Origin of the sequence: Mycetocola reblochoni REB411, assembly GCF_900163835.1 — a bacterium.
GTDB lineage: Bacteria > Actinomycetota > Actinomycetes > Actinomycetales > Microbacteriaceae > Mycetocola_B > Mycetocola_B reblochoni.
On sequence record NZ_FUKR01000073.1, the window covers coordinates 1 to 45956 of the forward strand.

Below are 45956 nucleotides of genomic sequence, written 5' to 3' on the forward strand. Positions count from 1 at the left end.
GTCCCCGCCCCGAGCAGACGCCCCGCCGATGCGGAGGCCCGACGGTGATCGGCGCCCTCCTGCTCCTGCTCGTCGGCGTCCTGCTGACCCTGGCGATCATCGCCGTCGGCGGGTTCTTCGTGGCCCAGGAGTTCGCCTACATGTCGGTGGACCGTTCGCGGCTCCGCGCGCTCGCCGAGGCGGGCGACACCGCCGCGGCCAACGCCCTCCGGGTGACCGCACGCACCTCCTTCATGCTCTCCGGCGCGCAGCTGGGCATCACGGTCACCGGCCTGATGGTCGGCTACGTCGCCGAGCCGCTCATCGGTGAGTCGCTGGGCACGCTCCTCGGCGGCGTCGGCGTCCCGGCCGCCGTCAGCGTCTCGGTCGGCACCGTCCTCGCCCTGGCGCTGGCGACGGTCGTGCAGATGATCTTCGGCGAGCTCTACCCGAAGAACCTGGCGATCGCGACGCCGGGGCCGCTGGCGCGACGGCTCGCCCGTCCCACGCTGGTGTACCTGTCCGTGTTCGGCTGGCTGATCTGGGTGTTCGACCAGGCGGCCGCCGGGCTGCTGAAGCTCATCGGGGTCGAGCCGGTGCACGACATCGAGTCGAGCGCCTCCAGGGAGGAGCTGCGTCGCGCGGTGTCCGATTCGAGGGCGAGCGGCGACATCCCCGCCGAGCTCTCGCTCCTCATCGACCGGGTGATCGACTTCCCCGACAGGGACGTCGAGCACGCCATGGTCCCGCGGTCGCGCGTCGACGTGGTCGACGCCGACCTCCCCGTCGCCGAGCTCAGGGCACTCATGGTCTCGGGGCACTCCCGCTACCCCGTCGTCGACGAGCGCGGCATGCCGGTCGGCGTGGTCGAGCTGGCCGCCGTGCTGGCCGGAGGGGACCCGGCCGCCCCGGCCAGCACCCTCATGGGCGACTCCATGATCGTTCCCACGGTCATGGCCCTGCCTGACGCCCTGGCCCGGCTGGAGTCGTCGCGCCGACGCATGGCCTGCGTCCTCGACGAGTACGGCGGCTTCGTCGGGATCCTCACCGTCGAGGACATGGCGGAGGAGATCGTCGGCGCCCTGGCGGACGAGCACGACGCCGAACGCCACGAGGAGGCCAGAGCCGTGTCCGAGAACGAGTGGCACATGGACGGCGACGTCCACATCGACGAGGTCACCCGCGTCATCGGGTACCCCCTGCCCGAGAGCGACGTCGAGACCCTGGCCGGTCTGGTCATCGCCGCGAGGGGTGAGCTCCCGGCCGTGGCCGAGTCGGTCGTCGTCGAGCTGCCCGTGCAGCCGTCCGACCTGATCTCGGGCGACGATGTCACCCGCGCGCTCGCCGTCGAGGTCCTCGCGATCGAGCACCACGTGCCGAGCCGGCTCCGCGTACGTCTGGTGACGACGGACCACGCCGCCGACCGTGGGGAGGACCGCGCATGAGCACACCGGTCGTGATCGCCGTGACGGTGCTGCTCATCGTCGCGAGCGCGTTCTTCGTGATCATCGAGTTCGCCCTGCTCGGCGCGCGGAGGCAGCGCCTCGAGGCCGACGCCGAGCGCAGTGCCGCCGCCCGCGCCGCGCTGCGCGGGATGAACGAGCTCACCATGATGCTCGCCGTGGCTCAGCTGGGCATCACGGTGTGCACCTTCGCGCTCGGCGCCGTCACCAAGCCGGCGGTGGACGCGTGGCTGCTCGTGCCGCTGAGCGCGATCGGGCTGCCGGAGTGGCTGGCCGACGTCGCCTCCTTCGCCCTCGCGCTCATCATCGTGACCTTCCTGCACCTGGTCATCGGCGAGATGATGCCCAAGTCCTGGGCGATCGCCCACCCGGAGCGTGCGGCGAAGCTGATCGCGCTGCCCGCCAGGGGGATCGAGACCGCTCTCCGTCCCCTGCTGGTGTGGATCAACCGGATCGCGAACCGGCTGGTCGCGGCCAGCGGCGTGACCCCCGTGGAACGCGCCGCCGTCGGCGGCCAGGACATCGACACGATCCGCCAGCTGGTCGAGCAGTCGGCGCACGCCGGCACGATCGACACCGGCTTCCACCGCCAGCTGACCGAGATCCTCGACCTGCAGAGCGTGCCGCTCAGCGCGGTGGCGCACGCCGTGACCCCGACGAGTGTGCCCCGGCGGGCGACGGCCGCCGAGCTCTGGGACGTCGTCGCGGCGAGCGGCCATATGCGCATCCTGGTCGGCGCAACGGACCTGGTCGACCTCGGCGTGGTGCATGTGAGGGACACCCTCGCGCTCGAGCCGGGGGAGCGCATCGACGCGGCCGTCCGGCCCGCCCTCATCCTCCCCGCCGAGATCGCCGCGGGCGACGCGTTCCGCATCATGCGCGACCGGGGCGAGCAGCTGGTCGTCCTCGCCGAGGACGGCGCCGTCGTCGGGGTGGCGACCGTCGCCGACGTGCTCAACTCGATCCTTCCCCGCACCGGGACGGCCCGCTGAGCCTCGCGTCGTCTCGAGCCGATCTTTCCGTGCGGTTTCGGGGCGGCGTGCGCTAGCGTCGCAACCACAGAACCCGTTCGCACGTCCGGACACCGTGGTGCGTGCAGCGGCCGTACCGACGGGAGCGCACGATGGTTTCGACACACACGACCGGCCGGCTGGGGCCGGCGGAACGCGACGCGGCGATCGCCGCGCTCGAGGACACCGAGCTCGACGTGCTCGTCATCGGGGGCGGGATCGTCGGAACGGGCAGCGCCCTCGACGCGGTCACGCGTGGCCTGAGCACGGGCCTGGTCGAGGCGAGGGACTGGGCATCGGGCACGTCGAGCCGGTCCTCGAAGCTCGTGCACGGCGGCATCCGCTACCTCGAGCAGCTCGACTTCCGCCTGGTCAGGGAGGCGCTGATCGAGCGAGGGCTGCTGCTGCAGCGCCTCGCCCCCCACCTGGTCAAGCCGGTCCGCTTCATCTACCCGCTGTCGAAGCGCGTGTTCGAGCGGTTATACATCGGCGCGGGCATGCTGCTGTACGACCTGTTCTCCTACAGCGGCGGACGTCCGCCCGGCGTGCCGCACCACCGGCACTGGTCCAGGCGGAAGCTGCTGCAGGCCCACCCGGGGATCGCGAAGGACGCCTTCGTCGGAGGGCTCAGCTACTACGACGCCCAGGTCGACGACGCCAGGTACGTGGCCACGCTCGCCCGCACGGCGTCCGCGTACGGCGCCCACGTCGCCAGCCGGGTGCGCGTCGAGGGCTTCATCAAGGTGGGCCGCCGCGTCGTGGGCGTGCGGGCGCACGACCTCGAGTCGGGGCACCGCTTCGAGATCAGGGCCAAGCAGGTCGTGAACGCCACCGGCGTGTGGACGGACGAGACGCAGGCGATGGTGGCCGAGCGGGGCCAGTTCAAGGTCCGCGCGTCCAAGGGCATCCACCTCGTCGTCCCGCGCGACCGCTTCCAGTCGGCCTCGGGGCTGCTGCTGCGCACGGAGAAGAGCGTGCTGTTCGTTATCCCGTGGGGCAGGCACTGGCTGATCGGCACGACCGACACCGACTGGGACCTCGACAAGGCGCACCCCGCGGCGACGGCCGCCGACATCGACTACCTGCTCGAGCACGTGAACCGGGTCCTCGCCGTCCCGCTCGGGCGCGAGGACGTCGAGGGCGTCTACGCGGGCCTGCGGCCGCTGCTGGCGGGCGAGAGCGAGCAGACCTCCAAGCTGTCGCGGGAGCACCTCGTCGCCCACTCCGTGCCGGGGCTCGTCGTCGTCGCCGGCGGCAAGTGGACGACCTACCGCGTGATGGCGAGGGACGCGATCGATGCTGCGGCCGACGCCCTGGACGGCCGCGTGCCGGCGAGCACCACGGAGGACATCGCGCTGCTCGGCGCCGAGGGCTACCCGGCGGCGTGGAACCGCAGGGCGATGATCGCGAAGGAGCACGGTCTGCACCCGGTCCGGATCGAGCACCTGCTCAACCGCTACGGCACCGAGGCCCAGCTCGTGCTCGACCTCATCGACGCCGACCCGTCCCTCGCCGAGCCGCTGCCGGGGGCCGACGACTACCTCAGGGCCGAGGTCGTCTTCGCCGTGACCGCGGAGGGGGCGCTGCACGTCGACGACGTCCTCGCCCGTCGCACCCGCGTGTCGATCGAGGCCTGGGACCGGGGCGCCTCCGCGTCGCCCGTCGTGGCGGAGATCATGGGAGGACTGCTCGGCTGGGACGAGAGCAGGACCAGGAGCGAGGACGAGCTGTACCAGCAGAGGGTGCTCGCCGAGATCGCCTCCCAGGAGCAGCCGGACGACCTCTCGGCCGACCGGGTACGCCTGGCCGCGCCGGAGATCCCCGGGGTCACCGCCGACTGACGTCCGCGAGGGACGTGCCGTTCGCGGCGTCGCTGCCGCCCCGCGCCCGGCGCCGACCCGTGACGCCGAGCGGGGCGGCGTTCCGCCGCTGGCGAAGCGGGGCGGCGGCGTTCGCGCCGGCCTCCGGCGGCGATAGACTTGTCGGGTTGGTAGGGCGAGCCGAGGAGAGTGTCCATGGTCGACGTACGTCGGGTGAAGCTCCCGGGCGTGGGGGTGCTGCACACCTTCGTGACCGATGACGGCGGCAAGGTCGGCGTCATCGCGCACCGCTCAGGACACAGCGATCTGGTGACCTTCTCCGACGAGCTCGACGGCGCCGACGTGACCAAGGTCTCGCTCCGGCTCAACGAGGACGAGGCGCACACGCTCGCCGAGCTGCTCGGCGGAACACAGATCACCGAGTCGCTGTCGGCGCTCGAGCAGATCCCCGGGCTCTCGATCGACTGGTTCACCGTCGACTACGACGACCACATCGCCGGCCAGCCCCTCGGCAACCCGGCCGACCGCGGCATCGCCGGCCTCACGGTCGTCGCCGTCGTGCGGGGGGAGTCGGCCAACCCCGCGCCCTCGCCCGACTTCCGCGTCTTCCCCGGCGACACGCTCGTCGTCGCCGGCAGCCCCGAGAAGGTGGCGAAGGCGTTCGCGTTCTTCCGCGGCGGTGTGCCGCCGCGTCCCGTCTCCGACGAGTCGCCGGGGGACTGATGGCGCACGGTGAAGAACTCATCGTCCTCGGCGCCCTCTTCGTCTTCGCGTACATCCTGGGTCGGCTCGGCAAGCTGATCGGTCTGCCCGCCATCCCGATCTACATGCTGGTCGGCCTGATGGTGAGCCCGCACTCGGGCTGGTTCCCCTTCTCGGTTGAGTCGAGCCACATCGAGCTGATGGCGGTGATCGGGCTCATCCTGCTGCTGTTCTCGCTGGGGCTGGAGTTCGATCAGGACGAGTTCTTCGGCAACGCCGGACGGCTGCTGCTCTCCGGCGGCAGCTACATCCTGCTCAACATGGCGGTCGGTCTCGGCTTCGGCTTCGCCCTCGGCTGGGGCTCCAAGGAGGCGCTCATCGTCGCGGGCATCACCGCGACCTCGTCGAGCGCGATCGTGACCAAGCTGCTCATCGAGCTGAAGCGCCTGACCAACCCCGAGACGCCGATGATCCTCGGGATCACCGTCGTCGAGGACGTGTTCATCGCGATCTACCTCGCGATCGTCGGCGTCGTGCTCAGCGGCGAGACGGAGCCGTGGCCCGTCGTGCTCAAGCTGGTCGTCGCCTTCGCCTTCATCGTCGCGATGTTCGCCATCGCGCGCGTCGGCGGCCGGGTGGTGTCCCGGCTGCTGCGCACGAGGGACGACGAGCTGTTCACGATCCTGTTCTTCGGACTCGCGGTGCTGTTCGGGGGCATCGGCGAGCAGCTGGGCGTGACCGACGCGATCGGCGCGTTCCTCATCGGGCTGGTCATCGGGGCGACCCGCTACCGCAACCGGATCGAGACGATCGCGGTGCCGTTGCGCGACGTGTTCGGTGCGTTCTTCTTCCTCAACTTCGGTCTCGGGCTGGACGTGTCGACCTTCGGATCCGTCCTGGTGCCCGTGATCCTCGCCGTCCTCATGACGGTGGTGCTCAACGTCGTCGCCGGTCAGTTCGTGGCCTGGCTCAACGGCTTCGACCCCGTCGCGGGCATCAACACGACGGTGATCCTGCAGAACAGGGGCGAGTTCGCGCTCATCCTCGCCACGATCGCCGCGACGGCGGGGCTGGACGAGCGCATTCAGCCGTTCGCGGGCCTGTACGTGCTGATCATGGCGATCGCCGGGCCGATCGTCGCGGCGCAGTCGGAGCGGATCTCGGCGGTGCTGCTGCGGCGGCCGCGGGGGGCGCCGACGGGGAGCGTGCGCGTCGCGGTGGCGACGTCCTCGATTCCGGTGACGCCGGCGCCCGGCGGCGGTGTGGGCGGCGACGGCGTCGACGAGGAACGTCCCGGCGGCGTGAGCGAGCCGCGCGCCCCCGGCGCCGGTCCCGCGGTGCACGGCGTCGTACCGGACGACGACGCCACCAGGCCGACGCCGATCCTCTCGTCGCGTCGCGGTGCGCCGGCGACGCCGGACGAGCCCGGACAGGGGGCGGCGGACGGCTCAGGCGGGGCGACAGAGGCAGACGACCCCGCGGAGGCCACGCGGCCGCCCCGGCCGATCCGAGACGCGGCGGCCTCGTCGCCCGGCGCCGCCGCTGCGGCACCCGCGGCAGACGGCTCGGCCCCCGATGGCCGTGCCGCGGACCGAGCGGCCGGCCGCGACTCCGGGGGCGACTCCGTCGGAGGGAGCAGGACCGGGGACGACGCCGCCGAGGAGCGTCGGCGCCGCAGTGAGGCCGTCGAGCGCGCGATGCGCGAGGCGTTCGACGACGAGACGGGACGATGAGAATGACCGACGACCCCCGCGAGGAGACCGCCGTGACCGACGACGCACGTCGAGAGGCGACCGAGGCCAGGCCGAAGGCCTGGTCGGCCGACGAGCCGCGGCTGCTCAGGGTCATGCTCCGGCCGCGCTGGATCCTGCTGCTCGTGGTGGCCATCGCCATCGCCGGGGCCTTCGCCGCGCTCGGGCACTGGCAGCTCAGCCGCTCCGTGATCGAGGCGGAGGTCGCCGAGTCCGGCACGGAGACGATCGTCCCCGTCTCCGAGGTGGCCACGCCGACGGAGCCGACCCGCGAGAGCACCATCGGCCAGCGTGCCGAGGCCTCGGGCACGCTCATCGCGGCGAACACCACCGTCATCACCACCCGGCTCAACGACGGCGTGCTCGGCTACTGGGTGATCGGCTCCCTCATCGAGGGGGCGCACGAGCCGGCCCGCGTCCTGCCCGTCGCGCTGGGGTGGACCGAGGACAGGGAGCAGGCCGACGCCGTCGCCGCCCGGATCACCGCCGAGGGCGCGCGGGCGATGAGCCTGACCGGCCGACTGGCCGCCAGCGAGGCCCCGGCCGTCGACGAGGACGCCGCCGACCCCTTCGAGCTGAACAGCATGTCGGTCCCCGCCCTGATCAACCAGTGGCAGGGCCTCGACGACATGGACGTCTACAGCGTCTACCTCATCTCGGCGGAGGCCCCGGACGGTCTCACCGCGATCACCGCGGGCCCGCCGGTCGCCGAGACGACGGTCAACTGGCTGAACATCTTCTACGCGGCCGAGTGGATTGTTTTCGCCGGCTTCGCGGTGTTCCTCTGGTTCCGGCTGGTCAGGGACGCGAGGGAGCGCGAGATCGACGAGCGGGCCGAGGCGGACAGGACGGCCTCCGGCACGCCGTAGACTGTTCGCATGGCCCTGGAACCCCGTGAACGTGACCTCCCGCGGATCAGGCGGGCACTGACCTTCTACAAGGTCTCCTCCATCATCACCGGCGTCCTGCTGCTCGGCCTGTGCGCCGAGATGATCATCAAGTACGGCTTCAACGTCGTGCTCGAGGTCGGCGGAGCCAGCGGCGGCTTCGGCCTGGTGCACGAGGACGCGGTGACCGGCTTCAACCTGTTCACCGCCCTGCTCGTCGCGCACGGCTGGTTCTACGTCGTCTACCTCTTCGCCGACTTCCACCTCTGGAGCCTGATGCGCTGGCCGTTCCAGCGGTTCCTGCTCATCGCCCTCGGCGGGATCATCCCGCTGCTCTCCTTCTTCCTCGAGGCCCGCATCGGCCGCGAGGTGTCCGACTACCTGGCGAAGCGCCAGGCCGCATCACACACACTGGAGGACTCCCATTAGCGAGATCGCCCCGGCTGGACCCCGACCGGTCCTCGTCGTCGACTTCGGCGCGCAGTACGCCCAGCTCATCGCCCGACGGGTGCGTGAGGCGGGGGTGTACTCCGAGATCGTGCCGCACACCATCAGCGCCGCGGAGGTCCGCGAGAAGAACCCGGTCGGGGTCATCCTCTCCGGCGGGCCCTCCAGCGTGTACGAGCCCGGTGCGCCGAGCATCGATGCGGGGATCTTCGAGCTCGGTGTTCCCACCTTCGGCATCTGCTACGGCTTCCAGGTCATGGCGCAGGCGCTCGGAGGCGAGGTCGCGCACAGCGGCCTGCGCGAGTACGGCTCCACCCCCATCACGCTGAGCGGGGAGAGCGTCCTCGTCGACGGCCAGCCGGTCGGCCAGACCGTGTGGATGAGCCACGGCGACCAGGTGTCCCGCGCCCCGGAGGGCTTCGACGTGATCGCCTCGACGCCCTCGACAGCCGTCGCGGCGTTCGCGAACCCCGAGCGGGGACTCTACGGCGTGCAGTGGCACCCCGAGGTGAAGCACTCCGAGTACGGGCAGCGCGTGCTCGAGAGCTTCCTGCACCGCGCCGCCGGCATCGCCGACGACTGGAACGCCGACAACGTCATCGCCGACCAGGTGCAGCGCATCCGCGCCCAGGTCGGCACCGGCCGGGTCATCTGCGGCCTGTCCGGCGGGGTCGACTCCGCCGTCGCCGCCGCGCTCGTGCACAAGGCCGTCGGCGACCAGCTCGTCGCCGTCTTCGTCGACCACGGCCTGCTCCGCCAGGACGAGCGGCGCCAGGTCGAGGTCGACTACGTCGCCGCGACGGGCATCCGCCTGGTCACGGTCGACGCGCGCGAGCGGTTCCTCACCGCCCTCGCCGGTGTCAGCGACCCCGAGACCAAGCGCAAGATCATCGGTCGCGAGTTCATCCGCACCTTCGAGGCGGCGCAGGCCGAGCTCATCGCCGAGGCCGCGGACGACGGCGACCCGATCCGGTTCCTCGTTCAGGGCACGCTCTACCCCGACGTCGTCGAGTCCGGCGGTGGCAGCGGCACGGCCAACATCAAGAGCCACCACAACGTCGGCGGGCTGCCGGAGGACCTCACCTTCGAGCTCGTCGAGCCGCTGCGCACCCTGTTCAAGGACGAGGTCCGTGAGATCGGCAGCGAGCTGGGCCTGCCGGACGAGATCGTCCAGCGCCAGCCCTTCCCCGGCCCCGGCCTCGGCATCCGCATCGTCGGCGAGGTGACGGAGGAGCGCCTGGAGCTGCTGCGCCACGCGGACGCGATCGTGCGCGAGGAGCTCACCGCGGCCGGCCTGGACCGCGAGATCTGGCAGTGCCCCGTCGTTCTGCTCGCGGACGTCCGCTCCGTCGGCGTGCAGGGCGACGGCCGCAGCTACGGGCACCCGATCGTACTGCGCCCGGTCTCCAGCGAGGACGCCATGACCGCGGACTGGACACGGCTGCCCTACGACCTGCTCGCCCGGATCTCGAACCGGATCACCAACGAGGTCGCCGACGTCAACCGCGTCGTGCTCGACGTGACGAGCAAGCCGCCGGGCACCATCGAGTGGGAGTGACCGCTCCCTGACGCCGCACGGCGCCGTCCCCGCGGGGACGGCGCCGTCTGCGTGTGCGGCCGGGGTTCGGCCGGCCCGATCAGGTGCCGAACAGCACTCCGGATGAGCTCACCGTCAGACCGGCCGCCGAGGCGCCCCCGGCCCCGGCGTCGACGGTGCGCTGCAGTGCCTGACCGGTCAGCACGGCGATGTTCTTCTGGGCGGCGATGTCGGCGTCCAGGTAGCGCACCTCGGCGGGACCGCCGACCACCGGGGTCTCCGCCTCGGGGATGAGCGCGTCCGTGGTCACCCAGCGGCGCACGCCGGTGTGGTCCACGTATGCGGTGACGACGCGGCGCAGGGGCACGTTGTTGATGCGCAGCCCGGTCTCGCCGACCTCGGACACCGTCCCCGGGACGGCGCGGCCCTCGGCCAGGATGCGGGCGAGCAGTCGTCCGCGGCCGTCCTCGTGCCTGACCCTCCAGATGCGTGCGGCCAGGCTGAGCACGAGCAGCACGGCTGCCCCGACGGCGAGGACCGTCGGCAGGGCGTAAAACACCCACGCCAGCGGGCCCCACTCCTCGTCGCGGCCGAAGCTCGGATCGACGGCGACCCCCACCGCGCTCGGGGCGCGCCACCAGTTCACCGACGGCTGAAGAGCAACCACCGCCGCTGCGGTGAAGCCGAGTGCCTGCAGGGTGAACGGGCGCACCGCGGGCGTGCGTCCGCCGGTGAAGCGCCCCGCCAGCCTCGTGTACGCGCCCGCGACGATCACGGCGGCGAACACGGACAGCACCAGGAGCCACACCATGACGGTGTCCGGCGTCTCGTCCCAGGCGAAGACCGAGTTGAGCTGCATGATGCGGAACACGTCGAGGACGCTGATCAGGCCGCGGGCGAACGCGGCTCCGACGACCACGAGGACGGCGGCGACGGCGATCGCGAGGACGAGGGTCCCGGGGCGTCCGGCGGCGGCGCGCCCGGCGTCGAGCCGCTGCTGCTGGGGGTTCACGGTGCTCACGTCGATCAAGGGTAGCGGCGGGCTCGGCCGCTTCGCATGTCGTGGTGGGGCACCGGGGCGGGACGTCGGCGCAGGACGAGGGGGCGGGGCGATGACCGGGTGGCACGACGACGACGGGGACGCGCGATGACGGGTGACACGACGACGGGGCGGGGCGAGAAGCCCCGCCCCGTCGGACGATGTGTCGCCGAGGGCGACCGTGCGTGCGCTACTCGCGCAGGATCGCGAGCAGGCGCAGGATCTCGACGTACAGCCAGACGACCGTTAGCATGATGCCGAAGACGCCGGTCCAGCCGAACTTGCGCGGGGCGCCGTTCTTGACGCCCTGCTGGACGAAGTCGAAGTCGAGCACGAGCGAGTACGCGCCGAGGACGATCGCCAGCACACCGAGGATCGCGCCGAGCGGCACGGTGCCGAGGATTGGCAGGGTGATCTCGGTGCTGCGCAGGCCGAACTCGCCGCCGACGACGCCGAAGGCGCTGAGGAAGAAGTTGACCAGAGAGAACACGGCGTACGCGACGATCGCGATCATGAAGATCTTCGTCGCGCGCTTGCTGGCCCGCACCTTGCCGCTGGCGAACAGCGCGAGAGTCACACCGACGACGACGAGGGTGGCGAGCACGGCCTGGCTCACGACGCCGGGGTAGCGCGCCTCGAGGACGGCGGACAGTGCGCCGACGAAAAAGCCCTGGGCGCCCGCGTAGCCGAGGATCAGGCCGGGCGAGGGCTCCTTCTTGAAGATGTTGACCAGCGCCAGGCCGAAGCCGGCGATGCCCGCCACGATCATCAGCAGCGGCAGCCCGCCGCCGAGCATGAAGCCGGCGACGGCACCGACGGCGAGCACGCCGAAGGCGATCGCCGACTTGAGGATGGTGTCCTCGACGCTCATCCGGTCGGTCTGGCTGGGGGTGGCGGAGGGCTGGGCGTAGAGGGCGTCGAGCTGCTCGGCGCTGGGGGTGGTCACGGTGGACGACCCGCCGGAGCGGAACGCGTCGTTGTTGAACGCCGGGTTGTTGACGGCCATGCTGTGGCTACTCTCTCTCGGTCGTGATGATCGGGGATGATTCGCCTGAGGCGAAGCGTTCGTTCAACCGTACACAACCTGACCGGGAATCGCCTGCGTTCGGGCGGATCCGGCGTTCGCCCTCGGCGTGACGGACGCAGGGCGCGACGATAGCGTTGAGCGCATGACCGACGGCACCAGGACCCCACTCATCATCGGACACCGCGGATCGCCTGCGACCCGGCCGGAGCACAGCCGGTCGTCCTACGAGCTCGCGATCGCCCAGGGGGCCGACGCGGTGGAGCCGGACGTGGTCGCCAGCCGCGACGGCGTGCTGCTCGTCCGGCACGAGAACGAGATCTCCGGCACGACCGACGTCGCCGATCGTCCCGAGTTCGCCGACCGCCGGCGCACGCAGATCGTCGACGGGCGCAGCGTCACCGGCTGGTTCACGGAGGACTTCGACTGGGCCGAGCTCGCGACGCTGCGCTGCCGCGAGCGCCTGCCCCTGCTGCGCCCGCTCAGCGCCGAACACGACGGAGCCGAACCGCTGCTGCGCCTGAGCGACGTTCTGGCGATCCTCGACGCGGCCGACGGGAACGTCGCCGCCGTCATCGAGCTGAAGCACGCCGAGCACTTCGCCGGGGTCGGCCTGCCCCTGGACGCGCTGCTCGCCGCGGAGCTGTCGGAGCGCGGCTGGGCGACCGGCAGACGGCTGTACCTGGAGTCCTTCGAGGAGCGGGTGCTGCACGGGGTGAGGGACCGTGGCGTCGAGGCGAGCCTGGTGTACCTGATGGAGGACCACGGCGGCGCACAGGACCTGGTGGGGGAGCTCGGCTCGGCCGCGCCCCGGTACGCGGAGCAGCGCCGGGAGTCGGCGCTCGCCGAGCTGGCGGCGCGCGTGGACGGCATCAGTGTCGACACCTCCGTCCTGCTCCGGCCGCTTCCCGGTGGCGTCGGCGGCTCCGATCCCGCGGTCGACGAGGTGCCCGGTGGCGGCGAGGACGAGCTGCGCGGGGAGCGGCTCGTCGAGCGGGCGCACGCGCACGGCCTGCTCGTGTTCGCGTGGACGCTGCGCGCCGAGAACGCCTTCCTCGAGCCGCAGTACCGTTCGGACGGCGTCGATGCCCCCGCTGAGGGGGCGGTCGGTGACTGGCAGGGCCAGTTCGGGCGCGTGCTCGCCACCGGGGTCGACGGCGCCTTCGTCGACCAGGTCGACCTCGGCGTGCGCGCGAGGCAGCGCCTGGTCGCCCCCGCAGAGGGTGTCGATGACGTCGTGTGACGGCACGGGCGGCATCCGGGGGGACGCCGTCTTAGCCTGACGGCATGACGAATTCCAGTGCCGTGCCGGTCGTGCACATCCTGCACGAGAACGAGGAGTGGCTGCCGCCGTTGCGTGCGGGCCTCGACGCCGCGGGCGTCCCCTACCGGGAGTGGGACCTCAGCACGGGGTCGATCGATCTCGATGCCGAGCCGGAGCCGGGCGTGTACTGGTCTAGGCTCAGCGCCTCGTCGCACACGAGGGGACACGCTCACGCCAAGGAGTACGCGCGGGCGGTGCTGCGCTGGCTCGAGTCGTACGGCCGCCGCGTGGTCAACGGCTCGGAGGTGCTCGAGCTCGAGGTCAGCAAGGTGAACCAGTACACGGCGCTGCGTGCCGCGGGGTTCGACGTTCCACGGACGGTGGCCGTGTTCGGCACCGAGGAGCTGTCGGAGCGCGCGCGTCAGCTGCCGCTCCCGTTCATCACGAAGCACAACCAGGGCGGCAAGGGGCTCGGCGTGCGCCGTTTCGACGACTACGCCGAGTTCGACGCGGCGTTCGCGGGGCCCTCGACGGATTCCGTCGATGAGGGGCCCGCCGACGGCATCACCCTGCTGCAGGAGCTGGTCTCCACGGCGGAGCCGTTCATCACGAGGGCGGAGTTCGTCGGGGGCCGCTTCGTGTACGCCGTCCGGGTGGACACCTCCGCGGGGAGCTTCGAGCTCTGCCCCGCCGACGCCTGCGCCGTGCCGCCGGCGGGGTTCGCCCCCGCCGTCTGCGAGGTCCCCGGTGCGGCACCGGACGATTCCGGTGCCGGTCCGGCCGGTCGGGGGACCGCTGCCGGTGACGCGTCGGCGGCCGGTGCTGTCGCGGGGGCGTCGGGTTCGACAGCGACCCTGGCGGCGCCGTCGCTCTTCCGCGTCCGCGAGGAGGTCACGGCGGAGCACCCGCTCATCGTCCGGCTGGAAGCGTTCCTCGCCGAGCGCGGCATCGAGGTCGCCGGGGTGGAGTTCTTCGACACGGCCGACGGTCGGCTCGTGCCCTACGACATCAACACCAACACGAACTACAACCCCGACGTCGAGGCGGCGACCGGTCACCGGGCGGCCTCGGCGCTGGGCGCCTTCCTCGGCGCCGAGCTCGCCGCGACGGTCGCCGGGGGTGCCCGAGCGTGACGGACGGCGACTGTCCGGTTGGGCGCTCGGCTCCCGACGGGGCGGAGGTGCTCGGTACGGCGGGCGGGCCCGGCGCGGCGGAGGAGCCGGGCGGTGACCGCGGGGGCGGGCGGCTGCGCGACGGCGAGAGCTACGGCTTCGCGACGGAGCAGGTTCACGCGGGTGAGCAGCCGGAGCCGGGGACGGGTGCGCGGATCACCCCCGTGTACCTGAGCGCCGGTTTCGAGTTTGACGATTTCGACCAGGCGAGTGCGCGGTTCGTGGACACGCAGTCCGGGTACAGCTACACCCGCGTCGGCAATCCGACGAACGCCGCGGTGGAGCGCAAGCTCGCGCGTCTCGACCACGGCGCGTCCGCGGTGCTGCTGGCCAGCGGTCAGGCGGCGACGGCGATCGCGGCGCTGGCCATCGTGCAGGCCGGCGACCACATCGTCTGCTCGAGCAGCGTCTACGAGGGGACGAAGGGCCTGTTCCAGTCGAATCTGACGCGGCTGGGCGTCTCCGTGGACCTGGTGGCCGACCCGAGCGATCTGGGCGAGTGGGAGCGTCTGATCACGCCGCGGACGAGGATGCTCTTCGGCGAGAGCATCCCGAACCCGAGGAACGACGTTCTCGATGTACCCGCCGTGGCGGAGATCGCCCACCGTCACGGGCTGCCGCTCGTCGTCGACAACACGATCGCGACGCCCTTCCTGTTCCGGCCGCTCGACCACGGGGCGGACATCGTCACCTACTCCACCTCGAAGCTGCTCACCGGGCACGGCGCCTCGCTCGGCGGTGCCGTCGTCGTGGGCAGGGGCTTCGACTGGTGGGCGGACGCGGAGCGGTTCCCGCAGTTCGCGGCCCCCGCAGGCGGTGTCTCGGGGCCAAGCTGGATCGGGGCGTACGGCTCGGATGCCGTCGGCGCCTACCTGCGGGACGCGGTCGCGATGCGCTTCGGGCCGACGCAGTCGCCTTGGCATGCGTTCCTGCTCAACCAGGGGCTCGAGACGCTGTCGCTGCGCATGTCCAGGCACGTCGAGTCGGCATTGGCGGTCGCGCAGTGGTTGGAGTCGCGGCCGGAGGTCGTCGGCGTCGACTATGCGGGCCTCTCGTCGAACGCGCATCATGGGACCGCCGAGCGATTGCTCCCGCGCGGGGCGGGGTCGGTGTTCGCTTTCACGGTCGACGGAGGCATCGATGCGGCCCGCCGCTTCTACAACGCCGTCGAGCTCTTCAGCAGGATGACGCACATCGGCGACGTCCGCTCGCTGATCCTTCATCCGGCGACAACGATCCACGTGCAGCAGACCCCGGAGCAGAGGCGTTCGGCGGGAATCTCCGACGGGATGCTCCGGCTGTCGATCGGGCTGGAGGACCCCGCCGACCTGATCAGGGACCTCGAGCGCGGCTTCGCCGCCCTGGCCTGAACCGGCGGCGCCCGTTCCAGGCTGGTGCCTGTGCCTGTGCCTGTGCCTGTGCCTGTGCCTGTGCCTGTGCCGGCTCGGTTGCGGTCTCGGGGTCATCCCGCGTCGTCCAGGTCGATCGTCCATCGTGCCTGGCGGGCGAGCGGGTCGCCGTGGGCGATCAGGACGACGATCCCGTCGCTGCTCCACCGGTGGATGTCTGCGGTGAGGGCGGCGGTCCCCTGCGCGTCGAGCCCGCTGAACGGCTCGTCGAGGACGACGACGTCCGGGTCGCCGAGCGTGCAGAGGGTCAGCCACAGCTTGCGCGCGTTGCCGGTGGAGAGCGCGTCGGCGCTGTGCTCGAGCCAGTGGCCCGCCCCGTAGCGGGTGAGTCGGGCGCGGGCCTGCTCCGGGTCGGTGCCCGCCATCCGGGACGCGAGGATCAGATGGTCGTCGACGCTCATCGGACCGAACAGTGCGGGACGTGAGCGGCAGACCCGTCGGCGCGGGCGGACGTCCGGTTCGCTCGCGTCGATCCCGTTGACCAGGACCCGTCCGGTGCGGGGACGCAGGTACCCGCTGATCAGCTCGGCGACGGTGCTCTTGCCGGAGCCGTTGCTCCCGCGCAGGGCGAGGAGCCCTGGCCCTGAGGCGGACAGGCTCAGCTCCGTGAGGACGTCGGCGCCGGTGTATCCGGCGCGGACGCGATCGAGCGTGAGGGAAGGCGTCGGATGCTGCGGTCGATGCACAGGAGTGCTCCTCCGGTCAGGGTGAGGACGGCCAGGACGGCCGGTGGGGTGGTGGTCAGGGTGAGCCCGGTCGGGTGCGCGTCGCCGGGGAGGGGGATGCTGATCTCACCGGACACCGCGAGGAGCGCGGCGATCGGGAACGACGCCCCGACCGTGATCAGCACGCTGACCGCGTCGTGCGCGGCGGTGTCGTCGCTGTTTCGTGTTCCCGGTGACCGGGCGTCAGCGAGTGCGGCGGCGAGTGCGGCCGCCCCCGCGGCGAGGGTGCTCGCAATGACGGTGGTCGTCGGTCCGCCGATCCGCGGGTGCCCGCCGAGTGCCGCGCCGCCGAGGCCGATCAGGCATCCGACGACGAACGACGGCACGGTGAAGGCGGCAAGGACGAGGGCCGCCGCGCGTGCGGACCCGGCACCGTTCTCCCAGCATTGGCGGATCGGTGCGCGGAGGACGCGTGGCCCGGTGTGCCGCAGCATCATGTCGCTGAGGGTGAGTCCCGCCGCGTGGGCGAGCAGTACGGTGACGGCGGCGACGCCCGCAGCCCGGGGGACCCCGCCCCCGTCGACGAGCACGGAGGGGAGGGGTGGTCCGGCGCCGAGGGCGGGAACCGTCGCGAAGGCGCGGAGGAATGCGGTGGCTCCGCCATCGCCCGCAGTCCCGTCTGCCGAGGCGGTTCCCGCGGCAGCGGCTGCCGCGTCGACGCGGAAGGCCACCGCCGCCGCGAGGAACACGGCGCAGCCGAGGACCGTGCGCCATCCGCTTCCGACCGCGATCGCGCGGTGTGTGAGGCGGAGGACGATGACACCGAGTCGCCGCCCGCGCAGGACGTCCGGTGTCGCACCGATGAGGGGGTAGCCCCTGATCCGGAGTCGCCGACCGAGCAGCGGGATGAGCGCGGCGGAGACCGCACCGGCGATGAGGAGAACCGACAACAGCACGGGCGCCGTCGCCGAGAGCGCTGTGGCGGTGCGATCCACGAGCTCACCGCTGTCGGTGGCGGTCGTCGTCTCGCCGATCGCCCTCAGCGCCGTCGCTGTGCCGAGCCCGAGGCCGACGCCGATGACCAGAGCCGCTCCGATCACGGGCGCGGACGGGCCCGCGCCCCGGGCGACAGCGGCTGTCCGCCTGCGCCGCGCTCCGTGCCTGCGCCGCGCTCCGTGCCCGCGCCGCGCGTCGCGACCGCGGGCCGGCGGGGCGGTGAGCAGACCGAGGGTGACCGTGACGAGACAGGCGGTGACGGGGAAGACGATGAGCACCGCTCGCGTTGCCGCGTCCAGGCCCGTGAGGGCCGCGGCGGCGCTCGCCCCGATCACCACCACCGCGATGCCGGAAGGGAGTACCCGGGGGAGCCAGACGCTCAGCGCCACCGCGTCGGCCGGTGCGTCGAGAGCACGGAGCAGGCCGAGGTGGGGTGACGATCGGAGCCGACTGCGTTGGTGGCCGAGCAGCGCACCGAGGAGCGCCCCGCCGACGAGATAGCTCTCGATCAACAGGACGGCGACGGCGACGGCCGGGGCGGTGATCGGCGGGTCGTCGAACAGGCGTGGCGCCACGGACACGGCCGTGACGGTGACGAACACGAGCAGGACGCCTCCGGCCGTGGCGAGACCGGTGACCCAGCGCCTGGCCTGGCGCACGCTCAGCGGAAGCCGCATGCTGAGCAGCGCCTCGACGGTGTGCAGTTCGGCGACGCCGCGGACGGCGCTCACGTCCGACGCCCTGGGCTGTCGCGTGCCGCGGAGTCCCGCCTCTCGAGCGTCGCCATCAGGACGATGACGGCTCCGGCGAGCCCGATCCCGACACCGATCAGCGAGAGCAGTCCCTGGGGCGCCGGGGCGAGCGTTCCCGCTGCGGCGGTGGCGTGCCCGAGGCCACTGATGGCGAGAGCGACCACCGTCGGGAACCCCCACCGGCGCGCGGGGATGACGAGGCGAATCAGAGCGGGGAGGATCGCGGCCACGGCGGTGATGCCGAGGGTCAGCGTCACCGCGCTCCTGTTCGGGTCGGCCCGTCCGGTGCTCTCCCACACGCCGGGATGGGCGATGACGAGCTGAACGATGGTGGCGACCCCGATGAGGACGAGGGCGGCGCTCGCCGCGGGCAGCCCCCGCGTGACGGTGGCGGCGATGGTGCGCCGGCCGGAGCTCATTGGATGCACAGGAGCAGTCCGAGGGGAACGGTGACCAGGAGGGCGCGTCCGTAGCCGCGGACGGTCCGCCCATCGCGGACCAGAGCGGGCGCGGCGAGCGCGACACCCAGGAGGACGAGGGGACGCAGCGCTCCGTCTCCCCGCGGCGGCGCGCCGCTCACGAGCGAGACGAGGCCGACGCCGACCGCACCGACGGCGACGGTCAGCCAGCCGACCCCGACCCGTATCCGGCCGCGCGAGACGCCGTGGGGAAACAGCCGCGATTCCAGCACGCCGGCGACGAACGCCAGGATGAGCAGCAGGATCGTGAACACCGGAACGGCCCCGATGGCCCCGATGAGGATCGCGGTGTCCTCAAGCGCGCGGTCGCCGAGCGCGGCGCGCTGCTCCGGTGTCACCAGTGTGCGTGCGTACTCGGCTGAGGAGGGGACCCGGGCGATGGCCAGGCCCGTCCCGCAGAGCACGAGGATCGTCCAGGCGAGCCGCGATGTCGGTCGCGGGGGTACGGGTGTTCCCGCCCGCGCGCGGGCGGCCAGGGGGAGCCCCGTCGGGTGGGGAGCGGTCGGGTCGAGGGGCATGTGTCCTCCGTGGGTGTCTGTGTGGTGGCGGGCAGTGGTATCGGGGGCGGGACCCGTGGTTGCGGGTCCGCTGACGGCATGCCGGTTCCGGTCGGTCGATGCCTCAGCGGAGCGCGATGACGGCCGACTCGACCGCAGCGCCGATGACAATGCCGACGAAGCCGAGAACGCCGAGCCGGAGTGCGGCGGGAAGGGCGGCGAGGTACCGATGCAGCGGCCCCCGTCGTGGTTGTCGCTCCTCGGAATCCCCTGCCCCAGCGCGGAGCGCACTCAGCAGGGGGACCAGTCCCGCCGCCCCGACCACGGCGAGCGAGGCGAACTCGATCGGTGCGTACCACGCCACGTCGCCGAGAAGCCGGATCCAGCCGGAGGCGCTCTGGACGAGGGCCATCGATGTGCCGATCGCGAACGCGGTGAGCACGAGCGCCGCGAGCGTCGTGACTCCCGCCGTGACGACGCCGGAGAACAGGAATGCCGCGACCCCGGCGTTGCGGATCAGGATGGCGAGGAAGGAGCCGTCGGTCATGAGCGACGGGTCGCTGCCGAACAGCGCCAGGCTCTCCACCGATCGGCGGAGCCATCCCGAGTCGGCCCGGAGGAAGGAGAGGGCGGCGACGAGGGTCAGGATCGTTCCCGACGCGAGTATCGCGTCCCGCGTGATCGCACGCCCGGTCTGACCCAATCCCGCCACCGCCCCCGAGCCCACCTAGGCCACGACGACCTTGCGTGACTGGCTGAGCAGCATGCCGCGCACCGTCGCCGCCAGGGCGCCGCCGATTCCTGCCCCGAAGACGGCACCGACGACCGTCAGGGCGACGCCGCCCACCTCGATCGCCGCGACGATCTGGGTGGCGGCCGCGGCGGAGATGCCGAGGCTACCGGCGACCCAGGCCGCGGAGGTGCCGGCGACGATCAGGCCGATCACGGCGATCCCCGCCGCGACCGCCGAGTGCGCGATCGTGCGACCGCGCCCCGGCACAGCGGCCGTCGTGACGGGGCGCCCCGTCGATCCGTCGACGGCGGTCGACGGATCGAGCAGGGCGAGCGGAGAGGGACGGTCGGCCGGAGCCGGATCGGTGATACGCCGGGGCGGTGTGCTGAGCAGGGACATGTGGGTGCCTTTCTTCGTGTGCCCGTCCCCGAGACCGAGGAGAGTTCGGTGTCGGCGAGTGAGGCCTTCTCGCACCATGCTTTTCTACCCTGGTGCTTTCTGCAATGCCCGCCGTCGGACGGTGGATAACTCGGTTCGCCGGGGGGCTCTGACGGGGTCTTCCGGCGCCCGGGGAGCCAGCGGTGCTCCCGCTTTCGCGCTGGTGAGGCTGTCGGTCCCCGCCTCTAGACTGGAAACGACATGACGAGCTCCTCCGACGGCACAGGCACAGGCCCCTCCAGCGCGCCCATCATCCGAGACGACCTCCTGCGGAACGGGAATCCGCGTCCCTCGGGGGACGGCTCGACGGACCGCGGCGCTGCGGAGGGCGACGGCGACCCGCTGCTGGAGGGCCTCAACCCGCAGCAGCTCGAGGCCGTCGTCTCGCGTACCGGTGCGCTGCTGATCGTGGCCGGGGCGGGCTCGGGCAAGACCCGCGTCCTCACCCACCGGATCGCCAGCCTCATCCAGAACCGCGAGGCCTGGCCGAGCCAGATCCTCGCCATCACCTTCACCAACAAGGCCGCGTCGGAGATGCGCGAGCGCGTCGAGGCTCTGCTCGGCTCCCGCGCCGAGGGCATGTGGATCTCGACGTTCCACTCGGCCTGCGTGCGCATCCTGCGCCGGGAGGCCGAGAAGTTCGGCTTCGCGCAGGGCTTCACCATCTACGACTCCGCCGACAGCCGGGTCGTCCTCAAACGGATCATCAAGTCGCTCGACGCCGACGTGCTCGGCTTCACCCCCGCGAACGCGTCCGCGCGGATCTCCACGCTGAAGAACGAGCTCGCCGACGCCGAGAGCTTCGCGAGGACGGCCAACTTCTCCGACCCCAACGAGGCGGCCTTCGTCGAGATCTTCCGGCAGTACCAGCGCACGCTCCGCGCGGCCAACGCGTTCGACTTCGACGACCTGATCTCCCAGACGGTGTTCCTGTTCCGGGCGTTCCCCGACGTGGCCGACGTCTACCGGCGGCGCTTCCGGCACGTGCTCGTCGACGAGTACCAGGACACCAACCACGCCCAGTACGCGCTCATCCGTGAGCTGGTGCGGGCCCCCGAACCGGACGCGGACGCCCTCACCGGCATCGTCCGTCCCGGCGACGAGGCCGCCTCGCTCACCGTCGTCGGCGACTCGGACCAGTCGATCTACGCCTTCCGCGGCGCCGACATCCGCAATATCACCGAGTTCGAGCGCGACTTTCCCGGCGCGCAGGTCATCCTGCTCGAACAGAACTACCGCTCGACCCAGAACATCCTCTCCGCCGCCAACGCCGTCATCAGCAACAACTTCGACCGCAAGGACAAGAAGCTCTGGACCGCCGACGGCGACGGCGAGCAGATCGTCGGCTACACCGGGTACTCCGGGCACGACGAGGCCCAGTTCGTGGCCGACGAGATCGACCGCCTGCACCGCGACGGACTGGAGTACGGCCAGGTGGCGGTGTTCTACCGGACGAACGCGCAGACGCGCGCGCTGGAGGAGATCTTCATCCGCCAGGCGATCCCCTACCGGATCATGGGCGGGACCAAGTTCTACGAGCGCGCCGAGATCAAGGACGCGATGGCGTACCTGACCGCCGTCGCGAACCCGGCCGACGAGCTCGCGCTCCGGCGGATCCTCAACACGCCCAAGCGCGGCATCGGCCCCGCGACGGAGACCGGTCTCAGCCGTTTCGCCGAGGACAACGGCATCAGCTTCCGCGAGGCGATGCGCCGGGCCGCCGACCTCGGCCTCGGCCCGAAGGTCACCGGTGCGATCCGCTCGCTGTCGGCGCTGCTCGACGAGGCCGCCGAGCAGGTCGCCGAGGGCAAGGTGTCCGAGGTGCTGCAGCACCTGATGAGCGGGAGCGGTCTGATCACGACGCTCCGCACGAGCAGGGACCCGCAGGACGAGGCGAGGGCGGAGAACGTCGAGGAGCTCATCGCCGTCGTCAAGGAGTACCAGAAGAACAACCCCGATTCCGGGCTCATCGACTTCCTCACCGAGACGGCCCTCGTCGCCGCGGCGGACGACCTCGACGACGCGAGCGGCACCGTGTCGCTGATGACCCTGCACACGGCGAAGGGCCTCGAGTACGACACGGTGTTCCTCACCGGAGTCGAGGAGGACCTGCTGCCGCACAGGATGAGCGCCAACGAACCGGGGGGGCCAGCCGAGGAGCGGCGGCTGTTCTACGTCGGCATCACGCGGGCGCGCAAGCGCCTGTTCATCTCACTGGCGATGACGCGGGCTCAGTTCGGCGAGACCGCGGTCGCGATGCCGAGCCGCTACCTGCAGGAGATTCCGGCCGAGCTGATCGACTGGCGGCAGTCGCCGGGCACCGCGACCTCGCGCGGGGGCACCCAGCCCCGTGCGCTGAACGCCCAGAGGGGAGGGTTCGGCTCGTCCGGCTCCCTCGCGAACCGCCCGCTTACGGAGAAGCGCGACTGGCCCAACCGCGTGACCAACCAGGTCAGGGACAACGGGGACCTGGAGCTCGAGGCGGGCGACCGCATCGAGCACACCGACTTCGGCCAGGGCAGGGTCGTGCAGGTCACCGGCGTCGGGACCAAGCGCATCGCCCACGTGCAGTTCGACACCGCCGGCGCGAAGAAGCTACTGATCAAGATCGCCCCCATCACCAAGCTGTAACGCCTGACCAGGGCCAGACGACCGCGAAGGAAGGCACGACCATGAGCACCCCCGAGCAGCACGACGCCGTATCCGGCCGAGCCCCGCGCAGCGAGCAGGTGGCTCCGGCCCCCGGCCTGCCCGCCGACCCGGTCGGCCACGCGCCCGACGCGGAGCCGGCGCTGCAGATCACCGAGCTGGCCAAGCGCTTCGGAAGCAAGATCGCCGTCAACGGCATCACGCTCAGCATCCCCACCGGCTCCTTCTACGGGCTCGTCGGCCCCAACGGCGCGGGCAAGACGACGACGCTCTCGATGGCGACGGGGCTGCTCCGCCCCGACCACGGCACGGTCGCCGTCCACGGCGTCGACGTCTGGGCCCACCCGGTGGAGGCGAAGCGCCAGATCGGCGTCCTCGGCGACGGCATCCGGCTGTTCGACCGCCTGACCGGCCGCCAACTCGTCACCTACACCGGCATGCTCTCCGGACTGGACCGGCCGGTCGTCGCCGAGCGCACCGACGAACTGCTCGCGCTGCTCGACCTCACCGCCGACGCCGGCCAGCTCGTCACCGACTACTCGGCCGGAATGACGAAGAAGATCGCGCTGGCCTGCGCCCTCATCCATGCTCCCCGCCTGCTCGTGCTCGACGAGCCCTTCGAGTCCGTCGACCCGGTGTCCGCGGCCAACATCAGGGACATCCTCGCCGGCTATGTGCGCGGGGGAGGGACCGTCATCGTCTCCAGTCATTCGATGGACCTCGTGCAGCGGATGTGCGACCACGTCGCCGTGATCGCGGCGGGCAGGGTCCTCGCGGCCGGCACGACGGACGAGGTCAGGCAGGGCCAGACGCTCGAGGACCGCTTCGTCGAGCTCGTCGGCGGCCGGCACAGCGAGGAGGGCCCGGCATGGTTGCGGAACTCCTGAGGCTGCGCTTCCGCGTCCTCGGCAACACGCTCTCCCGCCACCCCTGGCAGCTCGTCGGGATGATCATCGGCGGTCTGTACGCCCTCGGACTGCTGGCCGGCGCGGTCGCCGGGCTCGTCGCCCTGCGGGTCGGGGAGGGACAGATCGACCCCTCCCTGCGGGACGCCATCCTTGTGATCGCCGGGAGCCTGCTCGTGCTCGGCTGGACGGTCGGACCGTTCGTCCGGACCGGAGGCGATGACGTCCTCGATCCGTCCCGCTTCTCCCACCTCCCGATCGCGACGGACACGCTGCTGCGGGCCGCGTTCGTCGCCACCCTCCTCGGCATCCCTGGAATCGTGACGATCGTCGCCGTGCTGGCCACCGTCATCCCGTGGACGGTGTCGCTTCCCGCGGCGCTGGCCGCGCTGATCGGGGGAGCGCTCGGCGTCGTCACCTGCGTGATCGCCTCCCGCGTGGTCGCGAGCCTGGCCAACCGGCTCGCCGCGGGCCGCCGCTTCCGCGAGGTGGTCGGCCTGATCGTGATCGTGCCCCTCGTGCTGCTCGCGCCCCTTCTGAACCTGATCGGTGCCGCCGCATCGTCGCTGACCGATCTGCCCGGTATCGTGGCGCCGGTCCTGGCCTGGACGCCGCTCGGGGCGCCCTGGGCCATCCCCGCGGACGTCGCGGCAGGGCACGGGGGTGTGGCGCTGCTGCGGCTGCTGCTCTGCCTCGCGGTGATCGCGCTGCTGGCCCTGGCCTGGAAGCGCGTCACCATCGCCTCGCTCGGTCGGCCGGCGACCGCGTCGACCCGGACGAGGTCGCGCAGCGGCGCCGGGCTGTTCGACGTGGTCCCCGCGACGGTGGCGGGCGCGATCGCGGCGCGGGCGCTCATCTACTGGTTCAAGGACCCCCGGTACTCCCGTCAGCTCGTGTCCGTCGTCGCGCTGCCCGTGCTCTTCCTCGCGCTCGGCTCGGTCGGCCCGAGCGGCTTCATGATCCCGCTGGCCGGGCCGCTAGTCGCGGCCATGCTCGCGCTGACGATGTACACCGACGTCTCCTACGACGGCAGCGCCTTCGCCGCGCACCTGACCCGCTCCGTCCGCGGGAGGGACGACCGGTGGGGTCGCGCCGCGGCGGGGCTCGTCCTCGGCATCCCGCTGACGGTCGTGGTCGTGGTGGTGTCGGCGCTCGTCGGCGGGGACGGTGCGGACGCCGTGCCGTTGCTGGCCATCTCGCTGACGGTGTTGTTCGCCGGGGTGGGCATCTCGGCCGTCAGCTCGGCCGCGGTGGTGATGCCGGTGCAGAAGCCGAGCGACAGCCCGTTCTCGACTCCGCCGGGGTCGGCGGGGATCAGCCTGCTGCTCAGCCTCGTCGTCATGGTCGCGTTGCTCGTCGTGACCGCCCCGGTGGTGGTGCCGGGGATCATCGCGATGGTGACGGGCTCGACCGCGGCGCTGGTCACGACCGTGGTGGTCGCGATCGTCCTCGCGCCCGCACTGCTCGTGATCGGGGTCGTCGTCGGCGGGCGCGTGCTGGACCGGAAGGGCCCCGAACTGCTCGCGCGCCTGACCTCGATGAACGCCTGACCACTCTGACCGCCCGATCCCGGGGACCGCGCGTCACCTCGCGATGGAGGAACGGAGCACGAGCGCCGTGTCGAGGCCCGGGACAAGGGGGATGACGATCGCGACGAGCGTGACGCCCGCGATGGCGGAGCCGATGGTCATTCCGTCAGCCGAGTGGCGCGGACCTGCCGGCGAGGTGGCGGCGCAGACCCCGCAGCACGATCCGCTGCGGCAGCGTCCGCACGGTACGGGGCAGACGCGGCCAGAGCACCCGCATCGCCCGCGCCCCCGCGTGCACGATGCGCGCGCGGACGGGACCGTGGCGGAGCCCGAACTCCCGGCGCGGACCCGTCGGGAGGAGGGCGGGTGTCACGAGCCTGACCAGTGGCATGAGCGGGCGCAGGAGCAGCGGTCGTTCGGGGTGGAGCAGGTCGCGGGCGATGCCCCGCGCCTCGTCGCCGACGCTCAGCCGCGACAGCTGCGCCGTCCACTCGCGCTGGAACGCTGCCCTGTCGGACGGCCAGCGCTCGGCCGGCATGCCCAGCGCGGTGCCGAGCCGGGCGTAGCCGGCGTAGACGGCGTCGGCCTCCGCCTCGTCGAGCGGGTCGAGCACGGCGCGCGCGATGACGTCGGCGGTGCGGTAGAGGGTGGCGACGACCCAGAACTGCAGCTCGGGGTCATCGGCGCTGTAGCCGGGGCGGGCGTCCGAGTGCTCGCGGCGCACGGGGGCGTGCGCTCGGGCGACGAGTGCCGTCGTCGCCGCGGCAAGCTCGGCGTCGCCGGACGCCTGGGCGTACACGTATCCCAGCGTTCCGCGCAGGCGTGCGACGGGGTCGCGCCGGAAGTCGCTGTGCTCGGCGACGCCGGCGGCGACGAGGGGGTGGGACACCTGGAGCAGGATCGCCGCGGCGCCGCCGACGAGGAGAACGCCCTCGCTCGCGATGCGGGAGAACGGGTCCATGACCCCATCGTAGGTTCGCCCGCGTGCGCGGGGACTCCGTCGGCGGCGTGCGCCCCTCCGTCTTCCCGCACAGTCCGCGCCGGTCGGTCGTGGGTGGCGCCCTCGGGCGGGTAGAGTCGGGGGCGGTACTTTTCTCGACGGTGAGCAACAGTCGCCGTCGGGATCGTCGTGAACACAACCATCAAGACGTGGTGAGGAACCCAACGTGGATCTATACGAATATCAGGCGCGTGACCTGTTCGAGAAGTACGGCGTCCCTGTCCTTCCGGGCATCGTCGCCGAGAGCCCCGCAGAGGTCAGGGCGGCGGCCGAGAAGCTCGGCGGCGTCGTCGTGGTCAAGGCTCAGGTCAAGACGGGCGGTCGGGGCAAGGCCGGTGGCGTGAAGGTGGCAAAGACCCCCGACGAGGCGGAGGCCGCGGCCGAGGCCATCCTCGGGCTCGACATCAAGGGCCACGTCGTGAAGCGCGTGATGGTCGCCGGCGGTGCCCGCATCGCCCGCGAGTTCTACTTCTCCGTCCTGCTGGACAGGGCCAACCGCAGCTACCTGTCGCTCGCCAGCGTCGAGGGCGGCATGGAGATCGAGCAGCTCGCCGTCGAGAAGCCCGAGGCCCTCGCCCGCATCGCCGTCGACCCCCTGACGGGGATCACCGAGTCGGTGGCCGCGGAGATCGCCCGGGCTGCCGGGTTCCCCGAGGACCTCGTCGACCGCGTCGCACCGGTGTTCGTCACCCTGTACGACGTCTATCGCGGCGAGGACGCGACCCTGGTCGAGGTCAACCCGCTCGTACTGACGGAGGAGGGCGACATCATCGCCCTCGACGGCAAGGTGTCCCTCGACGAGAACGCCGGCTTCCGCCACCCGGAGCACGCCGAGCTCGAGGACCGCGACGCCGCCGACCCTCTCGAGGCGAAGGCCGCCGAGAACGACCTCAACTACGTCAAGCTCGATGGCCAGGTCGGCATCATCGGCAACGGCGCCGGGCTGGTCATGTCCACGCTCGACGTGGTCGCCTACGCGGGCGAGCGACACGGCGGTGTCACGCCGGCGAACTTCCTCGACATCGGTGGCGGCGCCTCGGCGCAGGTGATGGCGAACGGCCTCGACGTGATCCTCGGTGACGAGCAGGTCCGCAGCGTCTTCGTCAACGTCTTCGGTGGCATCACAGCCTGCGACGCCGTCGCGAACGGCATCGTGTCGGCGCTCGAGATCCTCGGCGACAACGCGACGAAGCCGCTCGTCGTGCGGCTCGACGGCAACAAGGTGGCCGAGGGGCGAGCGATCCTCGCCGCCGCCGACCACCCCCTCATCACGCTCGCCCAGACCATGGACGAGGGTGCCGACAAGGCCGCCGAGCTGGCCGCCCGCTGAGCCTGAAGACGTAGAGGAATTTCACGAATGTCTATCTTCCTGAACAAGGATTCCACGGTCATCGTCCAGGGCATCACCGGCGGTGAGGGAACCAAGCACACCGCGCTGATGCTCAAGGCGGGCACGAACGTCGTCGGCGGCGTCAACGCGCGCAAGGCGGGCACGACCGTCAGCCACGACGGTGGGGTCGAGCTCCCCGTCTTCGGCACGGTCGCCGAGGCCATCGAGAAGACGGGGGCGGACGTCTCGATCGCCTTCGTCCCGCCCGCCTTCACCAAGGACGCGGTGATCGAGGCGATCGACGCCGAGATCCCGCTCCTGGTGATCATCACCGAGGGCGTCCCGGTCGGCGACTCCGCCGAGTTCTGGGCCTACGCCGAGCAGAAGGGCAACAAGACCCGGATCATCGGGCCGAACTGCCCCGGCATCATCACGCCGGGCCAGTCGCTCGTCGGCATCACGCCGGCGAACATCACGGGCGCCGGGCCCATCGGTCTCGTCTCCAAGTCGGGGACGCTGACCTATCAGATGATGTTCGAGCTGCGCGACATCGGCTTCTCGACGGCCATCGGCATCGGCGGCGACCCGATCATCGGCACGACGCACATCGATGCGCTCGCCGCGTTCGAGGCGGACCCCGAGACGAAGGCGATCGTGATGATCGGCGAGATCGGAGGGGACGCCGAGGAGCGTGCGGCGGAGTTCATCTCGGCGAACGTGACGAAGCCGGTGGTCGGCTATGTCGCCGGCTTCACCGCTCCCGAGGGCAAGACGATGGGGCACGCGGGGGCGATCGTGTCCGGCTCGGCCGGGACCGCCCAGGCCAAGAAGGAGGCGCTCGAGGCCGCGGGCGTACGGGTCGGCAAGACGCCGAGCGAGGCGGCCGCGCTCATGCGCGAGATCATCGCCGGACTCGACTGATCGTCCTCGTCCCGCGCTGATCGTCGGCGGACCGCGTCGGCGGTCGCACGGAGACGAACGGAGGGTCCACCCCGCGGGGTGGGCCCTCCGTTCGTCTCCGTGCTCCCCGTGGAGCGGCGGGGCGTCGGAATAGTCGCCGGCGGGGGCGGGGTTTCCGATGTCGAGGACGGCTCACGTTCTCGTACGCACGAGACCCCAGGGGGAACAATGACACGCACGACCACAGCGGCGCTCATCGCGGCCGGACTCCTCACTCTCGCCGGATGCTCGGCGTCCGGTGCGGGGACGGCGACGACGAGCTCCGCGCCGGAGGGGGCGGGGGAGGCCTCCGAGCAGACGACCGCGAACGCCGAGCTGGTGACGGACTTCGTCACCCAGGCCTTCGTGGACCGCGACTACCGGGCCGCGGCTGAGCGCTACCTCGACGACGACTACATCCAGCACAGCCCGGCCGTCCCCGGTGGCGCCGACGGCTTCGTCGAGGGGATCGGCTCCTACCTCGACTCCGTCCCCGAGCTGAGGGTCGACATCGCCCGGGTCGTGGCCGAGGGCGAGCTCGTCCTGGTCCAGTCCCACATGGTTCCCGGGCCGGGCGCGCGGGGCAGCGCGGTCATGGACATCTTCCGGGTCTCCGACGGCCGGATCGCCGAGCACTGGGACGCCGTCCAGGAGGTGCCGGAGGACAGCGCCAACGGTCACACCATGGTCGACGGCACGACGGAGCGGACCGCGACGACGGACGAGCAGCGCGAGCGCAACCGGTCGAACGCCCTCGCCTTCCTCGACACGGCCTTCAACGACGCGGAGTTCGCCGCCGCCGTCGACCGCTACGTCGGCGAACCCTACATTCAGCACAACCCGCTCGTCGCCGACGGAGGGGACGCGTTCGTCGAGGCGTTTGCCGGAGCGACGCCGTCCTCGGGCGAGGACGCGACCGTGTTCCCGCGCACGATCGCCCAGGACGACCTGGTGGCCGTCCAGACGTTCACCCCGTCGGGGACCGGCATGGCCGGCTCGGGCAGCATCGACATCTTCCGCTTCGACGCGGACGGCCTGATCGTCGAGCACTGGGACGCGGTGCAGGAGTACCCGGCGGAGACGGCGAGCGGGCTGACCGTCTGGGACGACGAGCGCTGATCGCCCGTCCCGTCCCGCGCTGAGCGCCCGTCCCGCGCTGATCGCCCGTCCCGTCCCGCGCTGATCTCCCGGCCCCCCGGGACCGAGGCGGTGGGGGTGAGGACCGACGCCGAATGCTGGCCGCCGAGGGCGCGCCGGGGGCGCGCAGAACGCCGCGCCGACGCCGCGACGACGACGCGCGGAACACCGCGCGGAACACCGCGCAGAACACCGCGCGGAAACGCCGGGCGCACAGGGCGGGGCGGCGGGAATCCGGTAGGCTCGCCCCCGGATGAACCGACTCACTCTCGCCCTGCTCACCGCCCTCGAGGCGGTCGTCATCGTCGCCATCGGGCTCGCGGTTCCGCTGCTCGTCGGCGGTGTGGTGTGGGGGGCCGAGCTGGGGTTCTCCGGCGATGTGATGAGCGTGTGGCGTGCCGTGGTCGATGTGTGGCTGCTCGGCCACGGCGTGCCCATCACGATCGGACTGGATGCGGCGACCATGACCACGCTCGGCGTCCCGGAGGACCTCGGCGTCTTCGTGCTCTCGCTCGCCCCCCTCGGCTTCGCGCTCGGGACCGTGCTCGCGGCGGTCAGGACGGGACGGCGCTGCGTCGAGCAGCAGTGGGTCACCGTGATCCCCGTCGGCACCCTGGTGGTCGCCGTCGTGTCTGTGCTGCTCGCCTCCACGGCGAACGTCACCGGCGCCGGGCCGAGCATGCCCGTCGCGGCGATCGCGCCGGCCGGGTTCTACCTCCTCGGCGCGGTGATCGGCGTCCTCCTGTCGGCATCGCGCGGCGACGTCGACGCCGTGCCGGTCCTCGAGCGCGCGGTCGAGCGGATTCGCGGCGCCGTCCCGGCCGAGGCCCCGATCGTCCTCCGCGCCGCCGTGCGGACGACGGGGGTGTTCCTCGTGATCATGACGGGCCTGGCCGCGCTCGGGTTCCTGCTCGCGCTCCTCTCCGGGTACTCGACGATCGTCAGCCTCTACGAGAGCACCGAGTACGGTGTCGTCGGCGGCATCATCGTCACGCTCGTGCACCTCGCCTACCTGCCGACGCTGCTGGTCTGGTCAGCCTCCTGGCTCCTCGGCCCTGGCTTCGCCCTCGGCACGGGGACGCTGGTCGCACCGATCGCGACCCAGCTCGGTCCGCTGCCCGCGGTCCCCGTGCTGGGAGCCGTGCCGCAGTGGAACGCTCCGCTCGGCCTGCTCGTCGTCATCCTGCCCGTCGCCGCGGGCGCGCTCGCGGCCGCGCTCGCACGACGGAGGGCCTCGGCGGAGGACGCCACGGCCGTCGCCCCCGTTCCCGTCCGGGTCGCCGTCGTCGTCACCTCCGCGGCGCTCAGTGCGCTCGTGGTGCTGATCGTGGCGGCGCTCGCCGCCGGCTCCATCGGGCCGGGGGTTCTCGCGGACGTCGGGCCCGCCCCCTGGGCGGTCGCGGGTTGCGCGGCCCTCGCCGTGCTGGCCGGCGGAGCCGTGGCATGGGTCGGACCGGTCAAGGGCGGCGTCGCCGGGGCGTCCGGCCGCTAGACTGGGCGGGTGCTGAGCGTCGTCGTCCTCATCTCGGGGACCGGATCCAACCTGCGCGCCCTCATCGAGGCCGCCGCCGAGCCGGGCTACCCGGCGCGAATCGTCGCGGTCGGTGCCGACAGGGATGCGGCGGGACTCGCACATGCGACGGCCGCCGGAATCCCGGTGTTCACCGTCCCGTACTCCGCGTACCCGAGCCGTGCCGACTGGGGCGAGGCGCTCCGCGACGCGATCGACCGCTTCGCCCCCGACCTCGTCGTGCTCAGCGGGCTGATGCGGCTGCTTCCTCCCTCGGTCGTCGAGGCCTACGCGCCGCGCCTGATCAACACCCACCCGGCCTACCTGCCCGAGTTCCCCGGCGCCCACGCCGTGCGCGACGCGCTCGCGGCAGGGGCGGACCGCAGCGGCGCGAGCATCATCGTCGTCGACAGCGGCGTCGACACCGGGTCGATCATCGTGCGAGAGCGCGTCGACGTCCTGCCCGGCGACACGGAGGACTCCCTCCACGAGCGCATCAAGCCGGTCGAGCGCCGTCTGCTCATCGACGCGGTGCGCCGGATCGCCGACGGCGACATCGACCTCTCCGACCCCGCAGCCCCCGCAAGCCAGGCCCGTCACCCACACCGCTAAGCAAGGAGCCCTCCCATGGCCGGTCCCCGTCGCGACCCCTCCCAGTACCGCCAGCGTGATCTCGTCCCGATCCGGAGGGCGCTGCTGTCGGTCAGCGACAAGACCGGCCTGCTCGAGCTCGCCGAGGCCCTGCACCGTGCCGGTGTCGAGATCGTCTCCACGGGGTCGACGGCCCAGACGATCCGCGACGCGCAGCTCCCGGTGACGGACGTGTCCGCCGTGACCGGCTTCCCCGAGTCGCTGGACGGCCGGGTCAAGACGCTGCACCCGGCCGTGCACGCCGGGCTCCTCGCCGACCTGCGGCTCGAGGCGCACGAGTCCCAGCTGACCGAGCTCGGCATCGACCCGTTCCAGCTCGTCGTGGTCAACCTGTACCCGTTCGTCGAGACGGTGGCCGCCGGAGCCGAGGGCGACGACGTGGTCGAGCAGATCGACATCGGCGGTCCGGCGATGGTCCGTGCCTCGGCGAAGAACTTCCCGAGCGTCGGGATCGTCGTCTCCCCGGAGCGCTATGCGCATGTGATCTCGTCGCTGCAGACCAACGGCGGCCTGCACCTGGCCGAGCGGAGGGCGCTCGCGGCGGAGGCCTTCGCGCACACCGCCGCCTACGACGCCGCCGTCGCCGGGTGGTTCGCCGAGCAGGCGGGTCAGGGCGCCCCGGTGCTCAGCGTGAGCGCCGAGCTCGCCCAGACGCTGCGCTACGGCGAGAACTCGCACCAGAGCGCCGAGCTGTACCGTCGGAGCGCCGGCGCGGGCATCGCGCAGTCGACCCAGCTGCACGGCAAGGAGATGAGCTACAACAACTACGTCGACGCCGACGCGGCCCTCCGCGCCGCCTACGACTTCGCCGAGCCCGCCGTGGCCATCATCAAGCACGCCAACCCCTGCGGGATCGCCGTCGCCAAGCGCAGCGCGCCCGACGCCATCGCCAGCGCGCACCGGCGCGCCCACGAGTGCGACCCCGTGTCGGCGTTCGGCGGTGTCATCGCGGCCAACCGGATCGTCACCCTGGCCATGGCGGAGCAGGTGAAGGAGATCTTCACCGAGGTGCTCGTCGCGCCGGGCTTCGAGCCGGCGGCACTGGAGGTTCTCGCGACGAAGAAGAACCTGCGACTGCTCGAGCTTCCGGCCGGATTCGCCAGGGAGCCGCGCGAGATCCGGCAGATCTCCGGCGGGTTCCTCGTCCAGGACGCGGACCGCTTCGACCTGGACGAGACCGGGATCCCCGCGAGCTGGCGTCTCGTCGCCGGGGAGCCGGCGGACGAGGACACCGCAGCCGACCTGGCCTTCGCCTGGCGAGCGGGGCGCGCGGTGAAGTCCAACGCGATCCTGCTGGCCAAGAACGGGGCCTCCGTCGGTGTCGGCATGGGGCAGGTGAACCGCGTCGACTCGTCGCGGCTCGCCGTCACCAGGGCGGGGGACCGCGCCACGGGGTCCGTCGCGGCGAGCGACGCGTTCTTCCCCTTCGCCGACGGGCTGCAGATCCTGCTCGACGCCGGCGTGTCCGCGGTCGTCCAGCCGGGCGGCTCGGTGCGCGACGACGAGGTCATCGAGGCGGCGTCCGCCGCGGGGGTGACCATGTACCTCACCGGGGAGCGTCACTTCTTCCACTGATCCGCGTCGTTCGCGGGCGCGCCGTCCGCATCGATCCGTCCCCTAACGCCCCGCGGCTCCGTGCCGCGGGGCGCGGTCGTCCCGCCCCACGCCGATCCGACGCTCCCCTTGCCCCGACGGGCTCGCTGCGTCTAGGCTCAATGAGCGTTCCCTCAGGGACGACAACAGATGAGGAGGTCGACATGCCGAACACCACAGCCTTTGGCCCTGGCATCGCGACCGTCCTGCTCGGCGCCCGCCGCCCGCACGTGTCGCACTAGGACGCGCGGCCGCCTCCGGCCCGTCCGCCACCACCCCCTCATCCGTTCGCCGCTGTTTCGACGCGGCATTGCTCGACAGGCTTTTCGTGACCTCTGACGCGTCATCCGCCCACCCCGTTCCCTCGACCTCTCCCGCGAGCCAGGGCACCGTCCGCACTCTCGCCCGCCTCATCCCCTTCGCCAGGCCGGCGATGCCGCGCCTCGCGCTCGGCATGGTCGCCGCCCTCGCGGCCGGCGTTGTGACCCTCTGCATCCCCCTCGTCCTCGAGTCCCTCATCGACGGCCCGCTCGCCAGCGGTGACATCGCCCAGATCTGGGCGGCCGGCGGGCTGGTGCTCGGGCTGGGCGTGGCCGAGGCGGTGTTCATCGCGCTCCGACGCTGGCTGGTGCTGACCCCCGGCACCGTCGTGGAGGCGTCGATGCGCAACGCGCTGTTCGCCCACCTTCAGCGGCTGCCCGTGGCCTTCCACGACCGGTGGCAGTCGGGTCAGCTCCTCTCCCGTGCCGTGAGTGACCTCGGCCTCATCCGGCGGTGGCTGTCGTTCGGACTCGTCCTGCTCGTGGTGAACGTCGTGACGGTCGTCATCGGCGCCGTCGTGCTGTTCACCTGGAGTCCCGTGCTCGGCGCGGTGTTTCTCGTCATGTGCCTGCCCATCTGGGTGATCGGGTTCCGCTTCGAGAAGAGCTACTCGGTCCTGGCACGGCGGGGGCAGGACCAGAGCGGCGACCTGGCGACGGCCGTCGAGGAGTCCGTGCACGGAATCCGCGTGCTCAAGGCGTTCGGGCGGGGGCCGTTCGCGCTGGCGCGGTTCCGCGTCCAGGCGGACCAGCTGAGGAGCACGGAGGAGTCGAAGGCCAGAGCGGTGGCCGGTATCCTCCGCTGGCTCGTGATGCTGCCCGACCTGGCCTTCGCGCTCTGCCTGCTCGCGGGGGTCTGGCTGGCCGCCGACGGCCAGCTGAGCGTCGGCGAGCTGTTCGCCTTCTTCGCCACGGCGGCGATCCTGCGCTTCCCGCTCGAGTCGGTCGGGTTCCTGCTGTCGATGACCTTCGACACCCGGACCGCGGTCGACCGCTACTTCGAGGTGATGGACGCCCCCGTCAGCATCGACGACCCGGAGGACCCGGCCCGTCCGTTCGCGCCCCGCGGGGCGACGGGCGCGCTGCGCTTCCGCGGGGTGCGCTTCCGGTACCCGGACGCGGGGCGGTCGGAGCCCGCGCTGCTCGACGGCGTCGACCTCGACGTGCGCCCGGGAGAGACGATGGCGCTCGTCGGCCTGACCGGGTCGGGAAAGACGACGCTGACCGCGCTCGTGACCCGGTTCCACGATGTCGACGCGGGGCGGATCGAGCTGGACGGCGTCGACATCCGTGACCTCACCCTCGAGCAGCTGCGCACCGAGGTGGCGATGGCCTTCGAGGACGCGACCCTGTTCAGCGCGAGCGTCAGGCACAACGTGCTCCTGGGCCGTCCGGAGCTGGACGAGCGCGGGGCGGAGGGTGAGCGCGTGCTCGACGAGGCCCTGCGCATCGCCCAGGCCGACTTCGTCGACGAGCTCCCCGAGGGGCGGGACACCGAGGTCGGCGAGGAGGGGCTCAGCCTTTCCGGCGGGCAGCGGCAGCGGCTCGCCCTCGCCCGCGCGGTGGCGGCAGCGCCCTCCGTCCTGGTGATGGACGACCCGCTGTCGGCGCTCGACGTCGACACCGAGACGCGCGTCACCGCCGAACTGCGCACCCGCTTGCGGGGGACGACGGCGCTCGTGGTGGCGCACCGGCCGTCGACCGTCGCCCTCGCCGACCGGGTGGCGCTTCTGGACGGCGGCCGCGTCGCGGCGGTCGGCACCCACGCGGAGCTGATGGCCGCCAGCGCCCGGTACCGCGCCGTGCTGTCCAGCCTGGACGACGAGGCGGGCGACGAGGCCGCACGGGCGGGGCGGTCGAGCGCACCGGATACGGGGCGACTCGCATCACACGTTGACGACGAGGAGGGGCGGCGATGAGCGGCCAGAGCGTGCACGGGGTCAGCGGCGAGGAGCGCGAGGACCTGAGCAGGGCCGAGTCGGCGGCGATCCGTCGGCGCTCGATCCGGCTGCTCGGCGAGCTCGTGCGACCGGTGCGCGGCCGCGTCGCTCTGGCGATCGCGGTGATCGTCGTCTCCACGGCGGCGCAGGTCGCCGGGCCGGCGCTGCTCGCGCTCGGCATCGACAGGGGGCTGCCCGCGGTCGTCGAGGACGCCGACTGGGCTCCGGTCGCCGTCATCGTCGCCGTCTACGCCGTCGCGGCGATCGTCGGGGCGGTCCTGCTCAGCTGGTTCACGGTGCTCATGGCCACGCTCTCGCAGGCGGTCATGCTCGACCTGCGGCTGCGCGTGTTCGCGCAGACGCAGCGACTCAGCCTGGACTTTCACGAGAGCTACACCTCCGGCAGGATCATCTCGCGCCAGACCAGCGACCTGGACTCGATCACCGAGCTGCTGGACTCCGGCCTCAACCAGCTGGTCGGTGGCGTGCTGTTCATGGCCTTCACCGCGGGTGCCCTCATCCTCACGGACGCGCCGAGCGCACTGGTCATCCTCGTCGCCCTGCTTCCCCTCGCCGTGCTCGTGCGCTGGTTCCAGCTCCGCTCGCAGGCGATGTTCCGCCTGAGCAGGGTGGCGTCGGCCCGGCTCATCGTCACCTTCGTCGAGACGATGACGGGGATCAGGGCGGTCAAGGCGTTCAGGGCGCAGCGCCGCAACCGCGACGAGTTCGGCGACAGGGTCGAGGACTACCGTCACGTGAACGCCCGCGTCATCCAGCTCTTCGGCGTGTTCGACCCTGGTCTCGTCCTCATCGGGAACGTCACGGTCGCCGCGGTGCTCGTCGCCGGAGGGATCCGGCTCGTCGACGGCCAGCTCGCCATCGGAGCCCTGCTCGCGGCGGTCCTGTACGCGCGGCGCTTCTTCGACCCCATGGAGGAGATGGCGATGTTCTACAACTCCTACCAGTCGGCGGCCGCGGCCCTGGAGAAGATCTCCGGCGTGCTGGAGGAGAGGCCCAGCGTTCCCGAGCCGAGCGAACCGCTTCGCCCCGAGACGGTGAGGGGGGAGCTCGTGTTCGACCGTGTCCGCTTCGGCTACGGCGGGGGCCCCGACATCCTCCCCGGCATCGACCTGACGATCCCCGCGGGACAGACGGTCGCCCTCGTCGGCTCGACCGGGGCCGGCAAGACGACGCTCGCGAAGCTCCTGGCGCGCTTCTACGACCCGGTGGAGGGGGAGGTCCTGCTCGACGGCGTGCCGCTGTCGCGGTTGCGCGGTGAGGAGCTGCGCCGCGACGTGGTCATGGTCACCCAGGAGGCCTACCTGTTCAGCGGGACCGTCGCGGACAACATCGCGCTCGGCAGGCCGGACGCGACGAGGGACGAGATCGTGGCGGCCGCGACGGCCGTCGGTGCCGACCCGTTCATCAGGGCTCTGCCGGACGGCTACGACTCCGAGGTGAACAAGCGCGGTGGCCGTGTGTCGGCCGGTCAGCGTCAGCTGATCTCCTTCGCCAGGGCGTTCGTCGCCGACCCCCGCGTGCTGATCCTCGACGAGGCGACCGCCTCGCTGGACATCCCCGGCGAGCGGGAGGTCCAGCGCGCCCTGCAGACGCTGCTCGCCGATCGCACCGCCGTCATCATCGCGCACCGGCTGTCGACCGTGGCGATCGCCGACCGGGTGCTCGTCATGGAGCGCGGTCGTGTCGTCGAGGACGGCACCCCCGCGGAGCTCATCGGCGGCGACGGGCGGTTCGCCCGGTTGCACGCGGCGTGGAGGGAATCGCTCGTGTGACCGGTGTCAGTGCCGGACGGACCCGGTCGTGTAGCCGTAGCTCGACGACCCCTCGGTGAAGACGACCCAGTCGCCGGGGCAGTCCTTCGCCGTCGCGGGCGGCTCGAGCGGCCACCAGCTGTCGATGAACGGCGCCTCGACGGTCGTGCCGTTGTCGGTGCAGCCGGCCAGGTCGGACGCGGGCGTCGTCATGAGGATCGCGCCGTGGTCGCGGTACACGACCCTGATCGTCGTCGCGTCGGCGGTCACCCAATCGGGGACGCTCGTGCCCGCCTTCTCGGCGGCGTCGGCGAACGCGTCGGTGGAGCGGTACACGGCCGAGGTGGATCCGCCGCCGAGCAGCGGCTCGAACGCGCTGCACCCGGACAGCCCGAGCGTGACCGGGATCGCCGCCACCCCGAGCAGAATGGGGGCGATGCGTCGTGTGGTCATCGTGGTGCTCCGGGGGTGTGATGTCGGTGGTTCACTCAACGATAAGCCCCGGTTCATGCCGCGGCGTCCATCTCGAGGCGGAGCCGCGCGTCATCCCGCTGGACGGGGCGGCTTGCAGGGACGTGACGTCGAGCTCAGTCGGTGAACGCTGCGCGACCAAGGCGCAGTCCGTTGGCCGTGACCGTGTAGGGGGTGCCCTCCGCGTCGTAGTGGGCTGCGGCGCGCGCCGCCCTCTCCGCGGGAACGACACCGTCGCTGCGCACGACGCGCCACCAGGGCAGCGCTGAGCCGTAGTACCGCATCACCCTCCCGACACCCCTGGCCGAGCGCGAGCCGATCAGTGCTGCGACCTGGCTGTACGCGATGACGTGGCCGGGGGGAACGCCCTCGACGACCGCGTGGACGCCCTCGATGAAGTCCTCGTCCACCGGTCAGAGCGAGTAGCGCGCGATGACCTCGCCGTACTCGGTCTCTCCCACGGGGGTGAAGCCGAGACGGGTGAAGAACGACTCCGGTCCGAGCTCGCCCGGCTCGTAGATGACGTGCAGGACCTCGATGCCCCGCGACCGGGCCTCGTCGGCGAGGGCGTGCACGGCGAAGCGGCCGACGCCCCTGCCCTGCACGTCGGCGTCGACGTTGACGCGCCAGAGGATGCTGGAGAACGGTGCCTCCGCCGACGGGTCGAAGTTGCCGTGGATGAACGCCCGCACCTCGTCGCCGTCGAGGACGACACGCTGCCACGAGGTCCGCGGGTCGGTGACGGCCGCAGCGACAGAGTAGGACACGGGCGTGACGAACTGCTCCTGCCCCGGCTTCAGCGACAGGGCGTTGACCGCGACGATTGTCCGTGCGGAGAGTGCTTCGATGCGCAGTTCGCTCATGCCCACAGGCTAACCGCTCCGAGCGGTGCTGGGTAGGGCGTCCCGCCCGGGGTCGGTGCCACTGCGGGCATCGGCGCGATCGACTGACAGGCTAATGTGAGTGACGCTCAGCTTCGCCACGGGATCGGATAGGTTTTCGTCGCACGCGCCCCCGAGTGCACTCGTCGCCAGTACCGAACCCGAGGACACCGTGAGCCGTCTCTTCCGCACCCCTTCGTCCCGTTCCTCTCCCGCGCACCTCGCCCGCTCCGAAGCGGTGCCCGTGGCAGGCGCCACCCCTGCTCCGGGGTCTGCGGCACGGGTGGTGGTCGCCCCCGGCCGGATCGGCCGAACGACCGCGGCGGTCGTCGTCGCACTGATCGGGGCGTCCCCGGTCGCTGCCGCGCCGGTGTCGGTCGCGCCGGTGTCGATCGCCCCGCTGGCGGTCACGCCCGATGCGGCAGGGCCCGCGGCCGGCCGTTACATCGTTCGCCTCGTCGATGTCGCCGAGACGGAGACGCGGCGGATCGGCGTGGAGCGCTCGTCCCCATCGGTGCGAGCGGGGGAGCGGCGTGCGCGGCAGCACGCCGTGGCCGACGCGGCAGGGGTCGGCATCGAGCGCTCGTTCTCGCTCACGATGAACGGGTTCACCGCGGAGCTGAGCGCGGCGCAGGCCGCGGCCCTCCGCGCGGATCCCCGGGTCGCCGACCTCGAGCCCGACCGGATCAGCCACGTTCAGGCGGCGCCCTCCGCCGAGGCGCTCAACCTCTCCGGCTACGGAGGGGTCTGGGACCGGCTTGGCGGCGCGAGCGCCGCGGGCGAGGGGGTCGTGATCGGCGTGCTCGACTCGGGAATCGCGCCGGAGAACCCCTCCTTCGCCGGCGATGCGCTCAGCAGCAGCCCCGGCGACGAGCCCTACCGCGACGGTGACGAGATCGTCTACCGCAAGGCCGACGGCGGCGAGTTCCGCGGTCGGTGCGAGGCGGGGGAGCAGTTCGACGCCGACGACTGCTCGCAGACCCTGGTCGGAGCCAGGGCCTTCCTCGACGGCATCGACACGGCCGAACTCGGCGACGCGGACGTCGGCGAGTACCGGTCTCCCCGGGACGGGTCGGGGCACGGATCGCACACGGCGGCGATCGCGGCCGGCCGTCCCACCACGGCCCGGGTCGCCGAGCAGAGCCAACAGATCGCCGGGGTCGCCCCCGCGGCGAAGATCGCGGCGTACAAGGTGTGCTGGAGCGGGCCGGACCCGAGCTCGACCGGCGACGACGCCTGCCCGAGCAGCGCGATCATCGCCGGAGTGGAGCAGGCCGTCGCCGACGGGGTCAACGTCATCAACTACTCGGTCGGCGCCCCGCCGGAGAAGGGCGTCGCGCTGTCCGCCGTCGATGAGGCGTTCCTCGGGGCGAGCAACGCCGGGGTGTTCGTCGCCGCGGCGGCGGGCAACGGGGGGCCGCGTTCCGGAGGGGTCAGCAACACGGCACCGTGGGTGACGACCGTTGCGGCGTCCGTTGGCGAGCTGGACCAGGCGACGGTGCGCCTCAGCCCGACGCAGGCGATGCCAGGCAGCTCCGTCAGCGTTCCCGAGAGCGGCACTCTGAGCGGACCCCTTCAACTCGCCCCGTTCATCGGCGACGGGAAACGCGCGATCAACTGCGCACCCGGTTCACTGCGTCCCGACGACACCGACGGCGCCGTCGTCGTGTGCGAGCGCAGGGGGAGCGACTCGATCGAAGCGATGGCCGACGAGGTCGCCCGTGCCGGCGGCGTCGCCCTTGTCGCGCTCAACGTCGACGAGCGTCCGACGGAGGTGGGGGAGTCGGCCGTGCCCACGGTGAACCTGCCCGTCCGATACCGTACGTCGATGAAGCGCGCGGCGGCGCAGGGCGACCCCGTCGCCACCATCGAACGGGGAAACACGACGAGCATGCCCGCGCCGGCCCCCGGCACGATCCGCTCCGATTCCTCGCGGGGTCCCGCGCAGGGCGCGGCGGCCGACGTCCTCAAACCCGACGTCGCGGCGCCGGGAACGGGCATCTTCTCCGCGACGGCGAACGCGAGCGGTGAGCGACCGGCCGCCGCGGCCATGTCGGGGACGTCGATGGCGGCACCGCACATCGCCGGCCTCGCGGCGTTGGTGCTCGGCCGAGAGCCGCGGACGAGCCCTGCCGCGATCAAGTCGGCGCTGGTGAGCACCGCCGACCCCGCGCATCGGCCCGACGGCGACTGACCGGTGTCCGCTCTGGAGCAGGGCGGCGGGATCGTGGATCCGCTGGCGATGCTCGAACCCGGCCTCGTCGTCGACGCGGGCGAGCAGGACTGGGACGCCTACCGGGCGGGACTCGGCCTGCTCGAGGAAGCCGAGCTCGCCGACGGACAGTCGGCCGTCAGCGCATCGGAGCTCAACCTGCCCTCGGTCGCGGTCGGCGATCTGACCGACGAGCGAACGGTGCGACGGACGCTGACGGCGACCACGGCGGGCACCTACCGCTTCGACACGGAGCAGCCCGCCGGATTCCGGCTCGCGGTGGAGCCGGCGACGGCCATCCTCGACGAGGGACAGAGCGTCACCGTCTCGCTCAGCCTCGCTCGCACGGACGCGGCGTTTGACGACTCCCGCACGGGGGCGATCCGCTGGGAGGGCCCGAAGGGCATCCGGGGTGCGCTGCCCGTGGCCGCCACGGCCGTCGCGGCATCCTCTCCGCCCCGCGTGTCCGCCCCGACCGGGGAGGGCAGCACGACGGTGCCGGTCCGACTGTCCGACGGCGTGGCCGTCGAATCCCAGCGATCGGCCGTGACGCCACTGACGCCGGTGCGGCCGACCGGGGCCGACACAGACGCCGCCACGGCGAGCGGTGCGGCGGGAACGGTGACGGACACGCCGATCGCCGTTCCGCGGGGGATCATGGCCGGTCGGCTCGCCCTCCGCAGCGTCGCGCCGGGTGTGAGCGCTCGGATCGAGCTGTACCGGCTCAACGATCTGGCCGAGCCGGTCATGAGCTGGTCGGCGGATGCCGAGGGGATCATCGACGTCCCCTCGCCCCCTGCAGGGCGCTATGTGCTTCGCACGGTGATCGAGTCCGGCACGGGTGACGTCCTCGTCGAGCAGGCCTGGGCCGCGGCCGACGACGGCGACGATGATGGGGGAGCGGAGGGGCCTGCTCTCCGGGTCGACACCTCTGACCTCGGCGCGGGGCCGGCCTCCGAGCGGTCGGTCGGGGTCACCTGGTCCGGAGTGAGCCGGACCGAGCGCTACGTCGCCGCCGTCCGCTTCGGTGACGACGGGCCGTTGACCCTCGTCGCCCTCGACCCCGCCCCGACGGGCTGAGGCGGGCCGGCCCCGACGGTACCCACGGGCGGGCCCGCTCCCGGCGCGACGCCGGACCCGCAGACGTCGAGGGGCGGGACGCTGATGCGTCCCGCCCCTCGACGTCTGCGGTCGGGGTCGGGCCCCGTCCGCGCGGTCGTGCTAGCCGCAGACCTTGGTGAGGTCCTCGGAGATCGACGACGAGTCGCTGATCAGGCCCTGCAGGCTCTCCATCGCCTCGGTGTCGTTGGGGTCCTCGCTGAGGGTCTTGGTGTTCTCGATGAGGGTGCCGAAGTACTCGCTGAAGCTCCCGGCGGCGTCGGCCACCTCGTCGTTGCCGAGCGTCGAGATGGTCTGGTCGAGGTCGGCCTTGAAGTCCTCGAGTGCGCCGACCGCCGCGGTCGGGTCGGTGCTGAGCTCGCTCATCCCGCTCTGCAGGACGGTCGCGGACTCGGAGAGGTCCTCCTGGAGGATGCTGCACGCCTCGGCGGTGCTGCGCTCCTCGGTGGCGGCCTCGGGGGCTGTCGTCTCGGCGGGAGCGGTGGTGGCCTCGGGGGCGGTCGTCTCTGCTGCGTCGTTCGAGCCGGCGGGGCTACAGCCGGTCAGCGCGAGCGCAGCCAGGGCGAGGGCGCCCAGCGTGAGTCCGTTGCGGATGCGGGCGTTCGACATGTCTGGTCTCCATCGTCGTGTCGGTGGCGGGGAAAGCACAGAGTTCCCCCTGCACGAGCATAGACGCTCCACTGGGACGGCCGGCAAGGCGGAATGGTGCGGATGGGCCTCAGCGCAGGCGACGCAGTCCGCTCCAGAGCCCGAGGGCCGAGGCGACGAGCAGGTACACGACCGCGACGACCGGCAGCCCGAGCGACCACAGGGCCGCGGCCGCCGCCACGTAGAGCGCGATCTCGACCAGGCTGCGCAGGTACAGCTCCGTCCGCAGGACGGGACGGGGCGACAGGAACAGGGCCCACAGCAGTACCGCCAGCACGGGGGCGCCGAGCCCGACGACGATGTTCAGCGGAAACGCCCACTCGCTGAACCCCCAGACGGCGAGGACGACCACGGCGATCAACTCGATGAGGACACGGAGGACGTCGACGATCGATCCGCGCGGCGCGGGGGAGGGAGCAGCAGGCACCGACACAGTCTACCCGCTACCCGCGCGCCGACCGGTCGCCGTGCGCGCCCCGCCCCTATCGCCGTCTAGCGGAAGATGATCGTCCGCTGGCCGTCCAGCAGCACACGGTGCTCGGCGAACCAGCGCACCGCCTGGCGCAGGGTCAGGCTCTCCTCGTCCTGGCCGATCGCGATGAGCTCGGCCGGGGTGTTCGAGTGGTCGACCCTGACGACGTTCTGCTCGATGATCGGCCCCTCGTCCAGGTCGCTCGTGACGAAGTGCGCCGTCGCGCCGATCAGCTTCACGCCGCGCGCGTGCGCCTGGCGGTAGGGGTTGGCGCCCTTGAAGCCCGGTAGGAAGGAGTGGTGGATGTTGATCGCGCGGCCCTCGAGGAAGGCGCACAGCTCGGGCGAGAGGATCTGCATGTAGCGGGCGAGCACGACGAGCTCGATGTCGTGCTCCTCGACCGCCTCGACGACCGCGCGCTCGAACGCCGCCTTCTGTTCCGCACCCGTGACCGCCTGGGAGCGGAACGGCACGCCGTAGAACTCCGCCAGGGGCCGGAGGTTGTCGTGGTTGGCCATGATGAGCGGGACGTCGATCGGCAGCTGCCCTGCACGCTGGCGGAACAGCAGGTCGTTGACGCAGTGCTGCGCCGTCGAGCCGAGGATGAGCGTGCGGATCGGACGACCGACCTCGTCGAGTGCCCAGTCCAGGTCGTAGTGCTCCGCGACGGGCAGGATCGTCGCGGCGAGCTCATCGCGGCTGGCGGCGGTCTGCACCTGGAGGCGCATGAAGAAGCGTCCCGTGTCGGCGCTGGAGAACTGCTGCGACTCGGTGATGTTGCCGGCGGCGGCGACGATCGCGCCGCTCACGGCGTGGACGATTCCCGGCTGGTCGGGGCAGACGAAGGTGAGCACCCAGTGCTGGGTGTGGGAAGGGGTACTGGTCACCCACCTACATTAGTTGGCTCGGCGTCGAATACACTGATCGACGGTCGGTGCGACTCTCCGGCCCTGGGCGCGCACACGGGCGCGTAGTCGAACCCGGACCGTGTCGGTGCCGGGTGAACGCCACGTCGTTGGGTTCTCCACCGATGACCACTCCTCTCTCCTCGTCCTCCGCTGCGTCCGCGAACGGCCAGGGCACCGCCCCTCTCCCCGACGCCGCCGCACGCCGGCTGCCGCGCGCCACCGCCTCGTCCGGCGGGGACCCGTCCGGCCCCGCCCGCCCCGACGGGCGATTCCCGCTCGCGGGGCTCGTCGTGCTGTCGGTGGCCGTCTTCCTCTCCATCACGGCCGAGACGCTCCCGATGGGGTTGCTGCCGCAGATGAGCGCTGACCTGGCCGTGACGGAGTCGCAGGTCGGGCTGCTCGTGACCGTGTTCGCGTTCACGGTCGTCGTGACCGCGACCCCGGTCATGGCGCTGACCTCCCGTGTCGCCCGGCGCCGCCTGCTGCTCGCGGTCGTGGTCGTGCTCGGCCTCGCCAACGGGGTCACCGCCCTGCTGCCCGACTACGGCTGGATCGTGGCCGTGCGGGTGCTCGGCGGGATGGCGCACGGCGTGTTCTGGTCCCTCGTCGCAGCGTACGCGGCGCGGCTGGTCACCCCGGAGCGCATCGGCACGGCTGTGTCGATCACCCTCGCGGGCGGGTCGATGGCGTTCGTGGCCGGTGTGCCGGTGGCGACCTTCGCCGGCCAGCTGGTCGGCTGGCGGTGGGTGTTCGCGGTCATCGGCGTGCTGCTGCTGGCGTGCGCCGTGCTGATCGTCCTCGTCCTGCCGCCGGTCGCCGCGACGCCGCGTGCCGCGACGGACACGGCCGGTGACCGGGGCGCGCCGCGGGACCGGACCCTGTTGCCCGTGCTGGTGCTCTGCGCGGGTGTGGCGGCGGCGATCGTCGGCCACTACGTGCTGTACACCTACATCGTGCCGTTCCTGACGGCGGAGCTCGGTGTGCCCGACAGCCAGATCAGCCTGTGGCTGCTCGGTTACGGCGTCGCCGGCCTGCTCGGCCTCGCCCTCTCCGGCACCGTCCTCGCCCGGCGGCCGCTGCGCGGGATCGTCGTCGTCGCCGCGGCGATGGCGCTGGGGCTCGTCGTGCTCGCGACCGGACTCGGCGGAACGCTCGGCACCGTCCTGGCCTTCGGCCTCTGGGCCGTCGGGTTCGGCGCCCTGCCGCCGATGCTGCAGACCCGCATGCTGACCACCTCCTCCGACGCGATGCGCGACATCGCGAGCGCGTTCTACACCTCGGCGTTCAACATCGGCATCGGGGGCGGCGCGCTCGTGGGCTCGCTCATCCTGGCCGGGGGCGGACTGGCCGCGCTGCCGTGGTCCTACCTGCTTCTGCTGCTCATCGGCGTGGGCTGCGTCGTCGTGTCCGCCGTCCTGGCGGCCCGCCGCCGCGCCTGAGGGCGGGACGTGGGTCAGGGCCGCGGCCCGAGCTGCAGCTCGGCGGACGCCGACGGGCCCACCCGGTCGCCGTCGGCATAGGAGACGGTGAGCTGCGCGACGGCTCCGTTCGCGGCGCCGGCGAAGGCGATGCGCGCCGCGCCGGTCGCGTCGAGGGAGCCCTCGCCCGCCGCGGCCCCGTCGATGTCTATATGCAGAGCAGCCCCGGGCACGCCGGTGACGTGCACGGCGCCCGTGACGGCGCCGCCCTCCGCCAGGTACCACAGCCACCCGCTCGGCGCGTCGGGCAGCTCGAACGTCGTCTCGGCGAGCGGGGATGCCGCGCCGTCCTCGGTCTGCACCGCCGTCATCGTCACCGCGCGTCCCGAGGGGACGACGAGCGCCTCGGTGATGTAGGCGCCGGAGGGGTCGGCGGTGATCCGGGCGAGCTCGTCGCCGTCGACGGCGACGAGCTCGCCCGGATCACC

Annotated in this window: 41 protein-coding genes; 25 read left to right on the top strand and 16 right to left on the bottom strand. The window is 72.1% G+C overall.

Features of this window, described 5'->3' with window-relative positions:
• From FM119_RS12610 to guaA, 8 genes are all read left to right on the top strand, one after another.
• Positions 1-1424: hemolysin family protein (locus FM119_RS12610; RefSeq protein WP_338065680.1), on the top strand; the 1424-nt coding region annotated here is incomplete at its 5' end.
• Positions 1421-2434: a CNNM domain-containing protein gene (locus tag FM119_RS12615; RefSeq protein ID WP_087138516.1), complete on the top strand. Its 1014-nt coding sequence runs from the start codon at positions 1421-1423 to the stop codon at positions 2432-2434. The genes FM119_RS12610 and FM119_RS12615, both read left to right, overlap by 4 nt.
• A gap of 131 nt (positions 2435-2565) precedes the next feature.
• Positions 2566-4293, top strand: a complete 1728-nt coding sequence (locus tag FM119_RS12620) for a glycerol-3-phosphate dehydrogenase/oxidase (RefSeq protein WP_087138517.1) — start codon at positions 2566-2568, stop codon at positions 4291-4293.
• Between the two features lie 174 nt (positions 4294-4467).
• Positions 4468-4995 (top strand): cation:proton antiporter regulatory subunit, encoded by a 528-nt coding sequence (locus FM119_RS12625; RefSeq protein ID WP_087138518.1) that lies wholly within the window; start codon positions 4468-4470, stop codon positions 4993-4995.
• Positions 4995-6707, top strand: a complete 1713-nt coding sequence (locus FM119_RS12630) for a cation:proton antiporter domain-containing protein (protein WP_087138519.1) — start codon at positions 4995-4997, stop codon at positions 6705-6707. The genes FM119_RS12625 and FM119_RS12630 overlap by 1 nt, the downstream gene beginning before the upstream one ends.
• Before the next feature lie 2 nt (positions 6708-6709).
• On the top strand, positions 6710-7594 hold the full coding sequence (locus FM119_RS12635; RefSeq protein WP_179205333.1) for an SURF1 family protein: 885 nt from the start codon (positions 6710-6712) through the stop codon (positions 7592-7594).
• Between the two features lie 9 nt (positions 7595-7603).
• Positions 7604-8041, top strand: coding sequence for a DUF3817 domain-containing protein (locus FM119_RS12640; RefSeq protein ID WP_087138521.1), 438 nt, complete (start codon positions 7604-7606; stop codon positions 8039-8041).
• The gene (gene guaA / locus FM119_RS12645; protein WP_087138522.1) at positions 8037-9617 is read left to right on the top strand and encodes a glutamine-hydrolyzing GMP synthase; all 1581 of its coding nucleotides are present in this window, start codon (positions 8037-8039) and stop codon (positions 9615-9617) included. The genes FM119_RS12640 and guaA overlap by 5 nt, the downstream gene beginning before the upstream one ends.
• A 79-nt stretch (positions 9618-9696) precedes the next feature.
• On the opposite strand, the gene FM119_RS12650 is transcribed toward guaA, so the two are convergent.
• Together FM119_RS12650 and FM119_RS12655 are read right to left on the bottom strand one after the other, a co-directional pair.
• Positions 9697-10617 carry a hypothetical protein gene (locus FM119_RS12650; protein ID WP_143822719.1) on the bottom strand — a complete coding sequence of 307 codons (921 nt, stop codon included), beginning with the start codon at positions 10615-10617 and terminating at the stop codon, positions 9697-9699.
• 208 nt (positions 10618-10825) lie between these two features.
• Positions 10826-11641 carry a Bax inhibitor-1/YccA family protein gene (locus FM119_RS12655; RefSeq protein ID WP_087138524.1) on the bottom strand — a complete coding sequence of 272 codons (816 nt, stop codon included), beginning with the start codon at positions 11639-11641 and terminating at the stop codon, positions 10826-10828.
• Between the two features lie 163 nt (positions 11642-11804).
• Between FM119_RS12655 and FM119_RS12660 the strand changes: the two genes are divergently transcribed.
• From FM119_RS12660 to FM119_RS12670, 3 genes are read left to right on the top strand one after another with little or no spacing between them, the layout of a single operon-like run.
• The gene (locus FM119_RS12660; protein WP_087138525.1) at positions 11805-12902 is read left to right on the top strand and encodes a glycerophosphodiester phosphodiesterase family protein; all 1098 of its coding nucleotides are present in this window, start codon (positions 11805-11807) and stop codon (positions 12900-12902) included.
• A gap of 44 nt (positions 12903-12946) precedes the next feature.
• Positions 12947-14056 (top strand): ATP-grasp domain-containing protein, encoded by a 1110-nt coding sequence (locus FM119_RS12665; protein ID WP_087138526.1) that lies wholly within the window; start codon positions 12947-12949, stop codon positions 14054-14056.
• A gap of 47 nt (positions 14057-14103) precedes the next feature.
• The gene (locus tag FM119_RS12670) at positions 14104-15465 is read left to right on the top strand and encodes an O-acetylhomoserine aminocarboxypropyltransferase/cysteine synthase family protein (RefSeq protein WP_245827498.1); all 1362 of its coding nucleotides are present in this window, start codon (positions 14104-14106) and stop codon (positions 15463-15465) included.
• A gap of 92 nt (positions 15466-15557) precedes the next feature.
• Here the strand turns inward: FM119_RS12670 and FM119_RS12675 are convergent, their stop codons facing one another.
• From FM119_RS12675 to FM119_RS12700, 6 genes are all read right to left on the bottom strand, one after another.
• On the bottom strand, positions 15558-16190 hold the full coding sequence (locus FM119_RS12675) for an ABC transporter ATP-binding protein (RefSeq protein ID WP_087138527.1): 633 nt from the start codon (positions 16188-16190) through the stop codon (positions 15558-15560).
• Positions 16103-17896 carry a hypothetical protein gene (locus tag FM119_RS12680; protein WP_087138528.1) on the bottom strand — a complete coding sequence of 598 codons (1794 nt, stop codon included), beginning with the start codon at positions 17894-17896 and terminating at the stop codon, positions 16103-16105. Before FM119_RS12680 ends, FM119_RS12675 begins: the two co-directional genes overlap by 88 nt.
• Positions 17893-18336: a hypothetical protein gene (locus FM119_RS12685; RefSeq protein WP_087138529.1), complete on the bottom strand. Its 444-nt coding sequence runs from the start codon at positions 18334-18336 to the stop codon at positions 17893-17895. Before FM119_RS12685 ends, FM119_RS12680 begins: the two co-directional genes overlap by 4 nt.
• Positions 18333-18914 (bottom strand): hypothetical protein, encoded by a 582-nt coding sequence (locus FM119_RS12690; protein ID WP_087138530.1) that lies wholly within the window; start codon positions 18912-18914, stop codon positions 18333-18335. Before FM119_RS12690 ends, FM119_RS12685 begins: the two co-directional genes overlap by 4 nt.
• A 103-nt stretch (positions 18915-19017) precedes the next feature.
• Complete coding sequence (locus FM119_RS12695) at positions 19018-19605, bottom strand: stage II sporulation protein M (protein ID WP_179205334.1); 588 nt, start codon at positions 19603-19605, stop codon at positions 19018-19020.
• A gap of 15 nt (positions 19606-19620) precedes the next feature.
• Positions 19621-20025 (bottom strand): hypothetical protein, encoded by a 405-nt coding sequence (locus FM119_RS12700; RefSeq protein WP_087138532.1) that lies wholly within the window; start codon positions 20023-20025, stop codon positions 19621-19623.
• A 240-nt stretch (positions 20026-20265) separates the two neighbouring features.
• Here FM119_RS12700 and FM119_RS12705 point away from each other — a divergent pair, with 240 nt between their 5' ends.
• The 3 genes from FM119_RS12705 to FM119_RS12715 are packed head-to-tail and all read left to right on the top strand — an operon-like array spanning position 20266 to position 25168.
• The gene (locus FM119_RS12705) at positions 20266-22695 is read left to right on the top strand and encodes an ATP-dependent helicase (RefSeq protein ID WP_087138533.1); all 2430 of its coding nucleotides are present in this window, start codon (positions 20266-20268) and stop codon (positions 22693-22695) included.
• Between the two features lie 41 nt (positions 22696-22736).
• On the top strand, positions 22737-23600 hold the full coding sequence (locus tag FM119_RS12710; RefSeq protein WP_087138534.1) for an ABC transporter ATP-binding protein: 864 nt from the start codon (positions 22737-22739) through the stop codon (positions 23598-23600).
• Positions 23582-25168 carry a hypothetical protein gene (locus tag FM119_RS12715; protein WP_087138535.1) on the top strand — a complete coding sequence of 529 codons (1587 nt, stop codon included), beginning with the start codon at positions 23582-23584 and terminating at the stop codon, positions 25166-25168. Before FM119_RS12710 ends, FM119_RS12715 begins: the two co-directional genes overlap by 19 nt.
• Before the next feature lie 145 nt (positions 25169-25313).
• On the opposite strand, the gene FM119_RS12720 is transcribed toward FM119_RS12715, so the two are convergent.
• Complete coding sequence (locus FM119_RS12720; RefSeq protein ID WP_087138536.1) at positions 25314-26108, bottom strand: oxygenase MpaB family protein; 795 nt, start codon at positions 26106-26108, stop codon at positions 25314-25316.
• 205 nt (positions 26109-26313) lie between these two features.
• Here FM119_RS12720 and sucC point away from each other — a divergent pair, with 205 nt between their 5' ends.
• The 8 genes from sucC (at position 26314) to FM119_RS12760 (ending at position 37360) form a co-directional block, all read left to right on the top strand.
• Complete coding sequence (sucC, locus tag FM119_RS12725; RefSeq protein ID WP_087138537.1) at positions 26314-27477, top strand: ADP-forming succinate--CoA ligase subunit beta; 1164 nt, start codon at positions 26314-26316, stop codon at positions 27475-27477.
• A 27-nt stretch (positions 27478-27504) separates the two neighbouring features.
• Positions 27505-28398, top strand: a complete 894-nt coding sequence (gene sucD, locus FM119_RS12730; protein ID WP_087138538.1) for a succinate--CoA ligase subunit alpha — start codon at positions 27505-27507, stop codon at positions 28396-28398.
• Between the two features lie 207 nt (positions 28399-28605).
• On the top strand, positions 28606-29535 hold the full coding sequence (locus FM119_RS12735; protein WP_087138539.1) for a nuclear transport factor 2 family protein: 930 nt from the start codon (positions 28606-28608) through the stop codon (positions 29533-29535).
• 271 nt (positions 29536-29806) lie between these two features.
• Positions 29807-31045 (top strand): cell division protein PerM, encoded by a 1239-nt coding sequence (locus FM119_RS12740; RefSeq protein WP_087138540.1) that lies wholly within the window; start codon positions 29807-29809, stop codon positions 31043-31045.
• 9 nt (positions 31046-31054) lie between these two features.
• Complete coding sequence (gene purN, locus FM119_RS12745) at positions 31055-31675, top strand: phosphoribosylglycinamide formyltransferase (RefSeq protein WP_087138541.1); 621 nt, start codon at positions 31055-31057, stop codon at positions 31673-31675.
• 15 nt (positions 31676-31690) lie between these two features.
• The gene (purH, locus tag FM119_RS12750; RefSeq protein WP_087138542.1) at positions 31691-33289 is read left to right on the top strand and encodes a bifunctional phosphoribosylaminoimidazolecarboxamide formyltransferase/IMP cyclohydrolase; all 1599 of its coding nucleotides are present in this window, start codon (positions 31691-31693) and stop codon (positions 33287-33289) included.
• 346 nt (positions 33290-33635) lie between these two features.
• Complete coding sequence (locus tag FM119_RS12755; protein WP_420845592.1) at positions 33636-35546, top strand: ABC transporter ATP-binding protein; 1911 nt, start codon at positions 33636-33638, stop codon at positions 35544-35546.
• Complete coding sequence (locus FM119_RS12760) at positions 35543-37360, top strand: ABC transporter ATP-binding protein (protein WP_087138543.1); 1818 nt, start codon at positions 35543-35545, stop codon at positions 37358-37360. The genes FM119_RS12755 and FM119_RS12760 overlap by 4 nt, the downstream gene beginning before the upstream one ends.
• Before the next feature lie 6 nt (positions 37361-37366).
• Here the strand turns inward: FM119_RS12760 and FM119_RS12765 are convergent, their stop codons facing one another.
• The 3 genes from FM119_RS12765 to FM119_RS12775 form a co-directional block, all read right to left on the bottom strand.
• Positions 37367-37792, bottom strand: a complete 426-nt coding sequence (locus FM119_RS12765) for a hypothetical protein (protein WP_087138544.1) — start codon at positions 37790-37792, stop codon at positions 37367-37369.
• A 134-nt stretch (positions 37793-37926) separates the two neighbouring features.
• The gene (locus FM119_RS12770) at positions 37927-38220 is read right to left on the bottom strand and encodes an MGMT family protein (protein WP_087138545.1); all 294 of its coding nucleotides are present in this window, start codon (positions 38218-38220) and stop codon (positions 37927-37929) included.
• Between the two features lie 3 nt (positions 38221-38223).
• Positions 38224-38673 carry a GNAT family N-acetyltransferase gene (locus FM119_RS12775; RefSeq protein ID WP_087138554.1) on the bottom strand — a complete coding sequence of 150 codons (450 nt, stop codon included), beginning with the start codon at positions 38671-38673 and terminating at the stop codon, positions 38224-38226.
• 190 nt (positions 38674-38863) lie between these two features.
• On the opposite strand from FM119_RS12775, the gene FM119_RS12780 reads away from it, so the two are divergent.
• Complete coding sequence (locus tag FM119_RS12780; protein WP_179205335.1) at positions 38864-40885, top strand: S8 family serine peptidase; 2022 nt, start codon at positions 38864-38866, stop codon at positions 40883-40885.
• Between the two features lie 3 nt (positions 40886-40888).
• The gene (locus FM119_RS12785) at positions 40889-41983 is read left to right on the top strand and encodes a hypothetical protein (protein WP_087138547.1); all 1095 of its coding nucleotides are present in this window, start codon (positions 40889-40891) and stop codon (positions 41981-41983) included.
• 141 nt (positions 41984-42124) lie between these two features.
• Here the strand turns inward: FM119_RS12785 and FM119_RS13940 are convergent, their stop codons facing one another.
• The 3 genes from FM119_RS13940 to purU all read right to left on the bottom strand — a co-directional run bounded on the left by FM119_RS13940 (position 42125) and on the right by purU (position 44029).
• Entirely contained in the window at positions 42125-42631 is a 507-nt protein-coding gene (locus FM119_RS13940; protein WP_087138548.1) for a hypothetical protein, read from the bottom strand.
• A 109-nt stretch (positions 42632-42740) separates the two neighbouring features.
• Positions 42741-43097, bottom strand: a complete 357-nt coding sequence (locus FM119_RS12795) for a YrdB family protein (RefSeq protein WP_245827500.1) — start codon at positions 43095-43097, stop codon at positions 42741-42743.
• Between the two features lie 65 nt (positions 43098-43162).
• Entirely contained in the window at positions 43163-44029 is an 867-nt protein-coding gene (gene purU, locus FM119_RS12800; RefSeq protein WP_087138550.1) for a formyltetrahydrofolate deformylase, read from the bottom strand.
• A 143-nt stretch (positions 44030-44172) separates the two neighbouring features.
• Between purU and FM119_RS12805 the strand changes: the two genes are divergently transcribed.
• Positions 44173-45489, top strand: a complete 1317-nt coding sequence (locus FM119_RS12805) for an MFS transporter (protein WP_087138551.1) — start codon at positions 44173-44175, stop codon at positions 45487-45489.
• A 14-nt stretch (positions 45490-45503) separates the two neighbouring features.
• Here the strand turns inward: FM119_RS12805 and FM119_RS13945 are convergent.
• Positions 45504-45956: hypothetical protein (locus FM119_RS13945; protein ID WP_179205336.1), on the bottom strand; the 453-nt coding region annotated here is incomplete at its 5' end.

What these genes read in the sequence shown, in the direction of transcription:
- FM119_RS12735 (WP_087138539.1), top strand. Translation starts at nt 28,606, where the DNA reads ATGACACGCACGACCACAGCGGCGCTCATCGCGGCCGGACTCCTCACT.
- FM119_RS12685 (WP_087138529.1), bottom strand. Translation starts at nt 18,336, where the DNA reads ATGAGCTCCGGCCGGCGCACCATCGCCGCCACCGTCACGCGGGGGCTG.
- sucD (WP_087138538.1), top strand. Translation starts at nt 27,505, where the DNA reads ATGTCTATCTTCCTGAACAAGGATTCCACGGTCATCGTCCAGGGCATC.
- FM119_RS12700 (WP_087138532.1), bottom strand. Translation starts at nt 20,025, where the DNA reads ATGTCCCTGCTCAGCACACCGCCCCGGCGTATCACCGATCCGGCTCCG.
- FM119_RS12615 (WP_087138516.1), top strand. Translation starts at nt 1,421, where the DNA reads ATGAGCACACCGGTCGTGATCGCCGTGACGGTGCTGCTCATCGTCGCG.
- FM119_RS13940 (WP_087138548.1), bottom strand. Translation starts at nt 42,631, where the DNA reads ATGTCGAACGCCCGCATCCGCAACGGACTCACGCTGGGCGCCCTCGCC.
- FM119_RS12635 (WP_179205333.1), top strand. Translation starts at nt 6,710, where the DNA reads ATGACCGACGACCCCCGCGAGGAGACCGCCGTGACCGACGACGCACGT.
- FM119_RS12655 (WP_087138524.1), bottom strand. Translation starts at nt 11,641, where the DNA reads ATGGCCGTCAACAACCCGGCGTTCAACAACGACGCGTTCCGCTCCGGC.
- FM119_RS12720 (WP_087138536.1), bottom strand. Translation starts at nt 26,108, where the DNA reads ATGGACCCGTTCTCCCGCATCGCGAGCGAGGGCGTTCTCCTCGTCGGC.
- FM119_RS12630 (WP_087138519.1), top strand. Translation starts at nt 4,995, where the DNA reads ATGGCGCACGGTGAAGAACTCATCGTCCTCGGCGCCCTCTTCGTCTTC.
- FM119_RS12805 (WP_087138551.1), top strand. Translation starts at nt 44,173, where the DNA reads ATGACCACTCCTCTCTCCTCGTCCTCCGCTGCGTCCGCGAACGGCCAG.
- FM119_RS12690 (WP_087138530.1), bottom strand. Translation starts at nt 18,914, where the DNA reads ATGCCCCTCGACCCGACCGCTCCCCACCCGACGGGGCTCCCCCTGGCC.
- FM119_RS12620 (WP_087138517.1), top strand. Translation starts at nt 2,566, where the DNA reads ATGGTTTCGACACACACGACCGGCCGGCTGGGGCCGGCGGAACGCGAC.
- FM119_RS12715 (WP_087138535.1), top strand. Translation starts at nt 23,582, where the DNA reads ATGGTTGCGGAACTCCTGAGGCTGCGCTTCCGCGTCCTCGGCAACACG.
- purH (WP_087138542.1), top strand. Translation starts at nt 31,691, where the DNA reads ATGGCCGGTCCCCGTCGCGACCCCTCCCAGTACCGCCAGCGTGATCTC.
- FM119_RS12625 (WP_087138518.1), top strand. Translation starts at nt 4,468, where the DNA reads ATGGTCGACGTACGTCGGGTGAAGCTCCCGGGCGTGGGGGTGCTGCAC.
- FM119_RS12665 (WP_087138526.1), top strand. Translation starts at nt 12,947, where the DNA reads ATGACGAATTCCAGTGCCGTGCCGGTCGTGCACATCCTGCACGAGAAC.
- FM119_RS12710 (WP_087138534.1), top strand. Translation starts at nt 22,737, where the DNA reads ATGAGCACCCCCGAGCAGCACGACGCCGTATCCGGCCGAGCCCCGCGC.
- FM119_RS12640 (WP_087138521.1), top strand. Translation starts at nt 7,604, where the DNA reads ATGGCCCTGGAACCCCGTGAACGTGACCTCCCGCGGATCAGGCGGGCA.
- FM119_RS12760 (WP_087138543.1), top strand. Translation starts at nt 35,543, where the DNA reads ATGAGCGGCCAGAGCGTGCACGGGGTCAGCGGCGAGGAGCGCGAGGAC.
- FM119_RS12740 (WP_087138540.1), top strand. Translation starts at nt 29,807, where the DNA reads ATGAACCGACTCACTCTCGCCCTGCTCACCGCCCTCGAGGCGGTCGTC.
- FM119_RS12705 (WP_087138533.1), top strand. Translation starts at nt 20,266, where the DNA reads ATGACGAGCTCCTCCGACGGCACAGGCACAGGCCCCTCCAGCGCGCCC.
- FM119_RS12765 (WP_087138544.1), bottom strand. Translation starts at nt 37,792, where the DNA reads ATGACCACACGACGCATCGCCCCCATTCTGCTCGGGGTGGCGGCGATC.
- FM119_RS12775 (WP_087138554.1), bottom strand. Translation starts at nt 38,673, where the DNA reads ATGAGCGAACTGCGCATCGAAGCACTCTCCGCACGGACAATCGTCGCG.
- FM119_RS12660 (WP_087138525.1), top strand. Translation starts at nt 11,805, where the DNA reads ATGACCGACGGCACCAGGACCCCACTCATCATCGGACACCGCGGATCG.